This is a genomic window from Paenibacillus chondroitinus NBRC 15376, assembly GCF_004000765.1.
Taxonomy (GTDB): Bacteria; Bacillota; Bacilli; order Paenibacillales; family NBRC-103111; genus Paenibacillus_E; species Paenibacillus_E chondroitinus.
Map to the genome: position 1 here is coordinate 288358 of NZ_BILW01000005.1, position 45123 is coordinate 333480.

Sequence of the window (45123 nt, forward strand, 5' to 3'; positions counted from 1 at the left end):
AGTAATATATCTATTACTGTTTTGTTTGTTGTAGTGATGTTAAATCTGATTAAAACGAAGGCAACGGTTATTAGCGGGGCTACTTTTAACAAAATTTCAATGATTCCAGACATGTTCTCTCTACTCCTATTATGGATATATTTGGTTGTAAGATTAATATACCACGAGACCTAGTTCTAAAGATACAAAAAATGTCTATTCAGGTCGAATCTACTATGGTAAAATTATGAAATAATATAACGCTCTAGGAGTTAATGAAATGAACTATAATAACAACGAACTTACAATAACCAAACCAATTTCAGTATGGAATAGACCTTTAAATGTTGATTTTAAGGAGTTATTTAAATCTTTAGGCAAGGCAGCATTATCAGGTGCTTTCGGGAATTGGTCAGAGGTTGCCAATAACAGCTACGAATCTCTTTGTGCACTGGGGCTTGAAAAAGACCCAGGACAAATCGCTTGGTTATTAATTTTCAAATCTAGTACACAAGCAATTTATAAATTGGTCGGTGAGTGTTCGGAACTTTTAAAGTTCGAAGAGGAGAATCAGAACACTATTTTTCAGGAGATTGAGACATCACTCGAAGGATTAGAGTTTACTATTGATGTGAATTTTTTCAATAAGCCAAAAGATCTACTCATATTAGAAAAGATGAAGCTGCCACTAAGTAGCTTTTTATTACAATGTGGTTTAACTGAAATTGAGACTAAGTCTTTGGTTAATAGATTTCCAAGCTATTTCGTATTTGCTTTGAATGAACAATGGAGGAAGGATTCAAAGGAATACGAACCAATTAAAGCATATTTTGATACTCCCTTCACTAAAGCTACAGAACGAGAAAAGTCATGGGCAAGATATTTTTCATATTTGAAATTACAAGTTAATCAAAGAATGTTTGATGAAACCTTTAGTTTGAAAGAAGTATACGTCCCTCTAAGAGCATACTATGAAGAGAAAATCATGGATGATTCACATGATATGTTTGAGAGCAGTGAAACTACAATAAAAAATAATAAAAATAATAAAAATAATAAAGATAATATTGTAATTGATCTTGAATTCGAATTGGAAAGATGGATCGAAAGTTCTGATAAAAGAGATGCAATTAGAGTTATAAGTGGTGGGCCAGGTTCAGGTAAATCGTCCTTTGCGAAAATATTTGCAGCGAATTTAGTTGATAAATTGCAGTTTCCCATACTGTTTATTCCACTTCATCTTTTTGAGCTTAATGAGGATTTAATTAATGCAGTGGGAAGATTTGTTAAGTATGATAATTTGTTAGATTCTAATCCGATTGATCCTGATAATGGTGAGCAAAGACTACTTGTTTTTTTTGATGGACTTGATGAACTTTCAAAACAAGGTCAAGTGTCTGCAGAAATTGCTAAGCATTTTGTTGAGGAACTGCAAAGGAAAGTTGATAGATTAAATTATAATGAACTACGGATACAAGTTATTTTGACTGGAAGAGAAATTAGTGTACAACCGAGTAAAATGATTTTCAGGAATAAAAAACAAATATTGAATTTATTACCTTTTTATTTGAATGAAGAGGAGAGAAAAAAGTATACCGATGAGGAAGATTTGTTAGAAGTTGATCAAAGGGATATTTGGTGGAATTTATATGGTAAGGCAAGTGGACGATCATATTCATCATTACCTTCAGAGTTATCAGGAGATAATCTTGAAGAGATTACCTCGCAACCACTATTGAATTATTTGGTTGCACTAAGTTTTGATCGGAAGAAAGTGGATTTTGCCAAAGAAAATAACCTTAATGCGATTTATTATGACTTACTAATTGCGGTATATGAAAGAGGTTGGGCGAATAACAAGCATCCATCAATAAAGGATGTTAGTAGAGATCAATTTATCAGGATTTTAGAAGAAATTGCAGTGTCTGTTTGGCAATGTGACGGTAGGACAACAACAGTTGCAGAGATTGAGAAAAGCTGTAGTTCAAGCGGTCTAAGTTGGGTATTAAATAGATTTCAAGAAGGGGCTAGTAAGGGTGTTACCAGACTATTAACTGCTTTTTATTTTAGACAATCAGGATATAGTAATTCAGGTGAACATACATTTGAATTTACTCATAAAAGTTTTGGTGAGTATCTAACTGCTAGGAGACTGGTTGCGTCTGTGAAGCTTGTTAATAAAATGATAAAGAAAAGAACAACAGATCCAGATCAAGCATGGGATGAAAGAAAGGCACTAGAGTTTTTAATATCTCTATGTGGACAGTCCGAGATTGACATTTATTTATTTAAATTTATTAGTAATGAAATAGGAAATAGTTCTGCGAATGAATTGAAAGAATTACAAAAAACACTGATTTTATTAATAAATTTTGTATTAAGGACAGGTATGCCAATTGAACGAATAAGTCCTAGACCTGCTTATGCTGTGGAGAAAGTATGGTCGAAAAATACTGAAAAAGCTTTGATTTATTTCCTGGGTGCTGTTGCATTAAGAACAGAAAAGCATTCAAAGATTGATTGGCCTACATCAACTACTTTTGGTACATGGTTAAGGACATTAGTTGATCAACGAAAGGGACCTCGAAATCCATTTATTATGAAAACATTTATACGTATGGATTTAGAAAAATGTGATCTAGATATCGGTGATTTATATGAAACAATGTTTTGGCATTGTATATTTGATAATGGAAGTCTTCAATATGCTAATCTTATAAATGCTAATTTAACTGGATGTAGTTTCAAAAAAACATTATTTGATTATAGTGAAATTTCAGGTGCTCAAATGGAGTACACAGATTTAAGGGATGCTAGTTTAAGAAAAATAACAGCAAGAAGCACTAATCTAAAAGGTGCAATGCTTCAAAACACAATAATAGCCGGCGCAAGTTTTGTTGGAGCTGATTTAACTGAAGCAAACTTGGTAAAAGCAACCTCTTTCTATAAGTATCGCGACATTAATGAACCAGCAAAATTTACACTAGCGCAACTAACTAATGCAAACTTAGCTAATTCAAAATTAAAAGGAGCCAATTTTTCAAAAGCTAACCTGACTAATGCAAACTTTAAAGGTTCAGATTTGACTGATGCGAACTTTAGAAATTCTAATGTTACAAATACAAATTTTGAAAATGCAAAGATTACCGGTGCTAAATTTATTGGTTCTTACTGCACTATAGGTGAGGAAGAGGAAAGTGATTTTGATTTAGTTATGGATGAAGTAGCGGTAGCAATTGAGTAATTTTAGGAATGCAAAAGGAATTTACAAATGAAAACGACACCCCTTCAGGGTGTCGTTTATTTCTTTTTATTTAATCCTTTCCGATAAGCCTCAACAGCAGCCTGCGCCGCGGCACGGGCTATCTCCAGTTCATCCTCAGTGTATTGATCAGCACCGCCATAAAACGCACGGCCTACAGAAGATTCTTCTTTATTACTAGATCGTCCAAGCAGATAATCAACGCTAACTTCGAAGTAATCGGCAATTTGATTAATTCGTTCTTTTCTTGGTAGATTTTCTGTTGTTTCGAGACGTCTAATGGTTGACTCAGGAATATCTAATGCATGAGCAAGTTGTTCTTGAGTTATACCTCTTTCGTTTCGAAGCTTCTTAATTATTTCTCCAAAAGTGGTTTCGATTGTGAATCACCTCATAATAAAATTGTAATCTAAAATGTTCATAAAATAAACGTTCATATAACGAACAAAAATGTTGACATGTTCACGAAATGAACGTATTATAAGGATAGAATATTGTTCATAAATCGAACTTGAGAGAGGTGATGAGATTTGACAAATAAATTGCATCCGCAAATTAAACTAGTTGAGGCACGTGAAAAAATGGGACTCACGCAAGAGGAATTAGGAAAAAGGACGCTAATTTCTCGCTCGCTAATTGCAAATATTGAGCGTGGTTATGCAAAGCCATCGCTTGAAAAAGCAAACAGGATTGCTGTTGCACTTAACAGTTCTGTAAATGAAATATTTATTTTTTTTGAAAGTAATGTTCAAAATTCGAACGTATCTTAGGAGGTGATCACATGGACCAACAAGTCGAACGAAAAACCCTAACTGTGGACGAAATTGCATCGTACCTGGGTGTACACCGCGACTCTATTTACACGATGGTACGAAAAAAAGAAATCCCACACTTCAAAGTCGGCGCCCGCATCCTTTTTCGGATGGAAACAATCGAGAGCTGGATGAAGGAGCAAGAAAGCCAGAATCATCGCATTGCTCAATAAAAATCCGCTGACGAGGGGAGTTGTCAGCGGATGCGGAGGGGAGATGATCCAACAATCATCCGTTAATTTCATATTAAGATGCTTCTGTGTCACAAATCTATATCAGTTATGTGCTGATTTGCCACATTTATACGAAAGGTGGTGATAACAATCGCAATTGGAAAAGCAATTCAAGCATTCCGAAGAGAAAAGAATTTAACTCAAGAAGAACTTGCTAATCAAATTCCAATTGATCGTACAACGCTAGCTCGCATTGAAAATGGAGAACGCCCATTACCAAGCGGCTTTGATACGGTTGTATCTGGTCTATCTTGGAAAATAGCTCTTGAGATTGCGAATGAGCGAACTGGTGGGTACATCTCCAACATCTTAGTGGATGTTCCGAATCTGGATTTACACCCTGCGGCACTTAAAGACTTATTACTTAAGCAACTTGCCGAAGCTGGGACAGCATTGGAGAGGTTATCAATGTCAAAACACATTTCGCCTGAAAAACGAAAAGAAAGTGCTGAAAGAGTATGGCAAGAAATCAGAGACGTTATCGAGACTGCCAACGTCATGCAAGGAGTGCTTGAGGATGAGTTCGGCTTAGATCGTAAGCGAATGATTCAAAAGCATGAATTGGAAATCAAGAAAGGTGATCGCTGAGTGAGGAGGGGATAAATTGTCATTAATTCTTGTAAGTAAGGATGTCGGTACATTTGCACATCTTAGCAAGTTGTATTCGTATCTAGAAGCAATGCAAACTAATCCGGGCTATTTCCAGAAGGAAGTTAAGCCAGCTGCGGAAGATTGGGTACGCGGAGAAATAGCAGCACTTGAGAAGGAACTTTATGGAACAAAAGAAGAAGCAGCCACCGGCCAGGGTGACTACTCCAAGGTTATAGCATTTAAAAATAACATTGCATTCAGTATACCTACTGAGGGGCAGCAATTCAAGGACTCATTTTTTGCCCTTAAATCTATAAATCTATCAAACAATCTTGAGAGGAGAAATAACGAATGTTAAAAGCAACAGGAATCGTAAGAAGAGTTGATGAGCTTGGTCGTGTGGTAATTCCTATTGAGCTGCGGAGGAACCTGGGGGTAGAGATTAAAGACCCAATTGAGATCTTCACAAACGGAGACACCATTGTATTAAAGAAATATGCACCGGGTTGTGTACTTTGTACCAATATCGAAAATGTGAAGCCAGGTCCTGGCGGCAAGTTAATTTGTTCTAGCTGCATTAGTCAGATTAAATCTATCTAAAATTTTTGGAGGTTATTCAAATGAATAAACAATCGATCATTGAACGTTTACTGGTGTTGCCGGAGCTGATCGCAGCTGCGGAGATTGCATTAATTGGAGCTCAAAATAATTTAAATTCTGCTCGCTCTGAACTAATACACAGGGAGGATGGCCTCTACCTCGGCGTTTTTGAAGATGAGGGAATGATCATCGACGGTAAGAATGCGGAGATTCGTAGTGCGCAGCTCAGAAGGTTTTCTGTTATTGAGCGCAACGAGGTAGCCCGTACGGAGCATTTGGTAATGGAGTTCAGGTACCAACTGGATAAGTTGAAAACAGAGCTAAAGGCACTTCAGTCCATTGTGGATTTGCTGAAAGGGGCGGCGTAATTTGAACGAAGTCTCCGTTATTCAACCTCAAACTGCTGGAGGACAAACCGGCGGTGGGGCAATCATCGATTATGAATTCGGTAGTGCTACAGATTTACGGAAGAAGTTGGCTGATATGAAACAGAAGCTTAATCTGACTAAGGAATTTTTCCGTGAGGTTATGCAAGAAGGTGTTGACTATGGAATCATTCCAGGCACTGACAAGCCTACATTATTGAAGCCTGGTGCCGAGGGGCTATGTGAGTTCTATAACTTTGCTCCTACGATTGCTAGCAAAGTGGAAGATAAAAACTTTGAGACCGGTTATTACGGAGTGGATATCACGATTCGATTAATCCACCGAGGATCAGGTGCCATTATTGGTGAAGGCGTAGGTCATGCTAACACGTTCGAAAGCCGGTACCGCTGGCGCTGGGTGTCGGAGAAAGATCTTCCTAGAGGCATTGAAAGGGAAGATCTAGTTAGTAAAGAGCGTTCCGGGAAATACGGCAAGTATCAATCTTATCGGATGGAAAATGACGATATGCACTCCATCTGGAACACGGTCCTTAAGATGGCTAAGAAACGCGCACTTGTTGATGCCACCCTTGCTGCTACAAGGTCCAGCGGTATCTTCACACAGACGGAACAGGAGCTAGAAGCATATCTGGCTGGCGAAGATCCGGAAGCAGATGGTGAAAGTCAACAACAAGCCAAGGCACCGCAGCAAAATTCGCAGAGTGGCAGCAGGCAATCGGGCAGCCGAGGTACAGGGGCAGGCAGCTCCGGTCAGGCTGGGAATGTTGTTCAAAAGAATCGAGTGCTTGATCTAATGAAAAAGGCTTCATTAGATTGGAACTCTCTGGCGAAGGAATCCACAATTGCTCTAAACCGGGAGATTAAGAAAGTTGTTACTGATATTCAAACTGATGCGGACTGGAAAACAGTCGGAGATCATCTTGAATTCTATATTGCTGCAAGTCAGTCCGACCCAAAAGAAATGCACTTTGATATTCCAGAAAAATTGTGAGGTGAGAAGCATTGAAAATAGCCCATGTTGCAGATAGTCACTGGGGACTCGGTTATCCGGGTCCAGATCCATATGCTCGATTTCAAGATATAACCAGAGTCATGGATTGGGTGGCCGATCGGATTATTGAAGAAGGCTGCGAAGTTGTACTTTTTGCTGGTGATGCATTCAAGGACGCCCGCGTGTTCATAGATCGCGCAACCGTCGAGATTGCTGCATTTACCCAGTGGTTAAGGCGATTAAGTAATGCTGGGTGTAAGGTGGTCGTTATTAGTGGGACACCTTCTCATGATGCTGTATCTGCTTACGAGATCATTAAGGAAATGTACATCCCTAACACTACAATCTTCACTTCTCCTGGCGGGCTCGTTCTTGGGTCCCCAGGTAACGAATTATCGATAAGCTGCTTGCCAGGTATGAATCGTAGCCAGTTTGCCACGCAAGAGGAATTTAAAGATTTACCTCCTAATGAATTTCATCAAAAGATGACGGAATGGATCTATGAGGAATGTTCTAGGCTGGTTTCCTATAGTTCAGGAACCAAGCTCCTGATGTCTCATTTAACGTTTGACCTGGCTGATACAGGCTTTGAAGACGTGTTGCTGATGAATGAACCTATTCTAACCGACGATGCTGCTCAGTTGTTCGATCTGGTCGCTCTCGGCCATATCCACAGGCCGCAGCAAGCTGGGAGGAATGTCTTTTACAGCGGAGCACCTGAGCGGCATAACTTCGGTGATGAGAAAACAAAGCCGGGCTTTTGGATTCATACTTTAGCAGCGAAACAAACATTTGTTTCAACATTTATTGAAACCCCTTCACGTCGATTTAAAACCATTGACTGGTGTGACATGGACATTGAAGCCTGGCTGGATGGACAAGTGGATGAATTTTCAACCATTACGGATGCCATCGTCCGGGTGAGATATAGCTGCAGCGAGGATCTCCAGAAACGGTTTGATCGTAGAACTTTGGAAAAATCTCTTTATGATGCTGGTGCTTTCTATGTCCACGAGATTAAAGCAGATGTTGAACGTTCGGACCGAGTACGCGATGTTGATGTAACGGAAAGCCTTAGTCCCCAAGTGGCGTTGTCCAAATGGGGCCAGAACCAAGCCATTGAGGCTGAGGAAATAAGCATGCTGCAAGCACTAACTGCTGAATTACTGGAGGCGATCTTATGAATCCACTAACGCTTGAATTAATTAATTTCCGCGCTATCCCATATGCCAACATTGATCTTAATGATGTTACAATGGCGGCGATATGTGGAAGAAATGGTGCTGGGAAGAGCTCGGGATTCACTATGGCACCAAGATTTGCCTTGTTCGGTGATGTAATCGAGGGCGTGAGTATGGACGATCTCGTTAGACGGGGCACTCAGGAAATGGCCGTGACTTTCACTTTTGAACACCAAGGAAGTAATTACCGTGCCATCCGAACCCGTTCACTAAAGGGGAATGGTAAGAGCACCTTAGAGTTCCAACAACAAATCGGTACCAGGTGGGAAAGTAAGTCTGCAGAGAAAATCAAAGATACAGAGGCTGTAATCCGCAACCTCTTGAACCTAGATGATGAAACGTTCACAGCGTCCAGCATGATTATGCAAGGTAAGGCCAATGAGTTTACGTCTAAATCTGCCGGGAAGCGTAAAGAGATCCTACAGCAGATTCTGGGGCTTAATATTTATGATCGTCTGCAGGAAGCTGCTAGGCAAAAGGCAGCAGGGCTGCATTTGGATATTGAGGAGGCGAAAGACAAACTAGCTGGGCTTGATGAGCGACTAAAACTGAAGGCATCAAAAGCCGAGCTCTTGGAGAGTTTGAATCAAGAAACGGGAGCAATGAAAGCTTTCATACTCTCTAAAGAAAACGATTTGAGACAACAGGAAGAGAAGATTCGTGAGCTTCAGAATAAAGCTGAAAAGGCAGCGGAGCTTAATAAACAAATTAATTTAATTTCCAAGGAAATCGCGCCGTTCGACATTGAAAAAGAAGGACTTGTCGCAAAACTAGGGCGTGCAGAGAAAATCCTATCTAAAGAATCTGAGATTCTTGCAAATACGGATGAGTTTTATCAAGTCAAAGAGCAGATCACAGCGCTCGAGGCACGTTGGCCGGAGCAGGAGAGATTATCGACTGAACTCGGGCACACGGGAGTGTCTATCACAAACATTAAAAATGAGATTGTACCACTTGATCATAGAATTAGAAATGTTCAGCAGTTGCTCCAAAGCCGTGAGTTGTTTTTGGCAAAAGCAGCGGAGTATACGGCTGCTACATTACAACAGAAGGAATTGGAGCAGCTTGCCGAACGATGGGACTCCATTGAAAAAGAGATCTTAGATGTTCGAGCTAATTATAACGCGGAGCAGACAAGGATCAACACGACAAAGAGCTTGCTCGAATCAGAAATTCGTATGCTTGAGTCCAAGACTTCAATGCTCATCGATTCGAATTGTATTGATGACACGAAGGCGGCCTGCTTGTTTCTATCGGATGCTCAAGATGCAAAGCAAGTGCTGATTAGAAAGCATGAAGCATTGAATAACATCGACTTATCTAAATTAACGACATTAAATAAACAAATAACCAGCCTAACGGAGAAACAACAAGAGATTGGCTATGATTTTGCTGCTCACAGGGCGTTAAAAGTACGCATTGAAGAACTCAGACCAATGGCAGAAGAGGCGAACCAGATGCAAGCGAAGGAAGAGCTTCTTGTAAGCCTGCTGGAGCAAAGTTCTCGGTTGAATAGCCAAATAGAAGAGCTAACGCTAAAACAAATTAATACTCAAAGTGAATTAGACACTTTACGTGAAGCTCTAGCACCACTACCAGCACTTCGTAGACGATTGGACATTCTACAACCTTGGGCGAATTTAAAAGACCAAATAGGAGCAGCGCGTGAAGCTAAACAAAGCTCTGCTGATCGAATATCAGCCATTGATTTGGAATTAGAAAGAAAAGAGGAAAGCAAAGAGGCAATTGAGGAAGAACGAGCTCTACTTCTAATGGAAACACAGGGTTTTGATAATGCTTTATCGGAGCTGCCTATCATCCAACGTGAGCTGCAGCAGCTTCGGGATCGACAACATGTTCTCGCTGAACAGATAGGCGGCTTAAAAACCGAACTGGCTGCACTGGAAAAGGATGAACAGGATCGCCTGCAGCTGGCAGATGAGCTAGAGCCAAAGGCTAAAAAGTGGAGCCGATTCCAAACTTTGATTCGTGCTTTTGGCCGCGATGGGATTCCAGCATTAATTATTGAAAATGCCGTTCCCCAACTCGAGCATATCGCAAATGAGATTCTAGGCAAGATGTCAAAAGGAAAGCATTACATTCGTTTTGAAACACAGCGAGAGCTGAAAAGCCGGGATGGAGTCCAGGAGACATTAGATATCATGATTGGAGATTGGACGTCTGAGCGGCCTTACGAAACGTTCTCAGGTGGCGAGCAGCTTCGGATCGACTATGCCATTCGGTTTGCTCTAGCCGAGCTCCTAGCACAGCGAGCCGGCAGTAAAGTGGAGTGGCTAACGATTGATGAAGGATTAGGCTCTCAAGATGCTGAGCACCGCGGGCTGGTTCTTGAATCCATAAAAGCAGTAGCAGATCGATTCAAGAAGGTCCTTGTCATTACGCACATCGAAGAAGCGCAGGCTGTATTTGAACAACAGATTTTCTTTGAGAATACAGATGCCGGCATTAATGTCAAAGTAGCATGAACGATCTTGAGGGTGGGCCACCACTCATGAGGTCGGGGGTTAGTAAACAAATTTGGGATCTGCTAGATAAGGATCCTGTTGCATTTAAAAAAGAGGTTATTGCATATTTTGCAGTTGCCTATCCTGGGTTCACTGTTGTACGGGCAAAGTATCCAGATATTTATTTGAGAGACGATCGGAGGCAAGCACTTTGAAGAATGGAAAAAAGCCAACAAGGCAGCAGCAAGTAGCTATCATTGCAGCCAATTTAGATCCAAAGGAATGGCTGGTTATGAAGAACTTATCTAATGAATTACATATCCTTCATCGGGATAACAAGGACTTGAAAGTTATTCCTGCATAGGGGTTGAGAAGAAGAATGCCAACTCCATTTAAAGTCGACGCATTTTTATGTGACGAAATTGCTTACCAAAGTTGTCTGTGCTGTGAAAGGGTCCTGGAGAGCAATACTTATTTTCATTGGAGAAAAGTCGAGCTTAGTCTTTGTGCAACATGCATTGAGACGCTTCATGAGGCAGCCTTTGGTCAGGTTAATAAGTCGAATAACATGCATGGGTATAAGGACTAAGCTCTTGGCACAGCAGTAATAACAGAGGAGCCCGCGGGAGGGGATGACACATGAATGCCTGACAATCACATAATTCCTGTCTCCAGCGGGCTTTTTGAACATCGTGATCGCATTGGCCCGGCAATCTGGGAATTCCTCTGGTGCATTGATGCCATAACCGATGAAGAAAAAGATGGTGACGGAGCTCGCTGGGGGCTTGTACACGGCGGCGCACCGGTGAAGCATGAGAGGATAGCACAAGAAATTGGTTCCAGCCAGGTCACGGTTCAAAGAAATATGGCTAATTTGAAGAGTCGAGGATACATAAATTCAGTCAGAACAGCCCGCGGCGAGATCATAAAAGTTGCCAAAAATAAGAAGGAAATGGATAAAAAGAGATACATCAAAAATGATAGATCACTCGAAAGTGATACATCAAAAATGATAGATCACAGCGAAAGTGATACATCAAAAATGATAGATCATGGCGAGAGATACATCAAAAATGATAGATCAGATGAGAGTGATCTATCAAAAATGATAGATCTAAAAGACTTTAAAGATCTTAATACTATTACTACTACTATTACTTATCCAGAATATGAACCTGAAAAGAATAACCCGTTAATGCAATTGCTGGATGCTTATTGCCAGCTTAACCACAAGTTTGACATTCACGTTAAACCGAAAGAGCGCGAAGCCATGGGTAAGATGGTCGCCGGAGGTATGCCGAACCCTTTTACCATCCGAACTATGGAGCTCCTCCTTGAGGACAAGCGCAAACGTGAAGGGAATAGCTTCAAGCTTCCAACCAGTTTTCTGTATTACGAAAACGGGATCTGGGATGCCTGGAGAAATGAGAATGCCCAAACTATCCCTGTGTCGTCAGGTGAAGTCGCCCCGGGTAAGGCTCATAAAACTAAGCAAGAACAAGCTTTTACCATGTTGGATCAAATCGCAAGGGAGGAACTTGAGCGTGAACAGAGCGGAAGTCACGCAGTTGCTCAAGAAAATTAAGGGGAAGTATCCCGGGTTCCAAATCCCGAATGATTTGCAGTCTCTGCAGACCATGGTGGATGAATGGCTGGAGGATCTAGAAAGCACACCTTTCGAAGTGGCAGCAGAGAACTTGCGCAGGCATTCGGACCGTGCAGAGCAGTGGCCGCCAAGTATCGGCGGGCTCAAACAGCCCTTGCAAACCGAAGAGGAGCTGTATCACGAATCCATGAAGCGATCAGCTCAAGAATTCTTGGCAAAACGAGAAGAGTGGTTAAAGACTTCCGTCGGTCCTCCTGAACACATCAGGGCCATGATGAGCCTGCCCCACGAGCAGAGACTGGAGGCGATCCGAGCATATGCAGCACGAAATGAACGATGACTTGAGCGCTGAACAGGCTGTCCTTGGTGCCATTTTCACCGAGAATGAAACGATGTCGGTCGTTTCTGAGCGGCTGTTGCCAGAGGACTTCATAGAGCCCAAGCACCGGGTCATATACGAGTCCATGATTGAGCTTTACGATGCCGCCGAGACAGATACACCTGTTGATCTCTTAACTGTTACTAAGCACTTGCAGCGGCGTCAGCAACTTGAACATGTCGGTGGTGTCGGGTACCTTTCGGAACTGACAAGTGCAGTTCCTACGGTGGCCAACGTGGATTATTACGCCAAGATCGTACTTGATTCCGCACTTGAGAGAAAGACTCGAGCGGGGATGCAGAAGATATTCCAAAACAATGATTTGTCGGCCGAGGAAATGGCAGCTCAGGCACAGGCAGTGGCTGAAGAAGTTGCGGAACGATCTGCCAGCAAGAAAGGCGGATTCAAACGGATCGATCAAGTCAGCATGCAGGTGTTCGAGCAGATTGAAAAGAACAATGCGAACCCAAATCCCGGGGGCATCACGGGTATTTCATCTGGATTTGTTGACCTGGATAAGCAGACCTCAGGTTTCCAACGGCAGGATTTGATTATCATTGGAGCTCGTCCGTCAGTCGGTAAGACGGCTTTAGCCTTAAACGTTGCGCAGAGCGCGGGCACGACAAGCGGTGAAACAATTGCAGTCTTCAGCCTGGAGATGGGTGCTACGCAATTAGTTCAGAGGATGCTCTCTTCGGAGGGCAGGATAGATGCCAGTCGAATGCGTAGCGGAATCATGGAGGGCGACGACTGGGAAAAGCTGACCATGGCGATCAGCGAGCTGTCGAGGTCTAATGTCTACATCGACGACAGCCCTTCAGTCACGGTCAACGAGATCCGAACCCGATGCAAGCAGCTTAAGAAAGACACGGGATCCCTTGGACTCATACTAATTGATTACCTTCAGCTGATCAGCGGATCTGGTCGTAGTGAGAATCGGCAGCAGGAAATCTCCAAGATTTCGCGCACACTTAAGCAAATAGCTCGGGAGTTGGATGTTCCGATCATTGCATTATCGCAGCTCAGCCGTGGAGTAGAGCAGAGGCAAGATAAACGGCCGATGATGTCCGATCTCAGAGAGTCCGGATCTATCGAGCAGGATGCAGATATCGTGGCTTTCTTGTATCGGGATGATTATTACGACAAAGAGTCAGAGAAGAAAAATATCATCGAAATCATTATAGCTAAACAGCGTAATGGTCCAGTTGGAACGGTGGAGCTAGCTTTCCAAAAGAATTTTAACAAATTCGTAAACCTGGATAGATCACATCAAAGTGTACTTGATAAACCAAAAGTGCAGCCAGTATCAGGCAATAACAAACGACGCTGGGCATAAATACGAGAGGAGCGATAAAACATGAGAGATCCGCTGTTCGAGAATAAATACCGGTACTTAGTCCTTCAAGGAAAGAACATAATCGGAGAGGTTTATGTGATGGATGAAAAGTACATCGCGATTCTCAAGAAAGTTCGCAATGGACTCAGCTGCAGGAAGGCTGGCTGAACAATGGCACGGTATGTAGGGATTGATACTTCCACCAAGACAGGGTTCGTCGCACTAGATGAGTATGGTGATGTCTGGGACGCTCAGGAAGTTGAAGTTTTAGGAAAAGATCCGGAACGAATGGTCAAGCTCATTGATAGTATTGTTCACTTGGTAGGCACAGAAGATGTTGTATGTATCGAAGATTTTGCTTATGCGCAGGTCAATCGAATGGCTATGCTCGGTGGAATTGGCTGGGGAGTTCGGATGGAGCTATTTAAGAGAGGCATTACATACATCGAGGTTGCCACAGGCCAGCTTAAAAACTTCGCCGGCTGTAAAGGGAACTGCTCTAAAGAAGATCTTATTATTCCGATCTATGAGCTCTGGGGATTTAGAAACGGCAGTGATAATGTCCGGGATGCGTTTATCCTGGCACAAATTGCTAGGGCCATTAAAGAAACGGTAAGGCTGAAAGCTTTTCAAAGAGATGTCATTAAGAAAGTGAAAGGAAGATAACACATGGCCTACATCGAAGCTGAGGGTGTTCTCGTAAATGCAAATATGAAGAAAGGCGGAAAGCTTCTCATTCAAATTGAAGTTACCGAGGACTTAGAAAATAGAGAAGATTATTTCCATTTACGTAAGATGATCGAGAAGAACGTTCGCTTCTCTTTGGATAATCTAGTTGTGGAATACAACGTTACACTAAATGCCAGGACGAACAAGCCGGTCCGTGAATATAAGGTCGATGTAAGTGGGGTTGTATCAGAAGTGAAGTCAGAGGGTGAACAGGCTGAAATGGATCTTGGACTTCCGGCTGAGAAAGTACCGACGAAAGAAGAAACAGAGGAAGCCGATCGTAAACTAATTGATGAGTTTATCCGCAGTGGACTTGCTCCGCAGCATGAGGATTTAACATTAGACTTCACATCGATTCTCAAACGTTTTTATGATGGTACAGGATATGTCAAGATTGCTGCTGATTTAAATATAACGTTGGGTGAGCTGTCAGTAATGCTCGATGAGTACCGTAAAAGAGTAGCTCCGCTTGCTACGAAGTGGGATGACTGGAGGCGGGGGCAAGCTGAGACTTCAGTAGAGAAGCCTGAGACATCGGCTGCAGAAGTTTCTAGCAGTGAAGTAGTTGAGTTTACTGAACCTGTGGTTCAAGAAGATAAACAAGAGGTTGTTCCGGGTATTGAAGAGAAGAGCAGTCAAATCGGCAAAGATGAGCTGGAGAACTTTATTTTAGGTGGGGATGGACCAGTGTTTGAAGATTTACCATATGACTTTAAAGAGCTCCTTACTCGTAAACGTAATGGTGAGACATGGATGGAGATCGCACAGTCATTGAAAATAAGTTCAAGTAAGCTAGCAGCTGATTGGAGCGAATACAAGAAGCGTATTAAATCTGTATTAGATGGAGAGAACGGGGCCGCATAAAAAAGGAGGGTTAAGATATGAAATGGAAACAAGAGCTGTTATGGGTTAAACGAAATGAATATGGTGTTGCACTACGTATAGAGGAAGAGCGGCCGGCTGGTGTTCCGGTTACTGAGATCGATGGTGATTTGGAAGAAGATAAACAGATTATCAAAACAATCGATAGCATGTCTGCAATTGCTACGCTCAATCGGTACTTTGCACTTGTTGAAAATACAAAACCAACACTGGAACAAGCAGAGGAAGCAGTCAAAACACTTTGTCATGTATACGGAGCTGCGAATGAAGAAGTATTGTTTGAACGCGGTGATCCAGAGTTGATTGAAACATACAAACAATTAAGAAAGGAAATTATGATGAGAGTGAAAGAATAAGGAAAGAAAGTAAATAAATCCTCTGCTTCGCTGTAATAAACAACAAAAAAAGCCACCTTACCGGCCAGGCAAGAGCGGTTAAGGTGGGAAAAGGATGAGTTGACAATAACAATATATTCCGTTCATAAGGTGACGTTCTTATGGACATAAAAAATCACCATACCGGATCGAATAGGATCAGTAAAGTGACAAAAAGAATGAGTTAACAGTTACAGTTCCATTTTTAGGTCAGCGTGCATGAGCGATAAAGGCGTTTTGAAACTAAAAACCACATCATCGTAGGGTCGATGATGTGGCAACAAAGGTGGAGTATGAAACCATAACAGTATATTCCATCATTTAGATATTGTGTCTTATTCCAATACCCTATTTTCGACTAGATTGCTTACTGATGCCACAAATAAAGCACATTTTTTTAACCCTTTTAATTGCTTCACATTGTCGCAATAGATACATCTCATGAACTCTAGCCTCCAGTCCATTACGATTATTGACTTTATATTGGAACAAAATTAGATGAATTATTCATTGAAAAACATGAGAGCCAAGGGGGAAATCGTATTAGGACTTAAAGGTGTGTTGATGTGATGAAAACGATGACTTTGTCGAAGAAGTTCCGCAATGTTGTTATAAGAATATGATCGTTCATTTGAAGAAAAAACCAATGAATATCGCGATCAGGAAGGGGAAGTTGAAAGAAAAATTCAAATAACGGAAGTTATAACTACAGTTTCATATCCTTCTTCCAATAAGATTTCTTTGATAGTTGAATGCGAGTATAGATGCTCTCGAAGAAAACGAATCCTTTTTAAGACAGACACAGCATGTTGATCGTAAAAAACAGACTTTCCTTGGTGAACAGTGGGTATGAATTCATGGAAGATAGTTAACCAGTTTCTAATTGTAGTTCTGGGTATTTCCAACAACTCAGGTAGTTCGCATAAGCGATACCTCATAGAACACCAACCTATTTCAAAGTGATATGTCATTACTCAAATTTAGTGTATGTTTCAAAATAAGATTAATATTACTAGACATTAGGGAATATCGAATATACATTAATAAATTTGATATTGAATCAGAATGGTTGCTGAATGTGAAAACATCAAGTTAATTCATTAAATTTATTTCTTCTGCTCAAGTAGTGAGCTACTAAATAAATAATAAATTGAATTGGAACAGAGTAGCTATACTTCCATTCTTTAGGGTTGTAGATCATTAGCCATTTAATAAATGGTTCTGCTACATATGAAGTAAGTAAAGCAAATAATATTGCTTTAAGGTATGGGTTAATTTTAGGTTTTACTTGTATAAGAAACATTATCGCAAGAGGCATCAAAGTCATATCCCACGGTAAATAAGTTGGGACAATAGGAATCACGTTATATCTATAATGCCAGTATCCAAATTGATCACCAAGAATATCAAGAGTAAGTGAAATACTCATGACAAAGAAACCAACATAAAGAATTCTATCGGTACTGTTTTTATTCCTTACCAAAACCAAATTATCCAAGGAATAACAGATAGAATAACACCAAACCACCATAATCCTGAAAAGACAACATGCTCCTTCCAAATTACTATTTTTTGATCAATTAATAAGTGAATTTGATTAACATTATTATCAATTTGTTCGACTACCTTTTCTTTATCCATAGTAACCACCTCACTGGTGGTATTATCTGCCAAAGGATTATTGATTTATACATTAATTAATGTTTGCAAAAAAAGATCCCCCGGCTCCTAGCAAGAATCCCGGGAGATCAAACATATGTTCCTATTACCTATATTAACACACTGCGGAGGTGTGAGGGAATGGGAAGCAATGATTTATCTAAAGGTTATAAACAAACGGCCGCCATGCTTAGACGGCTGGCTGCTGAGAAAACGAATAGGATTAAAAAAATAGAGCAGCAAGAAAATGAAAGTATTCTATGTAAGCAAAATGAGCTTTCAAAGCTGCAGGCCGATCGGCGAGTTATTAATGAAATGGTTGCTGATTGTGAGTGGACAATTGAGTGGCTGGACAGCGGGCGCCGGCCAGGAAATAAACGGGGGATTGAGCGGCGGGCAGCGTATCAGCGGGAGAAATTAATGGATCCGGTCCGGATGCAGGCGTACATCACACAGAGTTCGGCTGGCAGCCCGGTTAATCTTTCTGATTGGCAGAGGTTTCAGATTGAAGATGCACTGTCTAGGTTAAGCGAAAGGGAGCGAGAATGCTACGTGCTGGCGCATGGGGAGTGCTTTTCGTTTAGTGAGATTGCTGGGATGCTTGGGGTAAGTAAAGGTAGTGTGGAGGTTTATGTGACGCGGGCTCAGAAAAAAATATCAATGGATTTGCAGAGTAGCCTATTCCTTGTGGGATAGGTTCTTTATGTAAATTTAATCATATAAAGATTTTTATTATGCTAAGATAAAAAATGTCTGTTTTATGTAGTTTTATTCTTAATAAAAATTAATAAGTGGGGGCTATCAATGAAGGGATTAAAAGAGTTTGGAGAAACAGCGCAAAATTTGTCCAAAAATCCAATCGGTATAATTGGGCTGTTTTTAGTTTTAGTGTATGCTGTTGCAGCAATAGTGCTAACTATGTCTCAGACAGAGGATCGAATTCAGCGGCTTTTACTTACCTCTTTCTTGGTGATATTTCCAATCTTAGTGTTAGCAGCTTTCTTTGAATTGGTTACAAAACATCATAAAAAATTGTATGCACCTTCTGATTTTAGAGATGAAGAAAACTTTATGGATAAAGATACTCAAGAAGTTTATCCAAGTCAGTTTGAATTGATTAAATCACAATTAGATGAGTCTAACAAGACAACCATTGGACTTGTTTCAGGAGTACATGAACAAATACAAGTGTTGTTGACAGAGTTTTCAAAGGAAAATTCTAAAAATAACAAAAATGACGACAATAACCTGATTAAGTTAGAAGGACAGGTTCAAAGTACAAAAGAGCTTATTGAAACCACAATCAAGTGGTCCAGATATCCTTTCTGGATAAATGTAAATCTTGAAAATTACAATGAAATATTTAAAAGACTCATTGATAGCGGACTTACATTTAAAAGAGAGTTTGGTGATCACGAAAAGCCAAGTTTGTTTGTTTTGACATTTGGTCGAAGTGTTCCCATTGAAAATATTAAAGAAGCAATTAGCTTATTAATCCCATTTGGAATAGAAGCAATTTGTATCTCAAAGGAAAAAAATAATTATAATAACATACATGTGGGGGCATATAATTATAAATATGGTCCAGTTCTCTTATTGTCGCAAAATATAATAAACGTTTTAAGTAAGCCTGATCTCACAAAAAAAGAGTTTTTAGAGATATATGATGAATGTCAAAGTGGAATTTCGAAAAGATATAATGCATCTTAATTCGAGATAACAATCTAAAATACAATCATCATTTTTTGTCGTACTAATGCCACCTACTAATGAAGCACCCTAACCGGTGCTTTTTCTTTTACCTAAATCCAACATAACATAAGGGGGAACTTGTTTGCGAATCGAAACTATTGCAATAGAACTAATAAATCCTAGCAGCTGGAACCCAAATGAGATGGACGAGCATATCTATAGTTCGTTAGTGGAAAGTATCCGGAAACACGGCGTGCTGCAGCCAATCCTGGTTCGGAGTGATATGACAATCGTTAAGGGCGAGAAGCGCTGGAAGGCGGCTAAGGAGGCAGGACTTACCGAGCTTACTTGCGTTGTTGTGGAGTCTAGTGATGAGGAGTCTAAGCTGTTAACGATTAGCCTGAGCCATTTACGCGGCCGGACCAATGACGAGCTGCTAGCATCGCTCCTGGAAGAGCTTTCCGCTCATTATTCAATTGAGGAGTTGTCACTGCAGACAGGCTTTCAAATGGACGAGCTAAATCAAATGCTTCCAGGATTAAACGCAGATACTGAACTGATTACTCCAGTCCAAGAAGACGAGTTCGACGTTCAACGTGCTTTGGATGAGATTAAAGAACCAGAGACTCGATACGGGGATGTATGGCAGCTCGGCAGGCATATATTGGTGTGTGGCGATGCAACTAAGTTGGAAGATGTTCAGAAACTCATGGAAGGCGCCAAGGCGGCGCTTGTAGTGACAGACCCACCTTATAATGTAGCAGTGGAGAGTGATTCGGCCAGGCTGGCCGCAGATGGTCGAGGATCAATAATGAATGACGATATGCCCGCAGAGGAGTTCGCGGGCTTTTTGAATTCTGTTTTTTCTTGTTATGCTTCGGTTATGGACCCGAAGGCGGCTATTTATGTATTCCATCCTTCTTCTTATCAAAGAGAGTTTGAAAATGCGATGAACGCGGCCGGCATCGTAGTTAGGTCCCAATGCATTTGGTCAAAGAACGCTGCTTCCTTTGGTTGGTCTCAGTATCGATATAAACATGAGCCGGTGTTCTATGCCCATTTGAAAGGTAAGTCGCCGGCATGGTATGGGGACCGGAAGCAGACGACTATTTGGAAAGCCGGCTTGCCTCAGGAATTGCCGGAGCCAGAGTCCATTTGGGAAGTATCCCGAGGGGATGTTACTAAGTATGTTCATCCAACACAGAAACCGTTGGAGCTCCTGCAGATTCCTATCGGGAATAGCAGTCAGTGCGGTGATATTGTTTTGGACTTTTTCGGCGGCAGCGGATCTACGCTTATGACATGTGAACAGATGGACCGGACTTGCAGGACGTTAGAACTGGATCCTGTATTTTGTGATGTGATAAAGAAGCGGTTTTATGAGTGGACAGGTATTGAGCCGGTTCTATTAGTTCAAGCAGATGCTGCGTAATTTTCGTGCTAAGCGATGAATTTATGTCTTGAATTTCTAATAAGTGAGTATAAAAAATGTATTGTAGGGAATACCTTTATCGGACAGGAGGTTTTCCAATAATGACTACTATTTGGGACGCAATAAAGAGCGTCATTGGTTCGATTACAGATGAAGAGCCTGTACCGCCTCTGCATGTAGGTGAAGTCATGTCCTTATGGATGTTGCTTACTATATATGAAGAAGGACAGGTTATTTATAAAATTGCATTAAATACCACTACCGATCCTGAACTTAGACATGCGGTAGAAAATGCGGTTAACGAATCGATGCAAGATGTAGAAATGATAAGAGATTTCATGATCAAAGAAGGTGTTCCGTTACCTCAAGCTCCTGAGGTTAAGCCAGACTCAAACCCAAACAATATTCCTCAAGGGGTAAAATTTACAGATGATGAAATAGCAAATTTTATAGTTGGTAAGCTCACAGCATCTATTGCTCTTTGTGGTCAGGCCTTATCCGAATCTTTAAGAACTGATGTTGGATTCATCATTCTTCGATCTATGAGCCGGCTTTTGCAATATATTGCACCATATCGGTCCATGATGAGAAAACGAGGATGGGTTAAAGTGCCCCCTTATTACTACCCTTCTGGTAATTAATAAGTTATTAATATGAAAGAAGCCCAAGGGATATTTTCCCTTGGGCTTCTTTCGCATTAATTTTGGCGGTTTTTTTTGATGTCATTTAAAAGTTTATAATATAGAAGAAGGACGCTCTTACGTCCTTCCTAGGTCACCGGACACTCCCGGTGAGTCCTGGATGGGTGAAATGTAAAGTAATATGGAGGAGTAAATAAAGTTCTAAGTGATTATTTTGCTTTTTCTTTAATTTTAGAGTGTCTTGGCAGTCTAAAGCTCATTTCGTTTAGGTGATTACTTGAGAGGGGAACAAAGACCTTCTCTTGCCATACCTGATATCCATATATAACAAACGATAATGAAAAAAACAAAACAAAAATTATCCATTTTGCTATATGAATGGTGGCAACTCCCATTCCTTCAACTAACCAATGTAGACCTAAGAAAGAAAAGAATGCATCAATTACCAGGTTGGTTAAAACATAAATCCAAAATTTGCGGAATGTTAAATAAAAAATCCAAACCGTTCCAACCGCAAAAAGTCCATAAACGAAACTAACGTCAATTATATATCCCCAAGGGACAATACGTTCGTGGATTGTCCACCATTTGTATGTATAAGCAATTTCAAAAATTATTGTCATGATTAAAGAAATAAAGGTTGTTACTGGTATTTAACGTTTTATAGCTTTTTTCTTCATTAATAATAACGAAAACCAAGGAAAAACTAATATCGCCCACAACATTAGTTTTATAAACATGATATTCACCCCAATATTTGTAATATAAATATATTCCACAAAAATTAATGTTGTTATTCAAATAACTTTTTTGAGTGATTGTTTATGAAGCTTTACTGATAAAAAAAGAAGGACGCTCTAACGTCCTTCTCAGTAACCGGAATACTCCCGGTGAGATCATGTTTGCCGTGGCCACGGTTATGCGAACGCATGATCTCTTTTTCATTTTAACGGATGATGGGAGTGTTCGCAATTGAAAGATGAAAATACGAACAAAGAAAATGAAGAGTTGTTACTCGAGCATGAGTTAGCATTAATAGAAGGCATCCTGGAATCAAAGTCAAAGTACCGTAAAATCATTCAAGCCGGCATTGCTCGTTGGGTGAAGGACTTCCAGGATGGCCGCATTGAGATCAAGTCGGTTGAGGATCTGAAGAAGCTGATTGAGATTGATTTGGAGCTTCAAAAAGAGCAGTAGTTGCAATTAATTGTGAGAGTCAAATTGAATCTCTTTTTTATTTGATTTTGATCTTATATCCCGGAGGTGGGTGATATGTAATGCCAAGAGAACGCAGCCCGGACAGGGATAAAGCTCTACAGATTTGGCTTGGCAGTGGCGGCAAGTTAAAGCTCAAAGACCTTGCTGTAGAGCTCGGACTTGGGGAAACTCAGATCAGGAAATGGAAGAGCCAGGACAAATGGGATTCTTTATTAAATGGTAACGTTACTAATGAAAAGAATGGTAACGTTACTAAACGAATAGGTGCTCCTTTAGGAAACAAGAATGCCCTCGGTAATAAGGGTGGTGCTCCGAAAGGGAGTAAAAATGCTCTTGGTAACCGCGGAGGTCATGGTGGGCCACTTGGCAATAAGAAAGCAGTAACCACTGGTGAGTTCGAATCCATTTGGATGGATACGCTTGAAGAAGATGAGCAAGAGCTGGCTCGACAGGTTGAGACTGATCCGATTAGACAAGCGGACGAGGCAATCACACTTCTTTCTATTAGGGAACGACGCATGTTGCAACGGATCCAGAATCTTCGAAACGCGTTATCTGAGAAGCAGCGGAAGGTCCTTCAGGAGAGAATTACCGTGAAGGATGTTCAGACTGTACATGATGACAAGACGGGGCAAACCAGAAGTGTGGTTGTTCCAATAGATAAGCTTGTTACAACGAAGATTGAGGAATCAGATATTAGAGTAATCGATGACCTTCTTCGCGTGGAGGAAGCATTGACTAGGGTCCAGGATAAGAAGCTTAAAGCTATCGAGTTAAAGAACCGATTTGTAGATGCTGAGCGTGATCTTAGAATTCAGAAACTCCAAGCCGAAGTTAATACTCTCAACAACAATACTATTGTGGATCCTGTCGTATTTAAGGATGACCTGCATGAGTGAAGTTAGCCTGCAGCAGACTATTGGCAAGGGTTATGTAGACTTCTGGCGGTTTCGCGGTCGGTACCGAGTTATTAAAGGTGGCCGTGGTTCTAAGAAGAGTGTTACTGCAGCGCTATGGCATATCTATCACATGATGAGGTTGCCACTTGCGAATACACTTGTTGTTCGGAAGACATTCAATACACATAAGGATTCCACGTTTGCTCAGCTTAAATGGGCAACGCGTCGATTAGGCGTAGCTCATCTTTGGCAGTTTAAGAAAAGCCCACTCGAGGCGACATATAAACCGACCGGCCAGAAGATCTTATTCCGCGGCCTTGACGACCCGATGTCCATCACATCGATTACGGTGGATACGGGCTATTTGTGCTGGGCCTGGTTTGAAGAAGCCTATCAGATCTTAAATGAGGATGACTTCGATAAGATTGATATGTCCATCCGTGGTGAGCTGCCAGAAGGATATTTCAAACAATTAACGCTGACTTTTAACCCATGGAATGAACGCCATTGGTTGAAACAGCGTTTTTTTGATGTGCCAAATCCTAATACGTTAGCCCTAACAACTACATTTCAATGTAATGAGTTCCTGGGAGATGATGACCGGGAATTGTTTGAATGGATGAAGAAACATAAGCCGAAGCGCTACCGCGTTGAAGGTGAGGGTAACTGGGGGATTGCGGAAGGCGCCATCTTTGAGAATTGGCGTGAAGAAGAGTTTGAATGGCGAGACATCGCCAAGCTGCCTGGCTACAAAGCAATATTCGGTTTGGATTTTGGTTACACCAATGACCCGAGTGCTTTTGTGGCTGCCTTAGTTAATAAGGAATTGAAGAAGATCTACATCTTTGATGAACACTACGAGGGGGCTCTGACCAATGACAAAATTGCGGAGATCATTAAGAAGAAAAGCTACTCGAAGGAGAAGATTATTGCGGATTCTTCGGAGCCTAAGTCTATTGATGAGATTAGGGGTTATGGGATTAATCGGATTCGTGCTGCGGAGAAAGGGCCGGACAGTGTTATAAATGGTATCCAGTATCTTCAACAGTATGAAATCATCGTACACAAATTTCGATGTCCAAATGTCAGTATGGAACTTTCCAGTTACGTTTGGGATCAGGACAAAACAGGGCGCTTCTTAAATAGGCCGATTGATGATTTTAACCATGCGATGGATGCACTTCGTTATGCTATGGAGCAAATCCGGAAAGGATCTGGTATTTCATTTGATTGAAAGGAGTGAGGTAGATGGAAGAGCAGCGTTTACGTGATCTTATAGGATCACTTGTTGGAGTTTCATATAAGGATTGGCAAGTCATAGAACAAGCAGTTAACTCCGAGTTCAAACGACTTGCCAATAAAAATACATTTGTTGAAGCAGAGCTAACTGCTGAAAACATTTTACTTGAATTAAGATGAGGTGAATAAAAATTGACTCCGGAAATGCAGAATATAGCCGCCATTCTCCGTGCCGGCGCTGCTTCTGCTATGACTATCGAAGAAATCATACATCAGGAAATTAGTGATTGGCAGAAGGATCCGCTACGCAAGCTGATGTTAATCGGACAGCAGTATTATGGATTAGATAATGATGTCTTAAAATATAAGCGGAAGACAATCGGTGAAGGCGGCGCCTTAATTGAAGCAGTGAACTTGGCAAACAACAAACTGCCGCATGGTTTTGTGCGAAAGTTGGTTGATCAAAAGGTTGGATACTTGCTGAGTAAGCCATTGAGTATTCAAACGGAAAATACAGCTTATGAAGACTTGTTAAAGGAATTCTTTAATAAGTCTTTTTTGCGCTTATTACAATCTGTTGGCCGAGAAGCAATTAATAAGGGGAAAGCCTGGGTCCATATTTATTACAGTCCTGCTGGCGTGCTGTCGCTTAAAAGAATCCCCGCTGAGGAGTGTATTCCTCTATGGCGAGACGCTGCCCACACCGAGCTGGACGCACTTATTCGAGTTTACGAGGTTGAGGTGTATGAGGGTAAAACGAAGAAAGTAATCAAGAAAATCGAGTTCTGGGATACAACTGGTGTTAAGCGATACGTTCTTGATGGTGTTGGTATGACACCAGACTTTGATTCGGTCGATAACGGGACCCACTTCACATTAGTTGAAGGAGACGAAGAGATTCCATTGAATTGGGCCCGAGTTCCATTCGTATGCTTCAAATATCATGAGGACGAGCTCCCCCTTGTTAAATTCATTCAAGCTTTGGTGGATGATTACGATCGGAAGAAAAGCGATAACTCGAATAATCTGGATGATTTACCGAATAGCGTTTATGTCATTAAAAACTATGATGGACAAGATCTCGGGGAGTTCCGACGTAACCTCTCAGTGTTTCGTGCAGTAAAAGTTATGGATGATGGTGCAGTTGACACGCTCTCCTTAGACATCAATACCGAAGCTTACAAAACACATCAAGATATGAATCGAAAAGATATATATGAATTCGGGCGCGGCGTGGATACGCAGTCCGATAAGTTTGGAAACAGCCCAAGTGGCATTGCATTAAAGTTTTTATATCAAGACTTGGACCTGGACGCCAATGATATAGAAACAGAATTTCAAGCAAGCCTGGAGCAGCTTCGATGGTTTATTGATACGCATCTAGCAAATAGCGGTCAAGGTGACTTCTCCGAGGAATCAGTTGATTTCATTTTGAACCGAGATATCCTCATCAATGAGATGGATACCATCACTAATGCGAAGAACAGTGTGGGTGTAATTTCAGAAGAGACGATTGTCGCGAATCATCCGTGGGTGACCAATGCTCAGGATGAAATGAAGAGACTGGAGGCCGATCGGAAGAAAACAATGGATGATCTTGCCTATGAAGCTAAAATTACAGGTGAATCATGAGGACTGCAGAGTATTGGGCTCAGCGAATGGAGCAGCTGAACGAAGCGCAGCTGGCGAAAGGTGAAGCTTATATCCAGGACATGAAACGTGAATACGGAAAGGCAATGGCCTCTATTCAAAAGGATATTAATGCTTTTTATCAACGTTTTGCTAAAAACAATGATGTAGATCTGGCGACTGCTCGTCAAATGCTTAAAGCTGGTGAATTAAAAGAACTCAAATGGTCTTTAGAGGATTACATCAAAGCTGGCCGTGAAAATGCCATTGACCAGCGCTGGATGAAGGAATTAGAAAATGCTAGCATTCGGGTCCGTATGAGTCGGCTAGAGTCATTGCAGCTACAAATGAGGCAACAAGTCGAGTTGCTCACCGCAAAACGCCAAATGGGAGCTTCGAGTTTATTAGGTGACATATATAAGGATAGTTACTATCGGAACATTTTCGAATTACAGAAGGGTGTAGGGATTGGGGCAAGTTTTGCAAAGCTAAATACTCAGCAGATTGAAAGCCTGCTTACTACACCTTGGGCTCCAGATGGTAGTAACTTTAGTCAACGAATTTGGGGTGATCGTAGCAAGCTGATCCATGAGCTTCAAACAACTTTGACGCAGGGACTGATTCGAGGCGACTCATCAGATTTGATGATATCGCGATTATCTGAACGCATGGGAGTATCCCGCACACGAGCTGAGACTTTAATCCTTACAGAGTCAGCATATTTCTCTGGAGCTTCACGCCGGGCTTCTTATGTGGAGCTAAACGTTGAAAAATATAGAAATGTGGCAACCTTGGATAAGCGGACATCGGATATTTGTAGGACAATGGACGGGAGCATATTTCTAGTTTCTGAAGCAAAGGCAGGGCTTAATTGTGCTCCATTTCATGCACGCTGCAGGACGGTTGATATTCCATATTATGAAGACAACGTGAAAGAGCGGGCAGCTCGAGGGGAAAATGGTAAAACATACGATGTACCTGGCGATATGAACTATGAGCAATGGGCAAAGCAGCACTTGCTGGATGATGATATAAAGCCTCCGAGGGATCAAGTTGTGCAGCCGGTTGAGAAAGTCACACAGGATGAGCCTCCGGTATTGTACAAGACATTCACCACGCCTGATGAAATTTACGATTGGGACGACGCTGTAGCTCCCGATTGGGAGAAGGCTCTCACGAAAGATGAACGCAATGCGATTGTGGATTATACCGGTTCAGATTATCAAGAAATTAATGAGAATTTACGTAACGGATATTCTGAGCCAATCATCGACAAGAAGATTGAGGACATCAGCAGCGGCTTACAGAAGTTTGATCTAAAGGAACCTGTCAAGGTATTCCGGGGTCTATCCCATAATATATTTAAAGGTTTTGCGGCTGCTGATCTAATTGGCGTCAAAGTAACCGACCCAGCCTTCATGAGCACATCACTATTAGCTAAGGAAGCATTTAGCGGAAAAGTGCAGATTGAGCTCAGACTTCCTCCTGGCACGTATGGTGCTCCGGTGATATCCATTAGTTCATTCCCGGCAGAGTACGAATTCCTATTGGATCGCGCAATCAATTATGTTATTATTGATGCAATCGAAGACGCCGGCACATTATTTCTCACAGTGGAGGTTTTGCCAAATGGCGAAGGAACGTGAACGGGAACATGGAATCAGACCGGATAGGATGGATAAATTCGTTGGCTCTCCGAAAGGGTTAAGACTAGAATTCTCGGATGGTCGTAAAGGTATTGTTGTTGAGACGGAAAAAGGAAAGTTTACAATCGAATATAAAAAATAGAAGCACTCAGCCTTTGCGCCGGGTGCTTTTTATATTGGGCTTGAGCTGAAACTGCTTGAGCCCTATTTGCATTACAAATTAACCGGACACGACCGGGACAAAAAGTGGAGGCTAGCATAATGGAATGGTTAAAACAGCTTTTGAAACAGCGAGGGTTAAGCGATGAGCAAATTACTGCAATTGTTGAAGGTGTAGAAACAAACTATAGAGGTTGGGTGCCTGAACACAGGTTTAAAGAAGTGAATGATGCCAAGAAAACAGCGGAGGACACTCTCAAAGAGCGAGATAAGCAGCTTGAGGCGCTCAGTAAATCAGCCGGAGATAACAATGTTCTTCAAGATCAGATTAAGCAGCTGCAAGCTGATAATAAAACAGCATCAGATAAGTATGAAGCTGATTTAAAAGAACTCCGTGTAACCACGGCAATTAAAATGGCCTTGTCTGGGAAGGTTCATGATCCTGAGATGGTAATCGGTTTACTGGACAAAAATAAGGTTGAACTCGACGATACCGGCAATCTGAAATCTGGACTCGAAGAACAAGTGAAAGCCCTGCAAACGAGCAAGGCTTTTTTGTTTGTTCCTGAAAAATCTAATCAGCAACAGTTTAAGGGAATGGCTCCTGCAGATGGCAGAGACAAAGGGGGCGGTGGCGGAGAAGATCAGAATAATATTGGTAAGCGATTGGCCGAACAGGTCGCGAAACAGGGTGAGGTTTTAGATAAAGCTCGTGAATCATATTTTCAATAATTTTAGGGAGGTCATGTGGAGATGAAATACACAGAAACGATCTTTACAAATAGTAAGAAGGAAATCTTGAAATTTCCCGACCATTACGTAAATCTTGCAGTGATGGTGGACGACACGGGGATTGTGGCTAATGCTGACGGCAAGAAGATCGTCCCGGCTGGCACGATTATCGGCAATGGCATTTTGACAGATCAGTCGAAGAAAGCGAAAAAGGCAGTAACAACGACAGGTGTTTCCAACGCTGAAGGGGTGTTATTTGCTGACGTTGATGTAACTTATGGACCTGCTGCAGGTGCCATGCTCATCCATGGATTTATTGATTTAGCCAAACTTCCTACAGCACCGGCGCCTGAGGAAATTGCAGCACTCAATCAAATTACGTTTTTGAAATAAGGGGGAAATGAACAAGATGCCAACTATTTTTGATTTAGTTAATGCTAAGAATATTGCTACTTATTACGAGACGAACACTTCAAATGCCATTCCTTATCTGGGGGCTACCTTGTTTCCAGCAAAGAAACAACTAGGACTAGACCTGAAATGGATTAAAGGTTCAAAGGGATTACCGGTTGCTTTGCTACCTTCTGCTTTTGATGCTAAGGCAACTCTCCGTGATCGAATTGGATTTAAGAAAATTGAAACCGAAATGCCTTTCTTCCGTGAAGCCATGCGTATTGGTGAAAAGGATCGTCAAGAACTGAATCGTTTAGCAGCTAGCGATAATGAAAGCTACCTGATGCCGCTGATTAACAATATCTATGACGATGTAACTAACCTGGTCGGTGGAGCTTTAGTGAATCCAGAGAGGATGATCATGCAGCTTCTCTCAACCGGTAAGATTAGTATTGTGGCTAATCGATTGAATTATGATTACGACTACAAGATGCCGGCTAACCACAAAGTAACATTAACGAGCACGGATAAATGGAGTGATCCAACAGCAGACATTGTCGGGGATATCAAAACATGGCAGGATACCGTTGAAGATGAAACAGGTGTACGTCCTCTAAACGGAATTTGCACGCGTAAGACATGGAATTATATTCTAAAAAATACGGCTATTCGGTTGGATATGAATCCACTCGGTGGCCAGAACATTATTATGACGGATGCTCTCATGAAGCAATATCTTCAAAATAAACTGGGTGTATCGATCGCTGTTTACAATAAGAAGTTTGGGCTACAGGATGGCAGCAGCAACTTGTTCTATCCGGATGATTATTTCACTCTTATTCCTGAGGGAGCTCTTGGGAATACGTACTTCGGTACCACACCGGAGGAATCCGATTTAATGTCGGGCAGTACTTCCGCTGATGTATCCATTGTTAATACCGGTGTTGCTATTACTACTATTAAAGAGCCGCATCCGGTAAACGTTGAAACCATCGTATCTGCGATTACATTGCCTTCATTTGAACGAATTGATCAAATTTTTATTGCCAAAGTAAATTAATTAAGTGGGAGTGTTTTCTAGATGACGACTAAAGCCCAAGAAGAAAAACCAAAGACCGTAAAAGTTAAATTCACGCAAAACGTTAAATATAGAGGTGCTTACTATTCTGCTGGAGAGAAATTAGACATTCCAGCAGAGGAAAAAGCAGCTCTCATAAAAGATGATGTAATTGCTGGTTCAGCTACGATTGAGGATGACGATGGCGATCAATGATTATGTGCTCAAACTTAAAGAGCTGCTTGGTATTCCAGTTGAGGATATTAGTAAAGAGCAGCGGCTAACCTTTACGATCGAAATAGTAATTCAAGCTGTACTCACTTGGTGTAATATCTCAGTGATTCCTCAAGAACTTGAAAATGTAATCCTCCAAATCGCTGAGGATCAATATAGGACGAAATACGCAGCTGAGTTCTCTGATGCTGCACCTGCTGTGCAGAGCGTTAAACGCGGGGACGTTACAACCACCTTCGGTTCTGTTAAGCCTAACATCAAGGCTGGACCCGGAGCTTCATTTGTTCAGGCGTATGAAAGCCAGTTAGCAGCATTTAGGAAACTGAGGTGGTAACAATGGCATTCGGTAACGTTGCTGCAGAGCGTGTGGCGATTGAGAGCACGTATGAGGGTTCCTGCACTGTTACGGCTTTCCAAACGGTTAAACATCCGATTACACATGTAACCGGACAACAAAGGATCAATCTTTTTGAAAACGAGCCTTGCGGGCTATCACAAACTACTCTTGCTAGCTCTATTAAAACTGAAACGGATAATACGATCGCGTTTGATGCGAAATTGTTCATTTCACCTGATGTAACAATAACAGCAGGCTGTGAGATCCGGGTCCTACAAAATGGAATGGACCAGAAATTTGAGCAAGTAGGCGAGCCATTCCGATACGCCACACATCAAGAGATCTTATTAAAACAAGTGGGCCGAGCATGACCAGGCTTGGAGATTTTGATTATTCGGGCCTGCTGTATTTTAAGCAAAGAATTGATCAACTTCAAGAACATGCTCATGCTTTTCAGGAAGAGTGCTTAAAGGAGTTGGTGAGTCGCTTATTTGCGAAAACTGTAGCTCGCACTCCAGTTCTCACGGGTGAACTGCGAAGAGGTTGGTCGATTGGCCCCATTCAACATGTAGGCTCTCAAATTCAAATAGAGATAATTAATCCTGTTGAATATGCGATGTACGTTGAGTATGGTCATAGGACGAAAGATCATAAAGGATGGGTCGAAGGACGGTTTATGCTTACTACTTCCATTGAGGAATTAGAGAGGGAATTGCCGGCTATTCTTGAAAGAAAGCTGGAGCAGTTTATAAAGGAGCATTTAAGGTGGTAAGTTGATGGAAGATCAAATCTTGAATGGTATTGTTGCTCGCTTGAGTGAGATTGATTCCACAGTCCCGATCTATACAGAGCAGATAAAGCAGGGCTTTTTCCAGCCTGCTTTTTTTGTTATGCAGCTAGATACAGCGCAGGCTCCGGGATATAACCGGCGATCAAGTCGCAACATGCTTTTCAACGTGCATTACTTTCCCGATAGGGAGAGCCTCGTGCCGAAAGCAGATTGCAGAGCGATTGCGCAAAGTCTATTCGAGCCTCTGCGATATGTCACAACGGAAAATGGACTAATGAGGTCAAACGGATTGAGGTACGAGATTGTCGACGATATCCTGCACTTTTTCGTCAACTTCAATATAAAGGTGATCCTTGAAAAAGAGCCGGTCGATAAGATGCAAAAGATTGAACGGGAGGGTAATCTCAGTGGCGACTAAGGAAAAAAGTAACCAGCCTGAATTCACGAAAGAGCAATTTCTCATATCAAAATCCTACACGGGATTAGAGAAAGATATCTTTCGCGCATTACTGGACGACAACAAAACATATACCAAAGATCAGGTGCGAGAGATCGCCGATGACTTTGTAAGAAAGGAAGTGCAGTAAATGGCCGGAGGTACTTTTACAGCTCAAAATAAAGTTCGGCCAGGAAGTTATTTTGACTTTCTGACAAGTGGTACAGTAGGCGCTTTGGGTGCTCGGGGTATCGTGGCGATCGCACTCGCTCTAAGTTGGGGCCCTTCAAAGACTTTGATCGAGATTAACGCAGGTGACAACATGAAAACGTTGCTTGGTTTTGACATCACAGATTCGAAGTTGCTGCTTATTAACGAGGCGCTGAAGCGTGCTAAAAAACTTTTACTATACCGTTTAAATGCAGGTACTAAAGCGACCGCAACACTTGGCAATCTGACAGCAACGGCTAAATATGGAGGCTTACGAGGTAATGACATCACTGTAGCTGTGACGGTTAACATCGATGATGCTTCAAAGTTTGACGTTGTAACGCTAGTTGATGCTGTACAGGCAGACAAACAAACCGTGTCCGCGATCTCCGGGCTTGTACCGAATGCATGGATCGCTTGGTCCGGTACAGGAACGCTGACAACAAATGCGGGTATAGCTCTAGCGGGCGGCGCAGATGGTGTCGTAATCAATGGAGATCATACAGACTTCCTAACTGCTGTTGAAGTTGAGGACTTCAGCACGCTTGCTTTGACTTCCACAGATCCGACACTGAAAGCTCTTTATGTGTCCTTTGCAAAGCGCCTGCGCGATGACGAGGGGACAAAGATTCAGGTCGTTCTAGAAAACTATCCTGATGCAGATTACGAAGGCGTGATCAGCGTTAAAAACGGCGTAGTGCTTGCAACAGGCGCAACGATTACAGCAGCTCAAGCAGTTGCTTGGGTGGCAGGCGCGACAGCTTCCGCTCAGGTCAATGCATCCCTAACTCGTCAGGCTTATGACGGTGCAGTCGATGTTAGCCCTCGCTATACGAATTCGCAGATTGAGACAGCTCTCCTGAATGGCGAGTTCGTATTCACTCCGAATCAAGGGAAAGCGATCGTCGAACAAGATATCAACACATTCAGAAGTTTCTCTCCGACCAAGGATAAACGATTCTCGAAGAACCGAGTCATGCGTGTTCTGGATGCGGTTAACAACGACCTTAAAACGATCAATGATAATTATTACATCGGTAAGGTCGACAATAACGCAGACGGTCGCAACCTTCTGAAGAATGAATATGTGAATTATTTCGAGTCTCTGCAGGCGCTCAACGCGATCCAGAACTTTAATTCTCAGACGGACATCGCGATCGTACTAGGCGACGATGCTGATGCGGTGTATGCCGAGTATGGTGTGCAACCGGTAGACTCCATCGAGAAGATTTACAACCGTGTATTAGTAAAATAGAAAGGGTGATATAAATGTCTTTTTTGATGGCGAAGGATACAATTTCCGGACAGTCTGGGCGTGCTTACGCAACAATTAACGGAATTGTCGAAGAAATGTTCTACGTGAAGAAATTCGAGGCGAAAGCAAAGAAGAATAAGAAAGAGATTCGCACCCTCGGAAAGAACGCAACACAGAACAAGGCGAACGGGTTCGCGGGTACCGGAACGATGACAATCTATTATGTCACTTCTAAATTCCGTGAGCTTATGCTGCAGTACACAAAGTATGGTATTGATACATACTTCGATATTCAAATCACGAATGAAGATCCTACATCTTCTATTGGATCTCAGACGACAACCGTCAAAGGTGTTAACATCGACGAGCTGACGATCGCTTTACTTGATGTCGACGCTGAGACGCTCGAAGAAGAAGTTTCATTCACATTCGACGATTGGGATATGCCGAATCAATTTGTTTCACCTACACTAGGCCAATAATAAACATATAAACGGAGGATATTCACATGTCAGATATCAGTGTATTTTTTGCAAGTAACGTCGACGTAAAGACTCAAGAGGATTTCATTGTTTCCCCGCGCTTCAAAGACACAGAAGGAAAGCCGGTACCATGGGTGATTCAATCCGTAACTGAAGAAGAAAACGACACGATCCGGAAGTCGGCGACGAAAAGAACTAAGGTGAAAGGTCAGCTTCATAACGAGGTCGATCAGGTTGATTATATCGCAAAGCTCGTCGTCGCAAGCGTATCCTTCCCTAATTTGAAAGCAGCGGAGCTACAACAATCTTACGGAGTTATGGGTGCCGAGGCGCTTGTGAAGAAGATGCTGCTTTCTGGTGAATATGCTCAGTTGATTATGAAGGTGCAGGAAATCAACGGATTCGACCGAGATATGAATGATCTGGTGGAAGACGCAAAAAACTAATAAATGGCGGTTGGGATAGAGAAGGTGAGTACATCGATCCTGATCCAACAGCCAATTTTCTTCACTACGCTTTACACAAGCTCAAGAAGTTGCCGCATGAAATTCTTTCTAGACCGGCAGCGGAAAGGGCCTTCATTTTTGCGTCAATCGGTATTGTGTCCGAGAAGGAGTCGAAAGAGGCAAAGAAAGTAAAAAATAATTAATAGAGTCCTGATTCGAGAATCTAAAACTTTCCATGATTGGGGGCATTTTTGTTTTTGAAAGGAGGTAAACATTTTGGCTACTGTTAGCGCGAGTTTAAAGCTATTTGACCAGTTTTCAAGTACGCTTACGCGAGCTCAGCATTCTATGCAGGCGACAGTTATGCAGGCGCAGGAATTGAAACGCGCTTTTAATTTCCCTGCTACTTTGAACATTGTTTTGTTCGAGGGAAATGCGATACAAAAAGCGATTGAGCTAAAAGCACGCATACAGCGTGAACTTGGGACGATTAGATCTCGTATTCAAGTTCAAGTGTCGTCGTCATTAACGGTTATGCTCACGAACATTCAACGGCTCCTGCAGCGTCTCATCGTAACTGCTAATCGGCTACAACAAATAGGTAATGGAAATGCAACACAGCTTCAGGCAGCATTGCAGCGGATCGCAGAACTGGAACAGAAGATCCTTTTACTGCAAGAACGTGTAAACCAACGAATCAGACAAGGTGCCGGGGAAGCTAGAGGAATGGCGGGAGGACTGGATAAGATGGCAGCGGCGTACCTTGCATTTATGGCAACTAAGACCGGCATGAATGCGAGTGACGACTATGTAAACTCACAGGCAAGGCTTAGGATCATCAACGATGGACAAGATCCTGCAGTGTTTCAGGCGGCGGTATTTGATGCAGCTAATCGATCGCGTGGTGACTATGTCACGATGGCAAATGCGGTTGCTAAGTTGGGATTGTTAGCCAGCGATGCATTCACAGGGAATGCCGATGTCCTGAAGTTCTCCGAGCTGATGCAAAAGTCTTTCAAGGTATCTGGAGCTTCGACGCAAGAATCACAAGCCGGGATGTATCAACTTACACAGGCTATGGCATCAGGCAAGCTACAAGGCGATGAGTTCAGGTCGATCATGGAGAATGCTCCAATGTTGGCAGATGCGATCGCTAAGTTTAGCGGGAAGTCTAAAGGCGATCTGAAAACCATGTCAGCAGATGGCGTCATAACAGCGGACATCATCAAAAACTCATTATTTGCGGCAGCGGACGACATCAACAAGAAATTCGCAACAATGCCGATGACGTTCGGTGATTCAATGACACTAATTAAAAATAACATCTTCGAGAATTTCGGTCCTGTGATTGAACGAATGAATCAGATGTTAAACAGCGACAGAGGGAAACAGTTGTTTGAAGGTCTGGCGAATTCAATCAGCGTTGCTGCGAACATTGCTAATGTAATGTTGACGGTCATCAGTGCGGTTATGAAGTTCATGATGGATAACTCGAACATTGTCGTAGGTGCGCTCGTCGCTTTAGGTGTGGCATTCTCGATTATGGGTGTACAAGCTATGATCGCATGGATTGAGGCTACATGGCCGATTCTACTCATAGCAGCGGCTATCGGTGGGCTAATTGCTCTTATTATGTCTTGGGGCGTGACGTTTGGCCAGATCATTGGATTCGTTGCCGGTTTGTTCACGTTTCTCGGAGGCGTGGTATGGAACACTATAGCTTTAATGTGGAATATCATCGTGGACTTCGTTGAATTCTTTGTTAACGTTTGGGTTGATCCGGTATATGCCGGTCAAAAGTTATTTTATGATCTAGCGCAGACGTTCGGCGGTGTAATGGTAAACATGCTGAGAGGAATCGAGAGTTTTAGCGGTGGCTTTATGAAGTTCTTCACGATGGCGATTAATGCAGGGATTAAAGGCCTCAATGCACTTGCTGAACTATCAAATAAGATTCTTAACACGGATATCAAGCCAGCGAAGCTATTCGACGAGGAGAATGTACACAGCGTGAGTGATGCGCTAGATTCTGTTTTTAAATCCATGAATGCACCGACAACGAATAAGGCGGTCAAAGATCTATCTGGGATGAAAATGAAACCGATGGACCTTGCGAATGCTACGATGGGCGCGTTTAATGCAGGGGAATCATTATTCAACGGGCTTAAGCTTCCGGATCTCAAGGGGGCTTTCGGATTTGACGGAACAGGCGAGATTAAGAAAGTCGGTGAAGTTGGTAAAATCGGCGATACGGTCGATATCTCGAATGAGGATCTGAAAGCAATGCGTGAATTAGCTGAGATGAAGTCAATTCAAAACTTTGTCACGCTGACGCCAACAGTTCAGGTCACAGGAGATAACCACTATCACCAACAGGGCAGCGTCGAGGACATGGCGGGTATGTTAGCTGTAGCTCTTGAAACACATATGAACTCTTCGATAGATGGGGTGATCGATGATGGCCTATAGTATTAATCTGAGTTTTAACAACAGTCAAGAGGGCTTTCAGTTCCCTGTAAATCCTGAGAGCCTTGAGATGAGCGGCGGCAGCAATGGCAAAACCTACGATATCGTAGGAGCTAATGACGGTCGTTCTGAATCCCGAGGCGGCGAGGTTAACGTCATCAAAGGTCCGAAGCTGCGGGAGATCTCATTCAGCGGGATTTTCCCGGCTCAGTTCTATCCGTTCCTTGCAACCAACGTCCTTTATGAACCGATGTACTATGTTCGAGCCATAGAAAATTGGATGGCGACTAAACGACCTGTAAGGTTCATCTACGTCGGTCATTATGAATCTGCTCTCGCTGCTCAGGGATTCATAGGGCAGGAGCTCAACATTCCTGTATCCATTGAAAAATTCAAATGGAAGGAATCAGCAGGAGATTCGGGTGATCTCGAGTTCGACATCAGCTTCAGGGAGTACAATTTTTACGCAGCTCGGAAGGCAGAGGTAAAGACGGATAAAACTGGTGCTCAAGTTATCATTCCGATGTCAGCGCGTAGACCAGACGAGCGGATCAGACCGTTGACATACACGGTTCGGCAGGGCGATACACCGTCCAGAATCGCAATGATGTTTTACACGGATGGTTCAGGGCTCCCGGATAGTTCCCGGTATAAAGATATTCAAAAACTAAACGGCCTTAGTGATGCAGCAGCGGCGAAGCTTACAGTAGGCAGCATCTTAAAATTGCCGGCCTTGTGAGGTGATTTTATGCTGCAGGTACTAGTCGACAATAGAAACGGTAATGTGTGGGATCTTCCGGTGTCATCCATTAACTATAGAACGGTTAGGATTGGAAAGGCGTCGAGTGTAGATTTCACATTCCTTAGCGGCGGGATATATGAAAGCACGAATTTCCAAATCAATAACGGGGATATTGTGAGGGTTACACTGGACGACATTCCTGTGTTTTACGGTTATGTATTCAAGATTGATAGTAACCGAGATGAGGCGGTCAGGATTACGGCATATGATCAGACGCGGTACCTGATGGGATCCGATACGTATGTGTTCAAGAATACTTCAGCTACAAACGTCCTGAAGAAGATTGCGAATGATTCGGGTCTGAAAATTTCGGAAGATATCGCGGATACATCATATGCGATTCCAAAGATCGTTGCTGACGGAGAGAAGCTATTCGACATCATTGTGAATGCTCTTGCGGACACGACACGCTCAACTGGTAAATCATATGTGTTTTTCGATAACTTCGGTGAGCTCACGATTAAGAAAATTGAGGATCTAGCGATTGATCTGTCACTCGGGGATCAAAGTCTTGTATATGATTACTCAACATCGAGATCTATCGACTCGGATACGTATAACAGGGTTAAGCTTGTACAGGATATTAAGAACAAAAAAGGAAAGGTCACGGGTCGTGATGTGTATATCGCTCAGGACAGTAACAACATTGAAAAGTGGGGCCGGCTGCAGTATTATCAAAAACTCGATGATGGGCTGAATAAGGCTCAGATTAATGAAGTCCTGACGACACTCTCACAGCTAAAGAATCGCGAGACGAGAACCTTCTCTATCTCAGCTCTTGGAGACATCCGCGTGCGTGCTGGTTGTAAACTCTCGGTAAACATCCAGGAAGCAGGTATTAACGAGTCCTATCTCGTTGATGAGTGCGAACACAAATTTGATGGAGAAGAACATACGATGTCACTAAATTTGAAGGTGTACGGATGAAAAACATCGGCTTATTAGCAAATGTCATAAAATCAGCAGGCGTCGGAGCTGTGCGAGCCGGTTCTCCGGTCGAGATTATATTCGGAGTCGTGACAAATACAAGTCCTCTCGAGGTAACCATTGATCAGCGGTTCTCACTCGATGTGGACTTTTTAATTATTCCTGAGAATCTAACGGAGTATAAAATCCCGGTAAACCATACGCACAGCTTCAGCGGAGGGACAACCGGACCGGCATTAACTGAAGTGCTCGTCATCAGAAAGGGGCTCGAAGTTGACGACGTTGTGATCTTATTCCGGCTGCAGGGCGGCAATCAATATCTAATCTTCGATAGGGTGGTGTGATGAGATGATCCCAACAGGGGGCATGACTAATGCTGCACTGCAGCAGTCACAGCAGCCAAGTAGAACGTACAGAATCGATTTAGAAAATGGTCGGATCGTTGGGACGACTGATGGACTAGAAGCAGTCAAGCAGGCTGTGTACAAGATCCTTGGTACCGAACGATTTGAATACTTGATTTATGGACCTGATTATGGCAGCGAGTATGGTTCTTTAATAGGCGGGAATAGTGCGTTAATTCGTGCTGAGTTAGCACGTCGGATCTCCGAGGCTCTTTTGCAGGACGACCGCATCACAGAAGTTCAGGAAATGAAAGTAACGATTACAGGGGATTCAGCTCTTGCGGAATTCACAGTCGTCTCACAATACGGAAGTTATCAAACAGAGAAAGGTGTGAGCGGAGTTGTATGAATCTCAGACATATGGCGCTATCTTACAGCGAATGCTTTCGGCTGTGCCTGATGACATCGACAAACGGCCGGGGAGTATTATCTATGATGCTTTAGCTCCTGCTGCTTTAGAGTTATCCGAGATCTATGTGAATCTCGATAGACAGCTGAAAGAAGTTTTCCCGCAAACAGCATCGGACAATAACCTCGACTTATTGACAGAGCCTTTCGGTCAAGAACGTAATCAGGCTTCGTATGCAGTACGCAAGGCTATTTTCACAGGTCAGTCGGGCGTACCAATTAATGTACCTATCGATAGTCGCTTCTCGATCGCAGGCGTTACGTACAGAGTTATATTGAGGATTACTTCAGGACAGTACGAGCTAGAATGTGAGCAGCCGGGAAGTGTCGGCAATCAATACTTTGGGACTATGATTCCTATCGATTACGTGGACGGTTTAGTCGTGGCTACACTCGCAGACGTTCTGATCCCGGGGGCTGACAGAGAAAGCGACGACGATTATCGGACTAGATTTTTTCTCGGCGTACGTCTGCCTGCAACGAGCGGAAACAAAGCTGATTATCGGAAATGGGCGCTTGAGGTGGACGGAGTAGGCGGGGCACAGGTTATCCCGCTATGGAATGGGCCAGGAACGGTGAAAGTGATCATTATCGATGCTGAAAAGCTTCCTGCGAGTCCTACGCTAGTTTCTATTGTGCAAGACTATATTTCCCCGGCAGATGGTACCGGCGAAGGTGTGGCGCCTGTAGGTGCTGACGTGAACGTTGTTGCTGCGACGAGTGTATCGGTGAACATCACAGGCACAATCGTGCGTGATGGATCTCGAACGATCGAACAGATCGAGGAGGATTTTGCTTCAGTCATCTCGTCATATCTCGCAAGCATTGCTTTTATAGACAATGCGAATGTGCAGTATGCAAAGCTTGGCGCAATGTTGCTAGATGTGACAGGAGTCGATGACTACACGGCGTTACAACTAAATGGGTCGACAGGTAATATTACGATCCTTAGTGGTCAGGTGGCAGTCCTCGGGACGGTGAATCTGACATGAGTGAGATTCAAATTAGGAGCCCTTCAGGGGTTCAAATGATTGGTGTATTGCCTGAAATGTACGCAAGCATTCACGAGGCTCGGGCGCTGATGCAAAGTGAAGGTGTCGAATTCGATGTGGTGAAAGATTGTTCTATCGCTGTATTTGATCAAGCAAAGATTGACATTTCCACTTGGGGTTTATCCTTATGGGAAGAAGCTCTCGGGATCAAGACGGACATATCGAAGAGCTATTCGATTCGACGAGCAGTGATCAAGTCAAAGATCCGGGGGAACGGGACGACGACGATGGCGCTCCTGCAGAAGGTCGTCAGCAGCTATGAGAACGGCGTGATTGAAGTCACAGCACAGCCCGCTCTATATCAAATTACGATCAGTTTCTCCGGTGCGATCGGTGCGCCTCCGAACATCGCTGATGTACAATCAGCAGTCGAGGCGATCATACCGGCGCACCTTTCTGTATTTTATAAATTCCGTTATCTCAGCATCACTGAAGTTGAGGCAATGACGATAGATGAAATCGATACAACAACTCTTGATAATTTCTCATGGGGGTGATTATATGGCTAATCCAACAACACCGAATTTAAACTTAAATAAAATAGACAGAAGCTCTCCAACCACGACATTTTTCAACACAAAAACGTGGATTGATGACAACATGGATATCCTCGATGTTGAAGTAACTAAAATGGCCTCAAGTACACAAAGTGGCAGAATGTCGGCTGCAGATTTTACCAAACTCCAGAGTATCGCTGCAAGTGCTGGTACTGCTGGATCTGCAAGCGATAGTGTGATTGGCACTCGTATAATTGACGATACAGTAACAGCCGCAGCAGGCGCCGACACTCCGACGAGATTGTGGTCCAAGCTTGCAAATATGATCAAAGGAATCACAGGTGAACTAAACTGGTACACGCTGCCGGTTACATCAATCAAAGCTTTAAAAACAGCGCTCGATAACATCCCTGCGCCGAGCTGGAGTAATCTTACTGGTAAGCCTTCAACCTTTCCACCGTCTACTCACGGTCATGCGGCTACAGAAATAACGGCTACAGGAAGCACAACTGTTCAAGCTGAGATTGATAGTTTAAAGTCCTCTGTCAGTAGTGGAAAGAGTTTGTTAGCTACCGCTATTACTGGCAAAAACCAACCAACGAGCGCATCAGCCGCTTTTGCTCAAATGGTAGCTAATATTAATGCGATTAGTTCGGATGCAACAGCTTCAGCAGGAGATATCTTGGCGGGTAAGACAGCGTATGTAGGATCAAAGCTTACGGGTACGATGCCAAACTATGCTGGAGTATCAGTAGAAGCTGGTAATGTTGGTTCTGATAGTGCGGGAAATTTGTGGCTTAATCCATCGGCAAATGGTTATCTTACTGGTTCATCCGCGATTCATTGTTACGACCCTAATTTAATTCCGTCTAGTATATTAAGAGGGAGGACGGTTTTGGGTGTGGCTGGTACGGTTGATCCTATTAGGGAAGTAAAAGGTACTGCTGTATCATCTTCTTCTACTGGTTCATTTATTGATTTGGGTGGTACTTCAAAAGCATGGAATTACATTACAATTACTGGTTTGTCATTCATTCCGAAATATGTTATGGCAACTGGACCTGATTCGTCGTTCGTATATTATACAAATGTGATTAATGGTCAAATTAATGGTACTGATTTGGTCTACTTTTTTCAGAACAGTAGCGGCGGTGGTACTCAGTTTACAAATTACAGTTATAAAAATGGCGGTATCTTACAGAATACATTGGGCACTTGTATACTACCCGCTTATTTATCTAGTAGAACATATACGTATTGGGCAGTAGGATAAGGGGAGGGAAATGGCTATGGAAATCGGTAGAAAGATATATTACGAATTGGCAACAGGAAACGTTATACAAGACACTGGAGAACGTTCAGGCGATGTAATTCAAACTACAATTGAACAAGATTTTGTTTCATATATATCCCTTCAAGAAAGATTACCTAATTCTGTTGGCTGTATTCAATTAGAATATGGACAATACGCAAATGAATTTTTGCTGTATTCATTACGGATCAATCCAACGACACTAGAATTAATTTGGATTCCACGAAATAATGGAACAATTGAGGATGCCAAAACACAAAAAATTAAACAATTAAATGAGTTTTGTAACGCAGCCATCCTCACAGGCTTCACATCCAACGCACTGGGCACACAGCACTCATATGATTTTGACTATGACGCACAGATAAACCTCGGAGGCATGCTGAACGCTATCACTGCAGGTTTAATTTCGGAGCAGTCTGTCACTTGGAAAGCATCGGGACTCCCCCAACCTCATACCTTCGCTCAGTTCAAAGAAGTTTTCGGGGCAGGTCTTACTCATAAAAATACAAACATTGGTAAGTATTGGGCTTTAAAGGCACAGGTTGAAGCAGCGACAATACCGGAAGAAGTAGAGGCGGTTAGGTGGTAAATGATTTCCAACCTTGCGACGTTATCTTTGTTCGCAGCCGCCGTGATCCATCCCTGAAAGATAGAGTGATAGGAAAATTAGTCAAATGGGCTACTGGGAGCGAATATTCCCATGTGGCCTATTTTATTCGTCCTGGAGTGACTTTCGAAGTCAATGCATTTCGACGTGCTGGGTATGGATCAATTAATGATTATGCGGAATTCGATGTGAAGCAGCTTCGATTTGCACTCAAAGTACGAGAGAGAATCCTTCAGCAAATCCAAAGGACGAAGGGAAGCCCATATGGATGGGGAGAGGTCGTTGCTCTGCTGCTTCGCAAAAAGTTAGGCATTCCGATTTATTATGATAATCCCGTTACAAACGAATGCGCTGAAGTATTAGTTAAAGCCGTACGAGCTGAAACAGGGGTTTGGATTGTTGAGCAAACCACTGGCGATGTAAGTCCACAAGACCTATGGGAATCACCGTGGTTAAAATAATTATCGCCAATATTAGGCGGAAAGAGGCGTTCATGAATCGATATTTTCAATCAATCATGAGTTTAGAATCAATCATAAAGCCAGCGAATGTTGGAGCAGGTTTCGTCGGAGCTTTCCTCGGGCCATTTATCATGCAGTCATTTGGAAACGGAAAAGCATGGGCTTTTATTTTATTAATCGCTGTCATGATTGCTGACTGGATAACTGGAACTGCTGCAGCTAAGAAAGATGAAAGCTACACCTCTGAGTATGGAATTAGGGCGGTACCGCGGACAATTTTGATGCTATGGTTTCCTATTATCGGTGGATTACTTGATAAGGTATCTCTAAGTGTTTTTGGAATCAATCAGCCAGGTTATGCATTCTTTTCAATCACTATCATGCTTATCTATCATACCTGGGAGAGCATGACAGCTAATGCGTATCGAGCGGGCTGGCAACAGTGGATTCCTAAGAGCGTTACCTCATTTGTGGGGAGTGAAATTAAGGCGAAGATCGAACGAGCGAATCGTCAGAAGGATGGTATGAGCAAATGAAAAATCAAGAGTTTATAAATAAAATCGCACCTGCAGCGGTAGAGGACATGATTAATACGAGTGTGCTTGCAAGTATTACAATTGCTCAGGCAGCTCTGGAAAGCGCATGGGGGCAGTCGGCTCCTGGCAACAATCTCTTCGGGATTAAAGGCAGTGGAACGACTCAGACAACAAAGGAGTTTATCAATGGCGAGTGGGTGACTATCAAGGCAGGTTTTAGATCATATCAGAACTGGCTTGGTAGCATAGCGGATCATTCGAAGTTTTTACTTGAGAATCCGAGGTATCGAAATGCAGGGTTCTTTGATCAATGTTGTGCAAGGGACTACGCTGGGGCTGCGAATGCCTTACAAGCTGCAGGATATGCGACTGATCCGCAATATGCTGTAAAATTAATCGGCATCATTGAGAGTAATCGATTACAACAATTTGATCAGGAGGCAGATAATGTGATGAGAGAAATTGAAGATTTAAAGGGGCAGATTCAAACACTACTAAACACTGCAGAGGCGCATATTGAGAAGATTAATGTGCTAGAAACGAAAGCAAGCATGGCGGTGCCAGCTTGGGCACAAAACGCTGTTTCAGCTGCTGTATGTTCTGGGTTGATCGATACACCTGAAGGACGTAGCTATGACTTTTATAGCATGCTGACCTTGTTTCATCGGAAAGGACTCATTTAAAAATCTAGCCCTCGTCTCCATCATTCGAGACGAGGGCTTATTTAAATAATTTATTTATTAGACTAAAGTTGACAATAGTTTTTTAAGTGGTTCTTACCCATGTAATTAGCTATGTTTACTTATGAAATCTATCTATATGCATAAAACATGTGTAATTGGAAAATTTAAGTATACCGCCATCGTATGAAGGAGTTGATTTGTTTGAACGGAAAAATCACACCCTTCCAGTTGTCTATGCTTCTGATTACATATATCGGAATCTCCAACCATGTCATCCTCATTCCAATTTTGTTAGATACCGCAAACCGCGACGCATGGATCTCTGTCTTGGCAGCTATTGTACCTTCCTTACTTCTTGGCCTGTTGTATGTATATATGTACAAACAGATCCCTTCTTCGGTCTCCACCTGGGTAAAAGAGAAAACAAATTCATTGGTGTGGCTTATTTTCACAGTTCTTTTCACGTTATACTTCTTAACTCAGGCTAGCATCAGCATACGTGATACAATTGTA

At 42.5% G+C, this 45123-nt stretch carries 59 protein-coding genes (1 of these 59 only partly in view); 54 read left to right on the plus strand and 5 right to left on the minus strand.

Annotated features, from left to right (window positions below):
* Positions 1–113, minus strand: the beginning of a protein-coding gene (locus PCH02S_RS09455; RefSeq protein WP_127452301.1) for a hypothetical protein. The gene continues 631 nt to the left of window position 1, outside the view; only the first 113 of its 744 coding nucleotides appear in the window; it begins with the start codon at positions 111–113; the stop codon falls past the left edge of the window.
* Positions 114–259: 146 nt separating this feature from the next.
* Between PCH02S_RS09455 and PCH02S_RS09460 the strand changes: the two genes are divergently transcribed.
* Positions 260–3223 (plus strand): pentapeptide repeat-containing protein, encoded by a 2964-nt coding sequence (locus PCH02S_RS09460; protein WP_127452303.1) that lies wholly within the window; start codon positions 260–262, stop codon positions 3221–3223.
* A 56-nt stretch (positions 3224–3279) separates the two neighbouring features.
* Here PCH02S_RS09460 and PCH02S_RS36920 read toward each other — a convergent pair whose 3' ends face one another.
* Positions 3280–3621, minus strand: coding sequence for a helix-turn-helix domain-containing protein (locus PCH02S_RS36920; protein ID WP_127452419.1), 342 nt, complete (start codon positions 3619–3621; stop codon positions 3280–3282).
* Positions 3622–3771: 150 nt separating this feature from the next.
* Between PCH02S_RS36920 and PCH02S_RS09470 the strand changes: the two genes are divergently transcribed.
* The 17 genes from PCH02S_RS09470 to PCH02S_RS09540 all read left to right on the plus strand — a co-directional run bounded on the left by PCH02S_RS09470 (position 3772) and on the right by PCH02S_RS09540 (position 15848).
* Positions 3772–4011 (plus strand): helix-turn-helix transcriptional regulator, encoded by a 240-nt coding sequence (locus tag PCH02S_RS09470; protein WP_127452304.1) that lies wholly within the window; start codon positions 3772–3774, stop codon positions 4009–4011.
* An 11-nt stretch (positions 4012–4022) separates the two neighbouring features.
* Complete coding sequence (locus tag PCH02S_RS09475; protein ID WP_127452306.1) at positions 4023–4226, plus strand: helix-turn-helix domain-containing protein; 204 nt, start codon at positions 4023–4025, stop codon at positions 4224–4226.
* A gap of 141 nt (positions 4227–4367) precedes the next feature.
* Positions 4368–4874: a helix-turn-helix domain-containing protein gene (locus tag PCH02S_RS09480; protein ID WP_246069002.1), complete on the plus strand. Its 507-nt coding sequence runs from the start codon at positions 4368–4370 to the stop codon at positions 4872–4874.
* Positions 4875–4890: 16 nt separating this feature from the next.
* Positions 4891–5235, plus strand: coding sequence for a hypothetical protein (locus PCH02S_RS09485; protein ID WP_127452307.1), 345 nt, complete (start codon positions 4891–4893; stop codon positions 5233–5235).
* Positions 5229–5477, plus strand: coding sequence for an AbrB/MazE/SpoVT family DNA-binding domain-containing protein (locus PCH02S_RS09490; protein ID WP_127452309.1), 249 nt, complete (start codon positions 5229–5231; stop codon positions 5475–5477). Before PCH02S_RS09485 ends, PCH02S_RS09490 begins: the two co-directional genes overlap by 7 nt.
* A gap of 20 nt (positions 5478–5497) precedes the next feature.
* Positions 5498–5845, plus strand: a complete 348-nt coding sequence (locus tag PCH02S_RS09495; protein ID WP_127452311.1) for a hypothetical protein — start codon at positions 5498–5500, stop codon at positions 5843–5845.
* Between the two features lies 1 nt (position 5846).
* Complete coding sequence (locus tag PCH02S_RS09500) at positions 5847–6854, plus strand: hypothetical protein (protein ID WP_127452313.1); 1008 nt, start codon at positions 5847–5849, stop codon at positions 6852–6854.
* Positions 6855–6865: 11 nt separating this feature from the next.
* Positions 6866–8038, plus strand: a complete 1173-nt coding sequence (locus PCH02S_RS09505; RefSeq protein WP_127452315.1) for a metallophosphoesterase family protein — start codon at positions 6866–6868, stop codon at positions 8036–8038.
* Positions 8035–10581, plus strand: a complete 2547-nt coding sequence (locus PCH02S_RS09510; protein WP_127452316.1) for a sbcc family protein — start codon at positions 8035–8037, stop codon at positions 10579–10581. The genes PCH02S_RS09505 and PCH02S_RS09510 overlap by 4 nt, the downstream gene beginning before the upstream one ends.
* 190 nt (positions 10582–10771) lie before the next feature.
* On the plus strand, positions 10772–10924 hold the full coding sequence (locus PCH02S_RS35655; protein WP_164819485.1) for a DUF6906 family protein: 153 nt from the start codon (positions 10772–10774) through the stop codon (positions 10922–10924).
* A 279-nt stretch (positions 10925–11203) separates the two neighbouring features.
* Positions 11204–12145: a helix-turn-helix domain-containing protein gene (locus PCH02S_RS35660; RefSeq protein ID WP_164819486.1), complete on the plus strand. Its 942-nt coding sequence runs from the start codon at positions 11204–11206 to the stop codon at positions 12143–12145.
* Positions 12105–12506, plus strand: coding sequence for a replicative helicase loader/inhibitor (locus PCH02S_RS35665; RefSeq protein WP_164819487.1), 402 nt, complete (start codon positions 12105–12107; stop codon positions 12504–12506). Before PCH02S_RS35660 ends, PCH02S_RS35665 begins: the two co-directional genes overlap by 41 nt.
* The gene (gene dnaB / locus PCH02S_RS09525) at positions 12484–13881 is read left to right on the plus strand and encodes a replicative DNA helicase (RefSeq protein WP_127452321.1); all 1398 of its coding nucleotides are present in this window, start codon (positions 12484–12486) and stop codon (positions 13879–13881) included. The genes PCH02S_RS35665 and dnaB overlap by 23 nt, the downstream gene beginning before the upstream one ends.
* A 21-nt stretch (positions 13882–13902) precedes the next feature.
* A complete protein-coding gene (locus tag PCH02S_RS35670; RefSeq protein WP_164819488.1) occupies positions 13903–14049 on the plus strand; it encodes a hypothetical protein in 147 nt (48 codons plus the stop codon).
* A 3-nt stretch (positions 14050–14052) separates the two neighbouring features.
* Positions 14053–14547: a hypothetical protein gene (locus PCH02S_RS09530; RefSeq protein WP_127452323.1), complete on the plus strand. Its 495-nt coding sequence runs from the start codon at positions 14053–14055 to the stop codon at positions 14545–14547.
* Positions 14548–14550: 3 nt separating this feature from the next.
* Positions 14551–15474, plus strand: coding sequence for a 2-methylcitrate dehydratase (locus tag PCH02S_RS09535; RefSeq protein ID WP_174806757.1), 924 nt, complete (start codon positions 14551–14553; stop codon positions 15472–15474).
* 17 nt (positions 15475–15491) lie between these two features.
* A complete protein-coding gene (locus tag PCH02S_RS09540) occupies positions 15492–15848 on the plus strand; it encodes a hypothetical protein (protein WP_127452325.1) in 357 nt (118 codons plus the stop codon).
* Positions 15849–16552: 704 nt separating this feature from the next.
* On the opposite strand, the gene PCH02S_RS36925 is transcribed toward PCH02S_RS09540, so the two are convergent.
* The 3 genes from PCH02S_RS36925 to PCH02S_RS36360 all read right to left on the minus strand — a co-directional run bounded on the left by PCH02S_RS36925 (position 16553) and on the right by PCH02S_RS36360 (position 17507).
* The gene (locus PCH02S_RS36925; protein ID WP_127452326.1) at positions 16553–16837 is read right to left on the minus strand and encodes a MerR family transcriptional regulator; all 285 of its coding nucleotides are present in this window, start codon (positions 16835–16837) and stop codon (positions 16553–16555) included.
* Positions 16838–16953: 116 nt separating this feature from the next.
* The gene (locus tag PCH02S_RS36355; protein WP_246069003.1) at positions 16954–17295 is read right to left on the minus strand and encodes a CBO0543 family protein; all 342 of its coding nucleotides are present in this window, start codon (positions 17293–17295) and stop codon (positions 16954–16956) included.
* A gap of 47 nt (positions 17296–17342) precedes the next feature.
* Positions 17343–17507: a hypothetical protein gene (locus PCH02S_RS36360; protein ID WP_246069004.1), complete on the minus strand. Its 165-nt coding sequence runs from the start codon at positions 17505–17507 to the stop codon at positions 17343–17345.
* A gap of 159 nt (positions 17508–17666) precedes the next feature.
* Between PCH02S_RS36360 and PCH02S_RS09555 the strand changes: the two genes are divergently transcribed.
* The 36 genes from PCH02S_RS09555 to PCH02S_RS09720 form a co-directional block, all read left to right on the plus strand.
* Positions 17667–18221, plus strand: a complete 555-nt coding sequence (locus tag PCH02S_RS09555) for a sigma-70 family RNA polymerase sigma factor (RefSeq protein WP_127452328.1) — start codon at positions 17667–17669, stop codon at positions 18219–18221.
* 108 nt (positions 18222–18329) lie between these two features.
* A complete protein-coding gene (locus PCH02S_RS09560; protein ID WP_127452330.1) occupies positions 18330–19235 on the plus strand; it encodes a hypothetical protein in 906 nt (301 codons plus the stop codon).
* A gap of 124 nt (positions 19236–19359) precedes the next feature.
* On the plus strand, positions 19360–20649 hold the full coding sequence (locus tag PCH02S_RS09565; protein ID WP_127452332.1) for a DNA modification methylase: 1290 nt from the start codon (positions 19360–19362) through the stop codon (positions 20647–20649).
* A gap of 101 nt (positions 20650–20750) precedes the next feature.
* On the plus strand, positions 20751–21290 hold the full coding sequence (locus PCH02S_RS09570) for a DUF3231 family protein (protein WP_164819490.1): 540 nt from the start codon (positions 20751–20753) through the stop codon (positions 21288–21290).
* Positions 21291–22262: 972 nt separating this feature from the next.
* Entirely contained in the window at positions 22263–22487 is a 225-nt protein-coding gene (locus tag PCH02S_RS09575) for a hypothetical protein (RefSeq protein WP_127452335.1), read from the plus strand.
* Positions 22488–22567: 80 nt separating this feature from the next.
* Entirely contained in the window at positions 22568–23407 is an 840-nt protein-coding gene (gene terS, locus PCH02S_RS09580) for a phage terminase small subunit (protein WP_127452337.1), read from the plus strand.
* Positions 23400–24641: a PBSX family phage terminase large subunit gene (locus PCH02S_RS09585; protein ID WP_246069005.1), complete on the plus strand. Its 1242-nt coding sequence runs from the start codon at positions 23400–23402 to the stop codon at positions 24639–24641. The genes terS and PCH02S_RS09585 overlap by 8 nt, the downstream gene beginning before the upstream one ends.
* Positions 24642–24655: 14 nt before the next feature.
* Positions 24656–24826, plus strand: a complete 171-nt coding sequence (locus tag PCH02S_RS35675; protein WP_164819491.1) for a hypothetical protein — start codon at positions 24656–24658, stop codon at positions 24824–24826.
* 12 nt (positions 24827–24838) lie between these two features.
* Positions 24839–26278: a phage portal protein gene (locus PCH02S_RS09590; RefSeq protein ID WP_246069006.1), complete on the plus strand. Its 1440-nt coding sequence runs from the start codon at positions 24839–24841 to the stop codon at positions 26276–26278.
* Positions 26279–26304: 26 nt separating this feature from the next.
* A complete protein-coding gene (locus PCH02S_RS09595; RefSeq protein ID WP_164819492.1) occupies positions 26305–27921 on the plus strand; it encodes an ADP-ribosyltransferase in 1617 nt (538 codons plus the stop codon).
* Positions 27905–28063: a hypothetical protein gene (locus tag PCH02S_RS35680; RefSeq protein ID WP_164819493.1), complete on the plus strand. Its 159-nt coding sequence runs from the start codon at positions 27905–27907 to the stop codon at positions 28061–28063. The genes PCH02S_RS09595 and PCH02S_RS35680 overlap by 17 nt, the downstream gene beginning before the upstream one ends.
* A gap of 119 nt (positions 28064–28182) precedes the next feature.
* Positions 28183–28812 carry a phage scaffolding protein gene (locus PCH02S_RS09600; RefSeq protein ID WP_127452343.1) on the plus strand — a complete coding sequence of 210 codons (630 nt, stop codon included), beginning with the start codon at positions 28183–28185 and terminating at the stop codon, positions 28810–28812.
* A 21-nt stretch (positions 28813–28833) separates the two neighbouring features.
* Positions 28834–29205 (plus strand): hypothetical protein, encoded by a 372-nt coding sequence (locus PCH02S_RS09605; RefSeq protein WP_127452345.1) that lies wholly within the window; start codon positions 28834–28836, stop codon positions 29203–29205.
* A gap of 16 nt (positions 29206–29221) precedes the next feature.
* Positions 29222–30265: a major capsid protein gene (locus tag PCH02S_RS09610; protein WP_127452346.1), complete on the plus strand. Its 1044-nt coding sequence runs from the start codon at positions 29222–29224 to the stop codon at positions 30263–30265.
* A 21-nt stretch (positions 30266–30286) separates the two neighbouring features.
* The gene (locus PCH02S_RS09615; RefSeq protein WP_127452348.1) at positions 30287–30478 is read left to right on the plus strand and encodes a DUF7210 family protein; all 192 of its coding nucleotides are present in this window, start codon (positions 30287–30289) and stop codon (positions 30476–30478) included.
* Positions 30465–30830, plus strand: coding sequence for a head-tail connector protein (locus PCH02S_RS09620; protein WP_127452349.1), 366 nt, complete (start codon positions 30465–30467; stop codon positions 30828–30830). Before PCH02S_RS09615 ends, PCH02S_RS09620 begins: the two co-directional genes overlap by 14 nt.
* Positions 30831–30832: 2 nt before the next feature.
* On the plus strand, positions 30833–31204 hold the full coding sequence (locus PCH02S_RS09625) for a hypothetical protein (protein WP_127452351.1): 372 nt from the start codon (positions 30833–30835) through the stop codon (positions 31202–31204).
* A complete protein-coding gene (locus PCH02S_RS09630; protein WP_127452353.1) occupies positions 31201–31605 on the plus strand; it encodes an HK97 gp10 family phage protein in 405 nt (134 codons plus the stop codon). The genes PCH02S_RS09625 and PCH02S_RS09630 overlap by 4 nt, the downstream gene beginning before the upstream one ends.
* Before the next feature lie 4 nt (positions 31606–31609).
* The gene (locus PCH02S_RS09635; RefSeq protein ID WP_127452355.1) at positions 31610–32041 is read left to right on the plus strand and encodes a phage tail terminator family protein; all 432 of its coding nucleotides are present in this window, start codon (positions 31610–31612) and stop codon (positions 32039–32041) included.
* On the plus strand, positions 32031–32210 hold the full coding sequence (locus PCH02S_RS09640; RefSeq protein WP_127452357.1) for a hypothetical protein: 180 nt from the start codon (positions 32031–32033) through the stop codon (positions 32208–32210). The genes PCH02S_RS09635 and PCH02S_RS09640 overlap by 11 nt, the downstream gene beginning before the upstream one ends.
* Positions 32211–33524, plus strand: coding sequence for a phage tail sheath family protein (locus PCH02S_RS09645; RefSeq protein WP_127452358.1), 1314 nt, complete (start codon positions 32211–32213; stop codon positions 33522–33524).
* Positions 33525–33538: 14 nt separating this feature from the next.
* Positions 33539–34006: a phage tail tube protein gene (locus PCH02S_RS09650; protein ID WP_127452360.1), complete on the plus strand. Its 468-nt coding sequence runs from the start codon at positions 33539–33541 to the stop codon at positions 34004–34006.
* Between the two features lie 26 nt (positions 34007–34032).
* Entirely contained in the window at positions 34033–34452 is a 420-nt protein-coding gene (locus PCH02S_RS09655) for a phage tail assembly chaperone (protein ID WP_127452362.1), read from the plus strand.
* Between the two features lie 276 nt (positions 34453–34728).
* Complete coding sequence (locus PCH02S_RS09660) at positions 34729–36921, plus strand: tape measure protein (RefSeq protein ID WP_127452364.1); 2193 nt, start codon at positions 34729–34731, stop codon at positions 36919–36921.
* Entirely contained in the window at positions 36908–37657 is a 750-nt protein-coding gene (locus PCH02S_RS09665; protein WP_127452366.1) for a LysM peptidoglycan-binding domain-containing protein, read from the plus strand. Before PCH02S_RS09660 ends, PCH02S_RS09665 begins: the two co-directional genes overlap by 14 nt.
* 9 nt (positions 37658–37666) lie before the next feature.
* Positions 37667–38647, plus strand: coding sequence for an XkdQ/YqbQ family protein (locus PCH02S_RS09670; RefSeq protein WP_127452368.1), 981 nt, complete (start codon positions 37667–37669; stop codon positions 38645–38647).
* Positions 38644–38991, plus strand: a complete 348-nt coding sequence (locus tag PCH02S_RS09675; RefSeq protein ID WP_218033148.1) for a DUF2577 domain-containing protein — start codon at positions 38644–38646, stop codon at positions 38989–38991. Before PCH02S_RS09670 ends, PCH02S_RS09675 begins: the two co-directional genes overlap by 4 nt.
* Before the next feature lie 4 nt (positions 38992–38995).
* Entirely contained in the window at positions 38996–39400 is a 405-nt protein-coding gene (locus tag PCH02S_RS09680) for a DUF2634 domain-containing protein (protein WP_127452370.1), read from the plus strand.
* A complete protein-coding gene (locus PCH02S_RS09685; protein WP_127452372.1) occupies positions 39393–40451 on the plus strand; it encodes a baseplate J/gp47 family protein in 1059 nt (352 codons plus the stop codon). Before PCH02S_RS09680 ends, PCH02S_RS09685 begins: the two co-directional genes overlap by 8 nt.
* Positions 40448–41008: a putative phage tail protein gene (locus PCH02S_RS09690; RefSeq protein ID WP_127452374.1), complete on the plus strand. Its 561-nt coding sequence runs from the start codon at positions 40448–40450 to the stop codon at positions 41006–41008. Before PCH02S_RS09685 ends, PCH02S_RS09690 begins: the two co-directional genes overlap by 4 nt.
* Positions 41009–41012: 4 nt before the next feature.
* Positions 41013–42281, plus strand: coding sequence for a hypothetical protein (locus tag PCH02S_RS09695; RefSeq protein WP_127452376.1), 1269 nt, complete (start codon positions 41013–41015; stop codon positions 42279–42281).
* A 16-nt stretch (positions 42282–42297) separates the two neighbouring features.
* Positions 42298–42912 carry a DUF4376 domain-containing protein gene (locus PCH02S_RS09700; protein ID WP_127452378.1) on the plus strand — a complete coding sequence of 205 codons (615 nt, stop codon included), beginning with the start codon at positions 42298–42300 and terminating at the stop codon, positions 42910–42912.
* Positions 42906–43391 (plus strand): hypothetical protein, encoded by a 486-nt coding sequence (locus PCH02S_RS09705; protein ID WP_127452380.1) that lies wholly within the window; start codon positions 42906–42908, stop codon positions 43389–43391. The genes PCH02S_RS09700 and PCH02S_RS09705 overlap by 7 nt, the downstream gene beginning before the upstream one ends.
* 32 nt (positions 43392–43423) lie before the next feature.
* Complete coding sequence (locus PCH02S_RS09710) at positions 43424–43927, plus strand: phage holin family protein (protein WP_164819494.1); 504 nt, start codon at positions 43424–43426, stop codon at positions 43925–43927.
* On the plus strand, positions 43924–44610 hold the full coding sequence (locus tag PCH02S_RS09715) for a glycoside hydrolase family 73 protein (protein ID WP_127452384.1): 687 nt from the start codon (positions 43924–43926) through the stop codon (positions 44608–44610). The genes PCH02S_RS09710 and PCH02S_RS09715 overlap by 4 nt, the downstream gene beginning before the upstream one ends.
* A gap of 201 nt (positions 44611–44811) precedes the next feature.
* Positions 44812–45123: GerAB/ArcD/ProY family transporter (locus tag PCH02S_RS09720; RefSeq protein ID WP_246069007.1), on the plus strand; the 312-nt coding region annotated here is incomplete at its 3' end.

Excerpts from the sequence above, each read along its gene's own strand:
- PCH02S_RS35660 (WP_164819486.1), top strand. The coding sequence starts at position 11,204 with ATGCCTGACAATCACATAATTCCTGTCTCCAGCGGGCTTTTTGAACAT.
- PCH02S_RS09695 (WP_127452376.1), top strand. The coding sequence starts at position 41,013 with ATGGCTAATCCAACAACACCGAATTTAAACTTAAATAAAATAGACAGA.
- PCH02S_RS09655 (WP_127452362.1), top strand. The coding sequence starts at position 34,033 with ATGTCAGATATCAGTGTATTTTTTGCAAGTAACGTCGACGTAAAGACT.
- PCH02S_RS09650 (WP_127452360.1), top strand. The coding sequence starts at position 33,539 with ATGTCTTTTTTGATGGCGAAGGATACAATTTCCGGACAGTCTGGGCGT.
- PCH02S_RS09530 (WP_127452323.1), top strand. The coding sequence starts at position 14,053 with ATGGCACGGTATGTAGGGATTGATACTTCCACCAAGACAGGGTTCGTC.
- PCH02S_RS09570 (WP_164819490.1), top strand. The coding sequence starts at position 20,751 with ATGACTACTATTTGGGACGCAATAAAGAGCGTCATTGGTTCGATTACA.
- terS (WP_127452337.1), top strand. The coding sequence starts at position 22,568 with ATGCCAAGAGAACGCAGCCCGGACAGGGATAAAGCTCTACAGATTTGG.
- PCH02S_RS09600 (WP_127452343.1), top strand. The coding sequence starts at position 28,183 with ATGGAATGGTTAAAACAGCTTTTGAAACAGCGAGGGTTAAGCGATGAG.
- PCH02S_RS35675 (WP_164819491.1), top strand. The coding sequence starts at position 24,656 with ATGGAAGAGCAGCGTTTACGTGATCTTATAGGATCACTTGTTGGAGTT.
- PCH02S_RS09715 (WP_127452384.1), top strand. The coding sequence starts at position 43,924 with ATGAAAAATCAAGAGTTTATAAATAAAATCGCACCTGCAGCGGTAGAG.
- PCH02S_RS09665 (WP_127452366.1), top strand. The coding sequence starts at position 36,908 with ATGATGGCCTATAGTATTAATCTGAGTTTTAACAACAGTCAAGAGGGC.
- PCH02S_RS09560 (WP_127452330.1), top strand. The coding sequence starts at position 18,330 with ATGAAGGGATTAAAAGAGTTTGGAGAAACAGCGCAAAATTTGTCCAAA.
- PCH02S_RS36355 (WP_246069003.1), bottom strand. The coding sequence starts at position 17,295 with ATGAGTATTTCACTTACTCTTGATATTCTTGGTGATCAATTTGGATAC.
- PCH02S_RS09490 (WP_127452309.1), top strand. The coding sequence starts at position 5,229 with ATGTTAAAAGCAACAGGAATCGTAAGAAGAGTTGATGAGCTTGGTCGT.
- PCH02S_RS09510 (WP_127452316.1), top strand. The coding sequence starts at position 8,035 with ATGAATCCACTAACGCTTGAATTAATTAATTTCCGCGCTATCCCATAT.
- PCH02S_RS35670 (WP_164819488.1), top strand. The coding sequence starts at position 13,903 with ATGAGAGATCCGCTGTTCGAGAATAAATACCGGTACTTAGTCCTTCAA.
- PCH02S_RS09495 (WP_127452311.1), top strand. The coding sequence starts at position 5,498 with ATGAATAAACAATCGATCATTGAACGTTTACTGGTGTTGCCGGAGCTG.
- PCH02S_RS09620 (WP_127452349.1), top strand. The coding sequence starts at position 30,465 with ATGGCGATCAATGATTATGTGCTCAAACTTAAAGAGCTGCTTGGTATT.
- PCH02S_RS09675 (WP_218033148.1), top strand. The coding sequence starts at position 38,644 with ATGAAAAACATCGGCTTATTAGCAAATGTCATAAAATCAGCAGGCGTC.
- PCH02S_RS09630 (WP_127452353.1), top strand. The coding sequence starts at position 31,201 with ATGACCAGGCTTGGAGATTTTGATTATTCGGGCCTGCTGTATTTTAAG.
- PCH02S_RS09540 (WP_127452325.1), top strand. The coding sequence starts at position 15,492 with ATGAAATGGAAACAAGAGCTGTTATGGGTTAAACGAAATGAATATGGT.
- PCH02S_RS09555 (WP_127452328.1), top strand. The coding sequence starts at position 17,667 with ATGGGAAGCAATGATTTATCTAAAGGTTATAAACAAACGGCCGCCATG.
- PCH02S_RS09700 (WP_127452378.1), top strand. The coding sequence starts at position 42,298 with ATGGAAATCGGTAGAAAGATATATTACGAATTGGCAACAGGAAACGTT.
- PCH02S_RS36925 (WP_127452326.1), bottom strand. The coding sequence starts at position 16,837 with ATGACATATCACTTTGAAATAGGTTGGTGTTCTATGAGGTATCGCTTA.
- PCH02S_RS09535 (WP_174806757.1), top strand. The coding sequence starts at position 14,551 with ATGGCCTACATCGAAGCTGAGGGTGTTCTCGTAAATGCAAATATGAAG.
- PCH02S_RS09475 (WP_127452306.1), top strand. The coding sequence starts at position 4,023 with ATGGACCAACAAGTCGAACGAAAAACCCTAACTGTGGACGAAATTGCA.
- PCH02S_RS09460 (WP_127452303.1), top strand. The coding sequence starts at position 260 with ATGAACTATAATAACAACGAACTTACAATAACCAAACCAATTTCAGTA.
- PCH02S_RS09645 (WP_127452358.1), top strand. The coding sequence starts at position 32,211 with ATGGCCGGAGGTACTTTTACAGCTCAAAATAAAGTTCGGCCAGGAAGT.
- PCH02S_RS09585 (WP_246069005.1), top strand. The coding sequence starts at position 23,400 with ATGAGTGAAGTTAGCCTGCAGCAGACTATTGGCAAGGGTTATGTAGAC.
- PCH02S_RS09615 (WP_127452348.1), top strand. The coding sequence starts at position 30,287 with ATGACGACTAAAGCCCAAGAAGAAAAACCAAAGACCGTAAAAGTTAAA.
- PCH02S_RS09625 (WP_127452351.1), top strand. The coding sequence starts at position 30,833 with ATGGCATTCGGTAACGTTGCTGCAGAGCGTGTGGCGATTGAGAGCACG.
- PCH02S_RS09670 (WP_127452368.1), top strand. The coding sequence starts at position 37,667 with ATGCTGCAGGTACTAGTCGACAATAGAAACGGTAATGTGTGGGATCTT.
- PCH02S_RS09710 (WP_164819494.1), top strand. The coding sequence starts at position 43,424 with ATGAATCGATATTTTCAATCAATCATGAGTTTAGAATCAATCATAAAG.
- PCH02S_RS09610 (WP_127452346.1), top strand. The coding sequence starts at position 29,222 with ATGCCAACTATTTTTGATTTAGTTAATGCTAAGAATATTGCTACTTAT.
- PCH02S_RS09680 (WP_127452370.1), top strand. The coding sequence starts at position 38,996 with ATGATCCCAACAGGGGGCATGACTAATGCTGCACTGCAGCAGTCACAG.
- PCH02S_RS09595 (WP_164819492.1), top strand. The coding sequence starts at position 26,305 with ATGGAGCAGCTGAACGAAGCGCAGCTGGCGAAAGGTGAAGCTTATATC.
- dnaB (WP_127452321.1), top strand. The coding sequence starts at position 12,484 with ATGCAGCACGAAATGAACGATGACTTGAGCGCTGAACAGGCTGTCCTT.
- PCH02S_RS35680 (WP_164819493.1), top strand. The coding sequence starts at position 27,905 with ATGGCGAAGGAACGTGAACGGGAACATGGAATCAGACCGGATAGGATG.
- PCH02S_RS09635 (WP_127452355.1), top strand. The coding sequence starts at position 31,610 with ATGGAAGATCAAATCTTGAATGGTATTGTTGCTCGCTTGAGTGAGATT.
- PCH02S_RS09690 (WP_127452374.1), top strand. The coding sequence starts at position 40,448 with ATGAGTGAGATTCAAATTAGGAGCCCTTCAGGGGTTCAAATGATTGGT.
- PCH02S_RS36360 (WP_246069004.1), bottom strand. The coding sequence starts at position 17,507 with ATGGATAAAGAAAAGGTAGTCGAACAAATTGATAATAATGTTAATCAA.
- PCH02S_RS09605 (WP_127452345.1), top strand. The coding sequence starts at position 28,834 with ATGAAATACACAGAAACGATCTTTACAAATAGTAAGAAGGAAATCTTG.